This window comes from Flaviflexus huanghaiensis (assembly GCF_014118685.1).
GTDB lineage: Bacteria > Actinomycetota > Actinomycetes > Actinomycetales > Actinomycetaceae > Flaviflexus > Flaviflexus huanghaiensis.
The window spans coordinates 57,672-115,342 of sequence record NZ_JACFAK010000003.1 but is presented as its reverse complement, the minus strand read 5'-3'; the positions used below and the strand labels follow the sequence as shown (position 1 = coordinate 115,342).

The 57,671-nt window shown below is 61.9% G+C and carries 45 protein-coding genes and 1 CRISPR repeat array (2 of these 46 cut by a window edge); of the genes, 20 read left to right on the top strand and 25 right to left on the bottom strand.

Annotation, left to right across the window (positions count from 1 at the left end; translation table 11 throughout):
- From H7E91_RS03380 to cas2e, 9 genes are all read left to right on the top strand, one after another.
- Positions 1-830, top strand: the 3' portion of a protein-coding gene (locus H7E91_RS03380; RefSeq protein WP_182353702.1) for a hypothetical protein. Its footprint begins 520 nt before the window's first position; the window shows 830 of its 1,350 coding nt (coding positions 521-1,350); the start codon falls outside the window, past its left edge; the stop codon is at positions 828-830.
- A 589-nt stretch (positions 831-1,419) separates the two neighbouring features.
- The gene (cas3, locus tag H7E91_RS03375) at positions 1,420-4,332 is read left to right on the top strand and encodes a CRISPR-associated helicase Cas3' (RefSeq protein ID WP_182353701.1); all 2,913 of its coding nucleotides are present in this window, start codon (positions 1,420-1,422) and stop codon (positions 4,330-4,332) included.
- A complete protein-coding gene (casA, locus tag H7E91_RS03370) occupies positions 4,326-6,020 on the top strand; it encodes a type I-E CRISPR-associated protein Cse1/CasA (protein WP_182353700.1) in 1,695 nt (564 codons plus the stop codon). The genes cas3 and casA overlap by 7 nt, the downstream gene beginning before the upstream one ends.
- The gene (gene casB / locus H7E91_RS03365) at positions 6,017-6,637 is read left to right on the top strand and encodes a type I-E CRISPR-associated protein Cse2/CasB (protein ID WP_182353699.1); all 621 of its coding nucleotides are present in this window, start codon (positions 6,017-6,019) and stop codon (positions 6,635-6,637) included. The genes casA and casB overlap by 4 nt, the downstream gene beginning before the upstream one ends.
- A 55-nt stretch (positions 6,638-6,692) precedes the next feature.
- A complete protein-coding gene (cas7e, locus tag H7E91_RS03360) occupies positions 6,693-7,841 on the top strand; it encodes a type I-E CRISPR-associated protein Cas7/Cse4/CasC (protein WP_182353698.1) in 1,149 nt (382 codons plus the stop codon).
- Positions 7,838-8,542 (top strand): type I-E CRISPR-associated protein Cas5/CasD, encoded by a 705-nt coding sequence (gene cas5e, locus H7E91_RS12075; RefSeq protein ID WP_182353697.1) that lies wholly within the window; start codon positions 7,838-7,840, stop codon positions 8,540-8,542. Before cas7e ends, cas5e begins: the two co-directional genes overlap by 4 nt.
- Entirely contained in the window at positions 8,542-9,228 is a 687-nt protein-coding gene (gene cas6e, locus H7E91_RS03350; protein ID WP_182353696.1) for a type I-E CRISPR-associated protein Cas6/Cse3/CasE, read from the top strand. Before cas5e ends, cas6e begins: the two co-directional genes overlap by 1 nt.
- Position 9,229: 1 nt before the next feature.
- Complete coding sequence (cas1e, locus tag H7E91_RS03345) at positions 9,230-10,156, top strand: type I-E CRISPR-associated endonuclease Cas1e (RefSeq protein ID WP_182353781.1); 927 nt, start codon at positions 9,230-9,232, stop codon at positions 10,154-10,156.
- An 8-nt stretch (positions 10,157-10,164) separates the two neighbouring features.
- A complete protein-coding gene (cas2e, locus tag H7E91_RS03340; protein ID WP_182353695.1) occupies positions 10,165-10,557 on the top strand; it encodes a type I-E CRISPR-associated endoribonuclease Cas2e in 393 nt (130 codons plus the stop codon).
- Between the two features lie 30 nt (positions 10,558-10,587).
- A CRISPR array of direct repeats spans positions 10,588-15,497; the repeat unit is 28 nt; unit sequence GTGTTCCCCGCGCCTGCGGGGATGAGCC.
- Positions 15,498-15,570: 73 nt separating this feature from the next.
- Here the strand turns inward: cas2e and H7E91_RS03335 are convergent.
- Positions 15,571-18,072, bottom strand: coding sequence for a glycosyltransferase (locus H7E91_RS03335; protein ID WP_182353694.1), 2,502 nt, complete (start codon positions 18,070-18,072; stop codon positions 15,571-15,573).
- Positions 18,073-18,116: 44 nt separating this feature from the next.
- On the opposite strand from H7E91_RS03335, the gene H7E91_RS03330 reads away from it, so the two are divergent.
- Positions 18,117-18,488, top strand: coding sequence for a hypothetical protein (locus H7E91_RS03330; protein ID WP_182353693.1), 372 nt, complete (start codon positions 18,117-18,119; stop codon positions 18,486-18,488).
- Positions 18,488-19,918, top strand: coding sequence for a glycosyltransferase (locus tag H7E91_RS03325; protein ID WP_182353692.1), 1,431 nt, complete (start codon positions 18,488-18,490; stop codon positions 19,916-19,918). The genes H7E91_RS03330 and H7E91_RS03325 overlap by 1 nt, the downstream gene beginning before the upstream one ends.
- A gap of 3 nt (positions 19,919-19,921) precedes the next feature.
- Here the strand turns inward: H7E91_RS03325 and H7E91_RS03320 are convergent, their stop codons facing one another.
- The 9 genes from H7E91_RS03320 to H7E91_RS03280 form a co-directional block, all read right to left on the bottom strand.
- Positions 19,922-21,247 carry a glycosyltransferase family 4 protein gene (locus H7E91_RS03320; RefSeq protein WP_182353691.1) on the bottom strand — a complete coding sequence of 442 codons (1,326 nt, stop codon included), beginning with the start codon at positions 21,245-21,247 and terminating at the stop codon, positions 19,922-19,924.
- A 10-nt stretch (positions 21,248-21,257) separates the two neighbouring features.
- A complete protein-coding gene (locus H7E91_RS03315; protein WP_182353690.1) occupies positions 21,258-22,460 on the bottom strand; it encodes an ABC transporter ATP-binding protein in 1,203 nt (400 codons plus the stop codon).
- Positions 22,460-23,293, bottom strand: coding sequence for an ABC transporter permease (locus H7E91_RS03310; protein WP_241698354.1), 834 nt, complete (start codon positions 23,291-23,293; stop codon positions 22,460-22,462). Before H7E91_RS03310 ends, H7E91_RS03315 begins: the two co-directional genes overlap by 1 nt.
- A 211-nt stretch (positions 23,294-23,504) precedes the next feature.
- Positions 23,505-25,442 (bottom strand): N-acetylmuramoyl-L-alanine amidase, encoded by a 1,938-nt coding sequence (locus tag H7E91_RS03305; RefSeq protein ID WP_182353689.1) that lies wholly within the window; start codon positions 25,440-25,442, stop codon positions 23,505-23,507.
- Positions 25,443-25,698: 256 nt separating this feature from the next.
- Positions 25,699-26,718, bottom strand: coding sequence for a UDP-glucose 4-epimerase GalE (galE, locus tag H7E91_RS03300; protein ID WP_182353688.1), 1,020 nt, complete (start codon positions 26,716-26,718; stop codon positions 25,699-25,701).
- 17 nt (positions 26,719-26,735) lie between these two features.
- Positions 26,736-28,694, bottom strand: a complete 1,959-nt coding sequence (locus H7E91_RS03295; RefSeq protein WP_182353687.1) for a DUF6541 family protein — start codon at positions 28,692-28,694, stop codon at positions 26,736-26,738.
- 2 nt (positions 28,695-28,696) lie between these two features.
- Positions 28,697-29,998, bottom strand: coding sequence for a nucleotide sugar dehydrogenase (locus tag H7E91_RS03290; RefSeq protein ID WP_182353686.1), 1,302 nt, complete (start codon positions 29,996-29,998; stop codon positions 28,697-28,699).
- 106 nt (positions 29,999-30,104) lie between these two features.
- Positions 30,105-31,169, bottom strand: a complete 1,065-nt coding sequence (locus H7E91_RS03285) for a glycosyltransferase (protein ID WP_182353685.1) — start codon at positions 31,167-31,169, stop codon at positions 30,105-30,107.
- The gene (locus H7E91_RS03280; RefSeq protein ID WP_182353684.1) at positions 31,166-32,278 is read right to left on the bottom strand and encodes a glycosyltransferase; all 1,113 of its coding nucleotides are present in this window, start codon (positions 32,276-32,278) and stop codon (positions 31,166-31,168) included. The genes H7E91_RS03285 and H7E91_RS03280 overlap by 4 nt, the downstream gene beginning before the upstream one ends.
- A gap of 43 nt (positions 32,279-32,321) precedes the next feature.
- Between H7E91_RS03280 and wecB the strand changes: the two genes are divergently transcribed.
- The gene (wecB, locus tag H7E91_RS03275; RefSeq protein WP_182353683.1) at positions 32,322-33,401 is read left to right on the top strand and encodes a non-hydrolyzing UDP-N-acetylglucosamine 2-epimerase; all 1,080 of its coding nucleotides are present in this window, start codon (positions 32,322-32,324) and stop codon (positions 33,399-33,401) included.
- On the opposite strand, the gene H7E91_RS03270 is transcribed toward wecB, so the two are convergent.
- Genes H7E91_RS03270 through H7E91_RS03240 form a run of 7 tightly spaced genes read right to left on the bottom strand, consistent with a single transcriptional unit; the run spans position 33,360 to position 41,596 of the window.
- On the bottom strand, positions 33,360-34,499 hold the full coding sequence (locus H7E91_RS03270) for a glycosyltransferase family protein (RefSeq protein WP_182353682.1): 1,140 nt from the start codon (positions 34,497-34,499) through the stop codon (positions 33,360-33,362). The genes wecB and H7E91_RS03270 overlap by 42 nt on opposite strands.
- 2 nt (positions 34,500-34,501) lie before the next feature.
- Positions 34,502-35,899, bottom strand: a complete 1,398-nt coding sequence (locus H7E91_RS03265; protein ID WP_241698353.1) for a glycosyltransferase family 4 protein — start codon at positions 35,897-35,899, stop codon at positions 34,502-34,504.
- Positions 35,892-37,709: an ABC transporter ATP-binding protein gene (locus tag H7E91_RS03260; RefSeq protein WP_182353680.1), complete on the bottom strand. Its 1,818-nt coding sequence runs from the start codon at positions 37,707-37,709 to the stop codon at positions 35,892-35,894. The genes H7E91_RS03265 and H7E91_RS03260 overlap by 8 nt, the downstream gene beginning before the upstream one ends.
- Complete coding sequence (locus tag H7E91_RS03255; RefSeq protein ID WP_182353679.1) at positions 37,706-38,902, bottom strand: glycosyltransferase; 1,197 nt, start codon at positions 38,900-38,902, stop codon at positions 37,706-37,708. Before H7E91_RS03255 ends, H7E91_RS03260 begins: the two co-directional genes overlap by 4 nt.
- Entirely contained in the window at positions 38,899-39,888 is a 990-nt protein-coding gene (locus H7E91_RS03250; RefSeq protein WP_182353779.1) for a Gfo/Idh/MocA family protein, read from the bottom strand. The genes H7E91_RS03255 and H7E91_RS03250 overlap by 4 nt, the downstream gene beginning before the upstream one ends.
- Positions 39,888-41,000: a DegT/DnrJ/EryC1/StrS family aminotransferase gene (locus H7E91_RS03245; RefSeq protein WP_182353678.1), complete on the bottom strand. Its 1,113-nt coding sequence runs from the start codon at positions 40,998-41,000 to the stop codon at positions 39,888-39,890. The genes H7E91_RS03250 and H7E91_RS03245 overlap by 1 nt, the downstream gene beginning before the upstream one ends.
- Positions 41,000-41,596, bottom strand: coding sequence for an acyltransferase (locus tag H7E91_RS03240; protein ID WP_182353677.1), 597 nt, complete (start codon positions 41,594-41,596; stop codon positions 41,000-41,002). The genes H7E91_RS03245 and H7E91_RS03240 overlap by 1 nt, the downstream gene beginning before the upstream one ends.
- Positions 41,597-41,728: 132 nt before the next feature.
- On the opposite strand from H7E91_RS03240, the gene H7E91_RS03235 reads away from it, so the two are divergent.
- Complete coding sequence (locus H7E91_RS03235; RefSeq protein ID WP_182353676.1) at positions 41,729-42,421, top strand: glycosyltransferase family 2 protein; 693 nt, start codon at positions 41,729-41,731, stop codon at positions 42,419-42,421.
- Between the two features lie 26 nt (positions 42,422-42,447).
- On the top strand, positions 42,448-42,891 hold the full coding sequence (locus tag H7E91_RS03230; RefSeq protein ID WP_182353675.1) for a DUF2304 family protein: 444 nt from the start codon (positions 42,448-42,450) through the stop codon (positions 42,889-42,891).
- Positions 42,892-42,906: 15 nt separating this feature from the next.
- On the opposite strand, the gene H7E91_RS03225 is transcribed toward H7E91_RS03230, so the two are convergent.
- Positions 42,907-43,830 carry an ATP-grasp fold amidoligase family protein gene (locus tag H7E91_RS03225; RefSeq protein WP_182353674.1) on the bottom strand — a complete coding sequence of 308 codons (924 nt, stop codon included), beginning with the start codon at positions 43,828-43,830 and terminating at the stop codon, positions 42,907-42,909.
- 140 nt (positions 43,831-43,970) lie between these two features.
- Positions 43,971-45,920 carry a DUF6541 family protein gene (locus H7E91_RS03220; protein ID WP_182353673.1) on the bottom strand — a complete coding sequence of 650 codons (1,950 nt, stop codon included), beginning with the start codon at positions 45,918-45,920 and terminating at the stop codon, positions 43,971-43,973.
- A gap of 195 nt (positions 45,921-46,115) precedes the next feature.
- Here H7E91_RS03220 and H7E91_RS03215 point away from each other — a divergent pair, with 195 nt between their 5' ends.
- Positions 46,116-47,417 carry a UDP-glucose dehydrogenase family protein gene (locus tag H7E91_RS03215; protein WP_182353672.1) on the top strand — a complete coding sequence of 434 codons (1,302 nt, stop codon included), beginning with the start codon at positions 46,116-46,118 and terminating at the stop codon, positions 47,415-47,417.
- Positions 47,418-47,431: 14 nt separating this feature from the next.
- Entirely contained in the window at positions 47,432-48,421 is a 990-nt protein-coding gene (rfbB, locus tag H7E91_RS03210) for a dTDP-glucose 4,6-dehydratase (RefSeq protein ID WP_182353671.1), read from the top strand.
- Position 48,422: 1 nt separating this feature from the next.
- On the opposite strand, the gene H7E91_RS03205 is transcribed toward rfbB, so the two are convergent.
- Complete coding sequence (locus H7E91_RS03205) at positions 48,423-49,256, bottom strand: glycosyltransferase (protein WP_182353670.1); 834 nt, start codon at positions 49,254-49,256, stop codon at positions 48,423-48,425.
- Positions 49,257-49,417: 161 nt separating this feature from the next.
- Here H7E91_RS03205 and H7E91_RS03200 point away from each other — a divergent pair, with 161 nt between their 5' ends.
- Together H7E91_RS03200 and H7E91_RS03195 are read left to right on the top strand one after the other, a co-directional pair.
- Positions 49,418-50,482 carry an LCP family protein gene (locus H7E91_RS03200; RefSeq protein WP_182353669.1) on the top strand — a complete coding sequence of 355 codons (1,065 nt, stop codon included), beginning with the start codon at positions 49,418-49,420 and terminating at the stop codon, positions 50,480-50,482.
- A complete protein-coding gene (locus H7E91_RS03195) occupies positions 50,479-51,726 on the top strand; it encodes an LCP family protein (RefSeq protein WP_338401714.1) in 1,248 nt (415 codons plus the stop codon). The genes H7E91_RS03200 and H7E91_RS03195 overlap by 4 nt, the downstream gene beginning before the upstream one ends.
- Here the strand turns inward: H7E91_RS03195 and purE are convergent.
- Complete coding sequence (gene purE, locus H7E91_RS03190; protein ID WP_182353668.1) at positions 51,692-52,180, bottom strand: 5-(carboxyamino)imidazole ribonucleotide mutase; 489 nt, start codon at positions 52,178-52,180, stop codon at positions 51,692-51,694. The two genes, H7E91_RS03195 and purE, sit on opposite strands and share 35 nt — an antisense overlap.
- 1 nt (position 52,181) lies before the next feature.
- A complete protein-coding gene (locus H7E91_RS03185) occupies positions 52,182-53,309 on the bottom strand; it encodes a 5-(carboxyamino)imidazole ribonucleotide synthase (RefSeq protein WP_182353667.1) in 1,128 nt (375 codons plus the stop codon).
- Positions 53,310-53,381: 72 nt separating this feature from the next.
- On the opposite strand from H7E91_RS03185, the gene H7E91_RS03180 reads away from it, so the two are divergent.
- Positions 53,382-53,819 (top strand): GtrA family protein, encoded by a 438-nt coding sequence (locus tag H7E91_RS03180; protein ID WP_241698351.1) that lies wholly within the window; start codon positions 53,382-53,384, stop codon positions 53,817-53,819.
- On the opposite strand, the gene H7E91_RS03175 is transcribed toward H7E91_RS03180, so the two are convergent.
- From H7E91_RS03175 to H7E91_RS03165, 3 genes are all read right to left on the bottom strand, one after another.
- Complete coding sequence (locus tag H7E91_RS03175; RefSeq protein WP_182353665.1) at positions 53,790-55,106, bottom strand: ATP-binding protein; 1,317 nt, start codon at positions 55,104-55,106, stop codon at positions 53,790-53,792. The two genes, H7E91_RS03180 and H7E91_RS03175, sit on opposite strands and share 30 nt — an antisense overlap.
- 3 nt (positions 55,107-55,109) lie before the next feature.
- Entirely contained in the window at positions 55,110-55,787 is a 678-nt protein-coding gene (locus tag H7E91_RS03170; RefSeq protein WP_182353664.1) for a response regulator, read from the bottom strand.
- A 112-nt stretch (positions 55,788-55,899) separates the two neighbouring features.
- Positions 55,900-56,931 (bottom strand): adenylate/guanylate cyclase domain-containing protein, encoded by a 1,032-nt coding sequence (locus H7E91_RS03165; protein ID WP_182353663.1) that lies wholly within the window; start codon positions 56,929-56,931, stop codon positions 55,900-55,902.
- A gap of 69 nt (positions 56,932-57,000) precedes the next feature.
- Here H7E91_RS03165 and H7E91_RS03160 point away from each other — a divergent pair, with 69 nt between their 5' ends.
- Positions 57,001-57,671, top strand: the 5' portion of a protein-coding gene (locus H7E91_RS03160; RefSeq protein ID WP_182353662.1) for a DUF885 domain-containing protein. The gene runs 883 nt beyond the window's last position; 671 of the gene's 1,554 nt are visible here — the first part of the coding sequence; it begins with the start codon at positions 57,001-57,003; the stop codon falls past the right edge of the window.

Genomic DNA, 57,671 nt, shown 5'->3' with positions numbered 1-57,671 from the left:
TCCTCCTCGTCTCCCTGCCAGCCGTCACTCTCTTCGGTTTCACGATCAGCCCCGATGCTGCTGCACCACTCGCCGGCGTTGCCGCCATCGCCATAGCGAGGAGAATGGCGGACGGCAGGCCCGCCTTCGTCATGGCTGCCGCTCTCACGTTCTTTGTGGCGAGCACGAAGCTCCTGTCGATCGTTGCGATCCTTTCTGTTGTCACGGTCGGTCTGCTCTACTCTCTCCCTCATGTGAAAAGTCGAGGCCGCGACCTGTGGCGGTGGGCGGGTCCCTTCATGGGGGCGGCGCTCGGCGCCGCGGTGTCCTTCGTCGGTGCAACGCTTCTCACGCGCGCGGCTGGCCCGCAGACGATCGACAACCCTGCTGCGGGACTGTCGACCCTCGAACTGCTTGAAGGTCCGGGGACACCAATAGTCGAGACCTTCGCAACGGGGCTCGGGATTGTCAGCCCCTATTGGATGCCTGACGAGCTGGACTCGCCCGAATGGGCGGCGTTCTCGCGCCTCATGGCGCTCCTCATCGCTGCCTCCCCCTTCATCATCATGTGGCTTTCCCAACCGAAGAGCCGCGATTTCATCCTCGGCCTTTCGCTCCTCGCTGGCATGCTCACCGTTCCGGTCCTCATCCAGGTGCGGGAGATCGTCACAAGGGACGAGTACTTCGCGAATGTTGCGACCCGCTACTCCATCGCCCTCGTTCCCCTCGCTATCGCTATCATCGCGATCATCGCCTCCCGCCGGCCGTGGGGTACCACCGCTGTCTGGTCGATCGCGGGGGTGTCGATGCTTATTGCGCTGGCATCGATCAACGGCGTCTTCACCATCTGAAAATTGCATCTGCCACGACAGTCGCCGACGGGTTTAGGCGCCGGCTTCGGGGCGACAACTTCTTCAGCCGCCGCGAAGAGACCTCGCACTCGTGACGTCAGATCGTCGGGCGCGCTTCGGCCACGAGTCAGGAAGTCTGGCATCGCCGCGGACCCGATCTCACGCGAGGCATCGTGTGCGGGCGCCGCTTGCCGGTAAGATGGGCGCCACCCGACGCGTGTTGGGATGAGCCATGTATGTACGTGATGGCAGAATGCTCCCCGCGCTTGCGGGGTCAAGGAAGGTCGGCACGCAACTGGTTGGTGGGAGAAGGGAAATTCCGTGGAAACGGACCTTCCCTTCTCCTCAGAGCTAAGGGTCCTTTCTTATCTGACTTAACGACCTTCAGGACAAGAGGCCTCAGTCCGCGAGAAAAAACCTCGAGCGAAAATTATGAACTGTATATACGTACAAAACAACTTGCGCGATGTAGACTGACGATGTTGTCACTTCCGGGTCATGAATGGAGCATACGTTGGCGCTTGGTCAGAAATCATGGCTTTTCTGGGCGAAGACGCCCGATAGGTTCATGTCGAGCAACGATGCCGACATGGATCGAGATCTCTGGCTCTCACTGGGCCAACATCTGCGTGACAGCGCAGATGTTGGGGGGCTGCTCGTTGATCAGTGGATCGCAAACGCGCTGCGCAGAAGGCTCATTGACCTCGCCGGCGACCTCGAATCGGCAATAGCACTTGTCTCGTGGCTCGCAGGCACCCATGACATCGGCAAGGCAGAGCTTCATTTCGCGGGGCAGTTGGCTTGGCATCCCGAGTTCAGGAGGCTCAGCTCAGCGATTCTCGAGGCCCATGACATGGAGAAGAAGTTCGCCGATCCTCTCCTGCGGAGGCCCCACTCGCTCTACTCCGATCTCATACTGGCCAACTGGATCCGAGAGCAGTTCCCCGAGGCGGATCCAGCGGCGATTGCCTCACTCAGCGGCATCGCGGGATGTCACCACGGAAAACCAAGCGGCCTGTCTTTGCGAGACCACAGTCCGAAGAGCTCGTTCCAGGATTGGCTCCGCCAGCACAGTGCATCATGGCGAGACTGTTGGGAGGATTTGATCTCCGATATCGTGGACAGAACTGGAGCCCGGAGCGTTCTGGGGCGCGTGCTGGCCAGCGGTGGAATTCCACTTCCGGACCAGATTCTGCTCTCCGGCCTCGTCACAACGGCTGATTGGATAGCCTCGAACCAGGAGCTTTTCGGACTATCCCATTCAGGCCGACACTCCTCGGATGATTCCAGAGCAGAAGAAGCTCTCGAACGATTGGGAATGACGCGAAGCTGGACTGCTTCCGAAACCGTCATGCCTCCTTTCAGGGACCGCTTCTCCTGGCCCGAGCAGGCCGAGCTACGCCCAGTCCAGAGCCGAACTGTCGAAGCCGTGTCGAGAATCGACGGTCCCACACTGGTCATTATTGAAGAAGAGATGGGACAGGGTAAAACCGAGGCAGCCCTCTTGGCAGCCGAAATAATTGCCGGGCACACAGGTGCCGGAGGCGTGGCCTTTGCCCTGCCGACGATGGCGACGACCGATGCGATGTTCAGTCGCCTCGAAAGATGGGCGGAATCGCTCGTCCGAGAAGCCGACGGAGACCACTCGATCTTTTTGGGCCATTCCCGTTCACGGCTCAATCCAGAATTCGCGCGGCTTCGGCGGAGAACCCGCGGTATCGAAGCGGATGGCGGCGATTCTTCCGTCATCGCCCATCAGTGGTTCACGGGGAAGAAGGGCTTGCTGGCGGAATTCACCGTCACTACGGTCGACCAGATTCTTATGGCCGCGCTCGCAACTCGGCATGTGACCCTTCGTCATCTCGGCCTTGCCGGCAAGATCGTCATCATCGACGAAGTCCATTCATACGATGTCTACACCTCGAGCTACCTCGAGAGAACATTGACCTGGCTGGCCGCGCAGCGAGTGCCTGTCGTTGTACTCTCGGCCACACTGGCGTCGAGCATTCGACGCAGACTGCTAGACGCCTACAGGAACGGTCTGGGCAAGACATATCTCCCTGAAACCGCCCGAGCGACAGATAGAACCGCTCTCCTTGCAAAGATCAAAGCACGTAAAGCAGCGAAGGAAATCGAAGCAGGTGAGCAGGAAGCCACTGAGCGCGTACCGTACCCACGACTGACTTTGGCGGATGGTCAAGGTATTCGGCAGATGCAGATCGACCAGCGTGCAGGACATCGACTCCTGACGATCAGGCCTGCACCGGAAGACCTGATCGAGGCTATCGGAGCGGCTGGCTTCACAGAATCTGACGGCGGAGTTCTTGGCGTAGTGTGCAACACCGTCCAGAGGGCCCAAGATGCGTTCGACGCCCTTACCGAACGCTATGGAACGTCGGGCATCGAACTCATCCACTCCCAGTTCACGCTCGCCGACCGAGCCGAACGGGAGCGCGAACTTGTCGAACGCCTCGGCCCCGACGCTCATCGTGGATCGGGACGCCCCCAGCATCGGATCGTCGTGGGGACTCAGATCCTCGAGCAGTCCCTCGACATCGATTTCGACGTGATTGTCTCGGATTTCGCTCCCACCGACGCGCTACTTCAAAGGGCAGGTAGACTCCACCGACACAATCGCCCCTTCGCTGACCGGCCACCGACTCTTCGAGAACCGCGACTCTACCTCCGCGGGGTCGACGTCACAGGCGATGTTCCAGAGTTCGACAGCGGGGCACTGGCGATCTACGGGGAGCGAGTCTTGCTCGCCTCCTTAGCGGTGCTTACTCCATTTCTCACAGACTCACTCTGCCTTATGCATGATCTCGACGCTCTGGTGGAGAAGACGTACTCACCCGTTCTCGAGGTTCCGCTCGCGTGGCGCGAACCGTACGGAGCTGCGATGGAGATGGAGCAGTCACAAGCGGAGCATTCGAGGCATAAGGCCGCGCAGTTCCAGACGAAAGCACCCTCAGCGAGTCACGGCAACATGAACTATGCATTAGAGGCGATGGTCAAATCTGATGCCGCCCGTTCCGATGTCAGCGCGGCGGCTCATGTTCGTGATATCGAGCCCGGCCTCGAGGTGCTCCTCGTGTGGGATCGCGACGGCTATGTTTCACCGTTGCCCTGGCTAACGCCGGGAGATGAAGAAGTGCTTCTCGGCGAGTTCGATGTGCCGCCGCGCGCGGTTTCTCAGGCTCTTGCCTCCAGCCTCATCCGGTTGCCCAGATGGCTTGTGCCGCCAGGACGCTCTATTGATCAGGCCATTGAGCACCTGGAGAAGTCCGGTATAGCTGCCTGGCAAGCGGACTTCAGGCTACGTGGCCAGCTCCTACTGCGTCTTGATTCCAAATTTGGAGGAGAGCTGTTGGGAAGGCGATTCAGCTACAACAACGAGGTGGGGCTGCGCCGGGCCGAGGGGCCACGCGGCATGAACGAACCCAAGAAATGGCAAGAGGACTACGACAGTGATGAATTCACAGACGAGGAATGGGAATGGTGACGGAACAAGAAGGCTCCAGCTTCAACCTGCTGACTGAGCCCTGGGTAAAAGTCAGATCAATCGATGGTGTGAACGAGGAGGTGAGTCTCTATCACCTGTTCTCACACCTCGACGATTACACAGACCTCGGCGGCGAATCGCAGACGCAAAATTTCTCAATCTTGCGCCTGCTGCAGGCCATCATCATCCGGGGCGTTCGCGATGCCGACGAAATCGACGACACCTTTACTCTGGGCGAGCGCTGGGCGTATGTGCGCTTCGCAGACCTCGGGTCAACCACACGGAGGTACCTGGAGAAACACGCAGATCGGTTCGATCTCTTCGACAGCGTCGCCCCGTTCTATCAGGTCTCCGACCTGCGGAGCATGAAGGATGAGGTCAAACCCGCGTCCACGCTGGTACCCGACGTCGGCCCGCAGCTGTTCTCCACGTCTACGCAGGAGACCAGCAGCGAGCTTTCTCCCGCTCTTGCGGCACGCTGGCTGGTCCGACTACACGCGTACGACACCTCTGGCATCAAGACCGGGGCCGTCGGAGATCCCCGCGTGAAAAATGGGAAGGGTTACGGGATTGGCACCGGGTGGCTCGGTGCTATCGGAGCCGTTCAGATCGTCGGCAGGAACCTGAGAGACACCCTGGTCCTCAACATTCCGATGACTGATCTCGTCGTCCCCCAGCGCGAGCAGTTCCGCGATCTCCCGCCGTGGGAGCGAAAGCCGGACACGGCCGCGCCGAGAGATCTCGACGCACAAATTCCCAATGGGTTAGTGGATCTCCTGACCTGGCAGCAGCGCAGGGTTCGCCTTGTCCCAAATGCTGAAGGGACCGCTGTCACCCACACCGTCATATCGAACGGCGACAAGATCCAGGTTTCCAACATGTTTCTCGATCCAAGCACCGGCTATCGCTACTCAAAAGCGCAGTCAAAGGGCGGTGTCGAGGTCCACTTCCCTAGAACGCACGACGCGGAGCTGACCGTCTGGCGTGGCATCCAGGGCATCTTCGAGGAGAGTGCCGCCGAGAAGGAGAAGGGCCGCAAGGCCCCGCTCCTCCTGGGTGCTGAGCAGGACATGAGCGAGGAGCTCTCGAGGGACTTCGGCGGCGAAACGATTGGGCTGCGGCTCATCGGGGCACAGTACGGAACCCAGGACGCCATCCTCACAGGCGAAATCTTCGACGAAATTCCGGTCAGCATGTCACTCCTCCTCCGCCATGGCGCGGACATGCGACGCGTCGCTGTTCGCGCCGTGGATCGTATCATGTCGTTCCGCGGGAGTATGAAGTGGTTCCTCAAGCAGCTCCTCATGTGCGGTGGCGCGTCACCAGAAGACGAACCGACGGGGCCAGTCCAGGCATGGCTCAACGCTCTCGAGAAGGAGTTCGTGCAGTGGCTCTCGACCCTCTCCATCGGGATTGACGCGGACGAGGCGGACAAGCAGTGGCGCGCGATCATGTGGCGCGTGTCAGCGGCAGAAATTCGGTCTGCGGTAGAGGCCGCCGGCCCTCGAGCAGCGGTGGGCCGACTCGAGGTCAACGAGAACGGCAACAAGATTCTCCATTCGTCGGCGCGCTATGAAGCGTGGATCATGCGGAAGCTGGGAGAGATGACCGGAGCCCGCCCGACCGCATCGGCGAACTCTAGAAGAGACGCAAAGCAGAATTCCAATAAAGAAGGAGCAGCATCGTGAACGACACCCATCAATCGGAACAGCTGAGTGACGGAATCGGCCAGGCAGTGTCTCGACTGCAGCATCAGTTCCTCGAGGCCGGGGATCCGTCTGCCCGCAGAAAGCTGGCGGTCCTGCGCAGAGCCGTCAATGAGGACCCCGGAGAGAGCCCCGAGGTCTGGCAGATGGTTCTGGAGGCTCTCCCAGAGAAGTACATCGGGCGCAGGGACCAACCCACCGCCGGGGAATGGGCCGGTCATCTGGCACTCACCCTCTATGCGGTACACCAGCGGGGGAACGTTCGCCCAGTCCATGTCGTCGGACAGAGCTTCGGCTCGGCCGCGGGGACCCTCCTACGAGGCCGCACCGAGTCGACCAAGCGCACGTACGATGCCCTGCTCTCCGCCACAAACTTCGCCACGCGCAGACACTACCTTAGGGCTCTTATCGGCTTGATGGCCACAGACAGCACGAGCTCGCGAGCAATCGGCCTTGACTACGGCCGTCTCGCGAACGACATCTATCGGCTCCAGTTTGGGAAGTTCCGGTCCAGTGTGCTCCGCACATGGGGCCGTGACTTTTACAGAGCCTTTTCGTGGGCACCTGAAAGGGAGACCGAAGAAGTCTCCACGCTCTGACCGACCACCGAGACAACGTAGAAATTCTGACAAAAACAGCAAAGGAACATTTGACATGACAACCTTCATTGATTTTCACGCTCTCCACACTCTCGCTCCCAGCAATGTGAACCGAGGCGAAGACGGCTCCCCGAAGTCCGCCTTTTTCGGCGGAGTACAGCGGCAACGCATTTCGTCACAGGCGCTGAAGGCCGCCCAGCGCAAAGCCTTCTCGAACTATCTCGACAGCTCAGAGCTGGGTGTGAGGACGAAGCGCATTGTCGAACTCGTCGCGCGGCGCATGACACAGATTGATCCCGATATCGATCTTGACGATGCCCTCGCCGCTGCGGGTCAAGCGATGGAGAAGGCAGGCTTTAAGCTGACCAGTCCCAAGGTCAAGAAGGGCGAGGACGTTAAGCCCCCGACCGCTGGATACCTCGTTTTCCTCGGAGAGCACCAGGTCGAGCGCCTCGCCCGCCTGCTCCTCGAGACCGAGGACGTCAAGGCGTTGACGAAGAAAGACGTGCATACCGTTCTCGACACAGAGCACGCTATCGACGTCGCACTCTTCGGCCGAATGGTTGCAGATGATGCGGCGCTCAACGTCGATGCAAGCGCACAGGTTGCCCATGCGCTCGGTGTACACGCCGCGGTTCCAGATTTCGACTACTACACTGCGGTCGACGACATGAGCCGGGCGGACGAAGAGACGGGAGCCGGTATGATTGGCACGATCGAGATGGTCTCCTCGACGATGTACCGGTATGCAACTGTCAATGTCGACCAGCTGATGGCGAACCTCGGCTCGCGAGCTGCAGTGAAGCGAGCCCTGGAGGCCTTCGCCTCGACTTTCATTGAAGCTCTCCCGAGCGGCAAGCAGAATACATTTGCGGCTCATACTCTGCCCGAGGTCGTCGCGGTCGCAGTGCGAGACCGGCGACCGGTCAGCTACGCGAACGCGTTCGAAACCGCAATTGAAGCGGATTCGGGTCAGAACCGCAGGAAGCTTGCGGCACGCTCACTAGCGTCCGAGGCGTCGGCAGTTGCGGAAACCTACGGACTGTCCCCCCTTGACGAATGGGTGGCGGCCGTTCCCAGCCTTCAGGACGACGTCGAGGGCCTTGGCGACAAGGTAAACACGCGTGAGCTGATCGAGAACCTGCTGGAGGCTCTCGACTCAGCTCTCCCTGCTGATGCGACCGCGGGCAGGGATGGAGAATGAGCTCTCTCATACTTCGAGCGAAAGGGCCTATGCAGTCGTGGGCTGTCGACTCTCGCTATTCCACACGAGAGTCTGGGCGGGAGCCGAGCAAGTCCGGAATTGTAGGGTTGCTGGCAGCTGCTCTAGGACGATCCCGAGAGGAGGATGTCTCTGACCTCGCGGAGCTGAGGATGGGCACGCGAACGGATCAGCCCGGCCGTCTGCTCGTCGATTTCCACACTGCGAAGGCTCCAGGTAGTAAGCACTCCACTCTCTCGTGGAGGCACTATCTGTCGGATGCTGCTTTCACCGTCGCCGTCTCCGGCGATGACAGTCTCATTCGTCAGATCGCTGAGGCCGTATCAGCGCCGCGGTTTCCCCTCTTCCTAGGACGGAGAGCATGCCCTGCGCCCGTTGATCTGATGGGAGGCGTCTTCGACGTCGACGACACAGAGTGCATCCTTCGCGACCTTGATAGGACACCGTGGCTCGCATCAGGCTGGTACCGACAGCAGTCCGTCCGGCAGGTTTACCTTTCGATCTCTCGCGATGCTGAACCCGGAGAGCCGGGCGATCTTGTAAGAGACGTCCCTCTCTCCTTTGATCCTCGACAACGAGACTACGGTTCACGCATTATCGCGCGATGTGAGCCCCTTCTTGTTGGGAATCCCCAAGGCAGAGAGCTCGATGATCCATTCTTTGCACTCGTAAAGGAGGACTGATGTATCTCAGTCGATTAGCAATCAATCCACGACGCCGAGAGGCGCGAAAACTGCTGGCGAACCCTCGGGCTATGCATGCGGCTGTAGAATCGTCCTTCCCTCCCCGCGAGCACGACGCCGACCCAGATCGGGTTCTCTGGCGCGTTGATGAGACGACCGACAGAGTAACTCTCTATGTCGTCTCCCCAACAGAGCCAGACATGACCCACCTTGTCGAGGCGGCCGGATGGGAGACCGCGCCCGGGGAAAGCCTCCAGTACAGTCGGTTCCTCAAGAAGGTTGAGGACGGACAGAGATTTCAGTTCCGCGTCACCGTAAATCCGGTCAAGAGGCTGTTCGTTCCCGGCAACAGGGGAAAGCTGGTACCCCACGTCACAGAAGACCAGCAGCTCGCATGGTTCTATTCCCGGGAAGAGCGATGGGGCTTCCATGTTCCACTCCGCCCTAGCGAATCGGACGAAGGCGCTGGCGATGAACGGCTCGCACGAGTGGTGAAGCGCTTGGACCGATCCTTTTCCAAACCAGAGTCGAATTCACGGAGAACTGTGACGCAACGCCACGTCACCATCGTCGGAGAACTTGGAGTAACTGATGCGACAGCGTTCAGGAATGCTCTGGTCGGTGGCTTGGGGCGCGGAAAGGCATACGGTTGCGGACTCATGACTCTAATGAAGGTCGGTGCCTGACATGCATGGCGCTCCTCCCCCTGAGTCCCAGGAACTGGCGAGGGTGTCGGAGAGACTGTCGTTCGTCTACCTGGAGCGGTGCACCGTTCATCGCGACTCGAACGCGCTAACCGCAACTGACGAGCGTGGGACCGTCCACATCCCCACAGCGATGATTGGTGCTCTGCTTCTAGGGCCAGGAACGAGGATCACCCACGCCGCGATGACCCTTATCGGTGCGTCCGGAGCGAGCGTGGTGTGGGTAGGTGAGGGGGCAGTCCGCTGCTATGCCACGGGCCGTCCCCTCGCCCGCAGTACTCGCCTCCTGGAAGCTCAGGCACGCTCATTCGCCAGCCAGAAATCTCGGCTTCGCGTCGCCCGCGAAATGTATGAGATGAGGTTTCCGGACGAGGACGTGTCTGGTCTCACAATGCAGCAACTACGGGGACGAGAGGGCGCTCGCGTCAGGAAGATCTATGCCGCTGAGTCGGAGAGGACAGGAGTGTCCTGGTCGCGCCGCCAGTACAAGGTCGGAGACGTTGCGGACTCTGATTTTGTCAATCAGGCCCTCTCGAGCGCCAACTCGTGCCTCTACGGAGTAGTCGCTGCCGTGATCCACGCTCTAGGCATGGCACCTGGACTTGGTTTCGTCCATGTGGGACATGACTTGTCGTTTGTCTACGACATTGCGGATCTCTTCAAAGCCGAGACCAGCATCCCGGCAGCATTTGATGTAGTTGCAGCAGAGACAACCGACCCACTCAACGATGTTCGTCGGCTTCTTCGCGACCGTCTGATGACTGAGGGCACGATGGAGCGTACCGTGGACGCTATTCGACACCTCTTTCCCGTAGTGGCCGAGGAACCGCAGATCACGTACGACGAGGCACTCTCGATCTGGTCCGGCAGAGCAGACGGCCGCGTGCCCAGTGGCCAGAACTACGGGTGAGGTGCGCGATGATCGTCTTGGTCCTGTCTGCCTGTCCAGTCGGACTCAGAGGAGACCTGACAAAATGGCTCTACGAGATCTCTGCCGGCGTTTTCGTCGGCAAGGTGAGCGCGCGCGTACGAGATCACCTATGGTCCCGTGTCGAGGAGTTCTCTGGAACTGGGCGGGCCATCCTTATCTGGACCACCAGGTCCGAACAAGGACTCGGCTTCAGAGTCAAGGACCACCATTGGCAACCGGAGGACATAGATGGTCTTACATTGATGCGGAGGCCTCCTCCATCCGCTCCTCCAAGCTCGGAGATGAGGCCCGGCTGGAGCAAAGCCGCTTCGTATCGGCGCGGTCAGCGCTTCTCCAACAAGAGAGGAGGCGAAAACTCTCAATTAAAGGGTTTAGAATAGAGGACACTATGTATTACCTGCTCAGGAAGTGTGTTCCCCGCGCCTGCGGGGATGAGCCCACGACGTTTTCGGGGTCGGTGACTGTCCCACTGTGTTCCCCGCGCCTGCGGGGATGAGCCCGCCCTCCCCTACCTCGTCAACGGCTGGAAACAGTGTTCCCCGCGCCTGCGGGGATGAGCCCCCCTCGCTAGAGGGCTTTGCAGTAAGCATTACGTGTTCCCCGCGCCTGCGGGGATGAGCCCCGGGCCGGAAGGTCCCCAGGGTGAGCAGGGCCGTGTTCCCCGCGCCTGCGGGGATGAGCCCCCCCGGAATTATGCGCAAAGTGACCCGGACTGGTGTTCCCCGCGCCTGCGGGGATGAGCCGCACCCCCGGCCCGCTGCAGAAACTCACCAGGGGTGTTCCCCGCGCCTGCGGGGATGAGCCCCCCCACCGCCCCCGCGCCGCCCCCGGCACGGGGTGTTCCCCGCGCCTGCGGGGATGAGCCTTATTGAGGTCACAGAGTGACAGAAAAAGAGACGTGTTCCCCGCGCCTGCGGGGATGAGCCCCGGTCCGTGTCAAAATCGGACAGGTCCCAGGTGTGTTCCCCGCGCCTGCGGGGATGAGCCCACCTACAGCCCCCGCGCCGCCCCCGGCACGGGGTGTTCCCCGCGCCTGCGGGGATGAGCCGCCGCCACCATGGGCGACATAGTAGACCGGACCGTGTTCCCCGCGCCTGCGGGGATGAGCCCCCCTGCTCCGAGAGCGTGTCCGCATGAGCCCGGTGTTCCCCGCGCCTGCGGGGATGAGCCTGTACGCAACTTCGTCATTTGCCAGGTCGACCCGTGTTCCCCGCGCCTGCGGGGATGAGCCCCTGCAGCTCCGTCATATCGCGCCATAGCGGTAGTGTTCCCCGCGCCTGCGGGGATGAGCCCGTCAATGAGTTCGTCGCGGGTGAGGGCGGTTGGTGTTCCCCGCGCCTGCGGGGATGAGCCTGGTTAGTGAATGGTGACCCGCACGACGAAACAGTGTTCCCCGCGCCTGCGGGGATGAGCCCCGTAATCATCAGTCCTCCGTCAGTAATCTCAGGTGTTCCCCGCGCCTGCGGGGATGAGCCCACACGCATAAATTCATTTTTATCTCCTTTAGTGTGTTCCCCGCGCCTGCGGGGATGAGCCCAGGCATAGGGACCGCGCCTGCCGCTTGCGCTAGTGTTCCCCGCGCCTGCGGGGATGAGCCCCGCCACTTGGACCATCAAGGAAGAGAACTAAAGTGTTCCCCGCGCCTGCGGGGATGAGCCGCGGCGGGAGGAGCGCGGCGAAGCACTCACCCTGTGTTCCCCGCGCCTGCGGGGATGAGCCTGCGCTCGGTTTCGTTCACTGTCTTTCTCTCTCGTGTTCCCCGCGCCTGCGGGGATGAGCCCTAACAAATGAGTTTCATTATCTCAGTACCCGCGTGTTCCCCGCGCCTGCGGGGATGAGCCCGTTCTACATCCATAAAGCCCTAGACAGGACAGGTGTTCCCCGCGCCTGCGGGGATGAGCCCGTCGGCTCCCTGCTGTACCCCGTCACTATGCCGTGTTCCCCGCGCCTGCGGGGATGAGCCTACGACTACGAGCATGAGCGCTATGTCCTAGTTGTGTTCCCCGCGCCTGCGGGGATGAGCCTCGGCGCAATCACTGACAGCCCCGCCGCACGAAGTGTTCCCCGCGCCTGCGGGGATGAGCCCATGTACACAAGTTCATCGTTTTCTCCTTTGGTGTGTTCCCCGCGCCTGCGGGGATGAGCCCGTGTAGGTTTCTTCCAGGCTCCTGGCGACACTGTGTTCCCCGCGCCTGCGGGGATGAGCCCCGCGGGCCAGATGGACGGCCCCCACGAAGGGCGTGTTCCCCGCGCCTGCGGGGATGAGCCCGATTGCCGCTTGCGGGGGCGCGGGTGGTCGATGTGTTCCCCGCGCCTGCGGGGATGAGCCCCCCGCCGATGGGGGCCGCGCCAGCCTCGACGTGTGTTCCCCGCGCCTGCGGGGATGAGCCCTCACCAGGGGATCGCCCGCGCCACGCGCCGATGTGTTCCCCGCGCCTGCGGGGATGAGCCCCCTTGATCGTGCCGTCCCTGAGCCCGGCCAGGTGTTCCCCGCGCCTGCGGGGATGAGCCGCCGCCGCACGCGCCCGATCAAAGGACGCGTCAGTGTTCCCCGCGCCTGCGGGGATGAGCCGTGTGACGAGACCCTTCCAGCGAGACAGATCAGGTGTTCCCCGCGCCTGCGGGGATGAGCCCTAACCACCAAAGGAGACAAAAATGTACGTGTCGTGTTCCCCGCGCCTGCGGGGATGAGCCTGTACGCAATTTCATCGTCTGCCAGGTCAACCCGTGTTCCCCGCGCCTGCGGGGATGAGCCCGGCGTCGTGGAGGCGGGTCACCAGTCTTCACCGTGTTCCCCGCGCCTGCGGGGATGAGCCACGTCGTGTTGGTCGCCGTGTCGAAGATCGGGGCGTGTTCCCCGCGCCTGCGGGGATGAGCCCGTTCTACGTCACTAAAAACCTAGACCGGACGGGTGTTCCCCGCGCCTGCGGGGATGAGCCCGTATTGTATCATTCTCCGGCTCCACTATATTCGTGTTCCCCGCGCCTGCGGGGATGAGCCCAGGCGTAAGGACCGCGCCGTCCGCTTGCGCTAGTGTTCCCCGCGCCTGCGGGGATGAGCCCATACGCATAGGTTCATTTTTTTCTCCTTTGGTGTGTTCCCCGCGCCTGCGGGGATGAGCCCGCGGACGACGAGTTCGGGATCAGGGGAGGGCTGTGTTCCCCGCGCCTGCGGGGATGAGCCCTCCTGGACGGCCGTCCATGTGTAGGGGCCGGGGTGTTCCCCGCGCCTGCGGGGATGAGCCGGTCATGGTCTGGCGGCGGTAGACAAACGCAAAGTGTTCCCCGCGCCTGCGGGGATGAGCCTAGTAGGACCATTGCTCACTTATCTCCATGTCGGTGTTCCCCGCGCCTGCGGGGATGAGCCTTCGAAGTGGGTGGCCGGAGAATTGGAGTGTGAGTGTTCCCCGCGCCTGCGGGGATGAGCCCCCAAGTCAGGATGCACCGGCTTCCTCACATGGGTGTTCCCCGCGCCTGCGGGGATGAGCCGCGCCCCCACCTTCCCGTGTGTGGGAGGGCGGAGTGTTCCCCGCGCCTGCGGGGATGAGCCTGCGGGACCAGTCTCCGCACGGTCCGAGGCTGGGTGTTCCCCGCGCCTGCGGGGATGAGCCTGCGGCGCTAGTCTGGTCCGGTCTACTATGTCGGTGTTCCCCGCGCCTGCGGGGATGAGCCCCTGGAGCCTGTGCGGAATTGTTTGTCGGGGAGGTGTTCCCCGCGCCTGCGGGGATGAGCCTACCCGCTACGCCTATCGCCCGTACCCTACTGGGTGTTCCCCGCGCCTGCGGGGATGAGCCCGCGACGTCGATCGCGGGTGGCACTCCAGTCATGTGTTCCCCGCGCCTGCGGGGATGAGCCCTGCCGCCGTCGGGGCCGAGGTCGAGCTCAAGAGTGTTCCCCGCGCCTGCGGGGATGAGCCGCTGACGGGCGCGCCGGATAGCGGGACGGTGAAGTGTTCCCCGCGCCTGCGGGGATGAGCCCGTCGGATCACACATGTACCCGGTCACAATGCCGTGTTCCCCGCGCCTGCGGGGATGAGCCTGTGGCGGCGCGTGCCGCCGCGGTCCTCCAGGTGTGTTCCCCGCGCCTGCGGGGATGAGCCTTCGACGAACGTCCTGCCAAGCACCCTCGCGCTGTGTGTTCCCCGCGCCTGCGGGGATGAGCCCACTCCAGCCCGGCACCGCACGCCGCTACAGCAGTGTTCCCCGCGCCTGCGGGGATGAGCCGCACGAACCGCGATACTGTCCGCCGCCCAGATTGTGTTCCCCGCGCCTGCGGGGATGAGCCCACAAAAGGAGACAATGATGACTCTCTGCACATGTGTTCCCCGCGCCTGCGGGGATGAGCCCACTCCAGCCCGGCACCGCACGCCGCTACAGCAGTGTTCCCCGCGCCTGCGGGGATGAGCCGCCACTGACCGCGTCTGTCAAGGGTCCGGCGAGGTGTTCCCCGCGCCTGCGGGGATGAGCCCGTCTACTTGACCGTCCGCTACGACTTCTACGGGTGTTCCCCGCGCCTGCGGGGATGAGCCTCCTTCGACTCCGGAGACAAGGCGACAGCCAAGGTGTTCCCCGCGCCTGCGGGGATGAGCCTGCGTGCCAGCAAGCGTAGGGGCCGCGCCGGCCGTGTTCCCCGCGCCTGCGGGGATGAGCCGCCGTCGATCCGCGCCTTCAGGTCTTGCAGGTAGTGTTCCCCGCGCCTGCGGGGATGAGCCCGCGGACAAGACGCCGGGCGGGAAGGTGCTCGAGTGTTCCCCGCGCCTGCGGGGATGAGCCCTTGACGCTCATTTGGGTGGTGATCGCGTTGATGTGTTCCCCGCGCCTGCGGGGATGAGCCCCCTGCGACGGGTGGCCGCCGTCGGCGGGAGATGTGTTCCCCGCGCCTGCGGGGATGAGCCCCCACGGGCGGTGTCTCGTGAGGGCGGCGATCTGTGTTCCCCGCGCCTGCGGGGATGAGCCCTTCGCGTAACCGCACAGGAGGCCCCTCATGGTGTGTTCCCCGCGCCTGCGGGGATGAGCCCTCTTGGAGCGCGCGCCACGTGTACGGGCCAGGGTGTTCCCCGCGCCTGCGGGGATGAGCCTCTGAGCAACATGGCCAGGGTCAAGGCCCCGCGGTGTTCCCCGCGCCTGCGGGGATGAGCCGCGAATGCGCGACCGTTTCGTCGCCCTATACGGGTGTTCCCCGCGCCTGCGGGGATGAGCCCTGCAGATCATCCTCGGAATTCTCACACTCGCCGTGTTCCCCGCGCCTGCGGGGATGAGCCCACGCTCCTGCTGGAGGTCACGGGATACGGAAAGTGTTCCCCGCGCCTGTAGGGATGGGTGCACACGTTAGACGGACACTCAGACTACGAACCGTGTTTCCCGCACCCGGGCCAAGTCAGTACAGATCCAGCCGTCACCGGCTAAGCCGTGAGCGGATTCGTGTCGCCGCCTTGTCTGCGGTGACCTTGAGCCCGTCATGGCGCAGCGAGGCGCCAACCTGGCGCAGAAGTCGAGTTGCGTGCGCGGTCGGAAGCGTCGCACTCGGCTCCAGCTCGTACGGCTCGATATCAACGGCGAGCGGAGTGAATGGCTCGTCCCTCGTGACCGGCGGGAAGTGGGAGTCGGTGCGATGACCGTGCTTGCCGACGTGGGCCCATGCTTCCCGGAGGATTGCTTCTGCCTCTTCACCCTGGATGGCGGGAGACCGGGTGAGGAGAGCCTCGTGGCGGGCGGTCGAGCCAATCCGGCTACGTAGTGCCGCGTCGTCGAGGAGCGCGAGAATGTGTGCGACCCATTCATCCTCAGTCGCTGCAAGGAAGCCGGTCTCGCCATTGCGGATGGTCTCGCGGAACGGCTGGGTTGGGGATGCGACTGTTGGAGTTTCAACCAGAGCGGCTTCAAGCCACTTGATCGCGGACTTGGCTTCGTTGAAAATCGAGCGGTCCGTCAGCGGGGCGAGGCACACATCGACGTCCCTCAAATAGGCGGGTAGGTCCTGCCAGGGCACGAGGGGCAGGCGGACGATCCGGTCGGCGAAGCGATCGAGGACCGCGGTGGGAACGACGAGGCCGCCGAGCCAGAGCTCGACGTCTTTTTGTTCGAAGACGCGGGCGATGGCGGGCTCGATCGAAGCCCAGTCCGCGTCGTGTGTTTTCGTTCCCGAAAAGAAGCCAATGCGGAGGGGGCCGGGCGCCCGGTCCCGTGCGAGCTCCCGTTCGGATACGCGGGCAAGGAGCGCTGAAACGCCGTTGTGGTACGTGTGGGCCGGTATCCCAATAAGGCGGGCCGCCTCGCGGCTGACGGTCTGAGTTGAGCCAATGAAATAGTCGCAGTTCTCGAGCGTCGTCCGGTACCGGTGGATTCCCTCCCGCCACAGGTCGCGTTCCTCTGTCGTCAGCGTCGCGAGATTGTCGAGAAGCGGTTCGATCTCGGGGTCAAAAATGAGGTCGTCAACATCGCCGAGGATCGGGATCGTCCGCTCCGCGGAGCGGACTGACTCTATGAGCTCAAGGATCTGTGGAGTGGCTGGCACCCGGTAGAACACGACTGCGTCAGCTTCGAGAACGCGTTGCGGTAGCACGGGGTCGCGGTAGGTATGGATCGTCGCGTTGATTCCCCGGGTCGCGAGCGCTTCCACGGGCAGATGTGCCCGGTACCGGCCGGGGGCGCCCTGGATGCCGGTGATGTAGACGACGTCTGTGATGAGCTGTTCAATCGCCTCGCCCGCGCTCCCGAGGCTGACACTGCGCCCGTCGACAAGCCCGCGATAGAAGCCTTCAAGCTCGGTCATCTGTTCCTCCGGTGTGACGGTCGGTGCGACAGAGCCGCGGCCCATGAGCGATCTCGCAATCGACTGATCGGACAACTCTTCGATTGCGGCCCGTAGTTGATCGGCAGAGCCGGTCGCGATGACCCGCCCGTTGAACCCGTCCTTGACGGCCTCCGCGGGGCCGGGAGTATGGGAGGTGATGACAGCCAGTCCCGCGCCGAGGGCTTCGCGGGTCAGGATCGAATGCGATTCCCGTGCGAGTGAGGGCAGGACGAGGACATCGTGTCGCGCGAGGATCTCGGGCAGATCGGCGGAGTCGAAGGCAGGGTGGGACCGGGCCCAGTCCGGCACGTCGTCAAGCGCCGCCCCATAAATGCTGAGAGATGTGCCGGGCTGGACATCGGCTCCCCTCACCGCATCGGCAAGGACGTGGAAGCCCTTGAGGCGGTCACCGCCACCGGCGTAAAGGAAACGAACGCCCATTCCCATGTCGTGGCGCTCTCTCACACCGGCGACATCGACCCCGTTTTCGTTGACTCGTACTCGCTTCGCGGAGATGCCGTTAGCGACCATCACCTGTCCCATTGCCGCGGAGGGAACGAGGATGAGATCGGCATGGGCGAGGCGCTTCGCCAACCACTGGTTGCGTGCGGTCAGCCAGTCGGCGCTCACGGCGCACTGGCATTCCCCGCAGTCACGGACGATGGAGCAGGGCCGAAACTCCCGGTCAACGAGGAACTGGCGTGAGCAGATCCACCAAAAGTCGTGCATGGTGACAACAATCTTCGCCCCGGCTTTCCGCGCGACATCGAGCAGCCCACCCCCGAGGGTCTGCAATGCATGGAAGTGGACGACATCCGGCTTGATGGTCGCGACGTAGCGCGCGAAGGTGCGGGCGACGGCGGGGTTGTTGTAGTTCTTCACATCGGCCCAACTGAGGAACGGGGAGATTCCGATCCAGTGGACGGGAATACCGTTCTCGATGGTGTCCTTTTCGTCGAGCGGTCCGAGCGAGTTGAGATCGCCTGCGAAGACGAACGATTCGTGGCCGCGCTCTGCCATGGCGCGCGCGCAGCGCTGTGGCATCAGCGTTCCGCCGGAGACGAAGTCGGGAGGAAAGTGAGCCGACACCTGCAGAATCCGCATGGCGCTACACTACCAAGATTCCTTCGGCGCTCTATGATGGCGGCATGACGACTGCCGAGCACTGGCTCCAGGCCCTCGCTGAGCGAGATGAGAAGTTCCGAGCCTCCATTGCCCCCGTCACCGCCGACCATGTGGGGGAGCTGTCGATGGTGGAGATGCAGGCGCGCCTCATCGCCGCAGCGGAAGGCAACTCACTTCGTGACGCGATCATCCGCAGCCAGTCCATGCGGATTGCCGAGCTCACAGCGAAACTCCAGAATACCCGCAGGGCAGCCTCCGTGACGACATCGGTCAAAGGCACAGTGAAGGCAGCAGCCGACAGGTCGCCCGCCCCGATCAAACGTGCGGTCTACGGCGGCGCGCGCGTCCTTCGCGGCACCGGGAACGCCGTGCTCAGGGTATTCGGGCGGGTCTGATGCGGCGGGCAATCACGATCTGTCGAACCCCGGACGATATCGCACGGTTCTGTGGCGCGTGGGAGGCACAGCGTTCGACCTCGTGGGCTCTGACGATCCTCGTGCCAACGGGGACAGACACGACCACCCTGCCGCATGTGCCTGGCGTGACGGTGACGGACGTTGCCGGGCCGCCCATCGTCGAGGCGTTGCGCCTCGCGGCGCAGTGCGATGCAGCGTGGCTGCTACGTGAGGGTCGCGCCCCAGAGACCGGCTCCCTCGCCTCCATCGAGCACTGGCTCTCCGTCCGATCAACAGATGTCATGTACGGGGATTCGGTCGATGAGGGCGGCATCGTCACGACCCGGCCCCGCTTCGGCCGCATCCGCATGCTCGCGACCGGCGACGTCGGCGATTCCATCATCGTCCGCGGCGAACTCGCCAAGGCAGTGCTCGATCGCGGTACGACGGAGTGGCATGCGACGGTGATGGCTCTTATCGCTGAGGCACGGACCGTTGATCACATCCCTGTCGTCCTCGATGCGGGTCCGGCTCATCCTCGCCTCTCGACGACCGCCAGGGCAGCCCTCCTCTCCCCGGCGAATCCGGAGGCGCTGCTCTCGGGCGATGGGCACCACATCGTTCCCGGCGAGCCGGTTGCAGACGAACAGGTGACGATCGTCATCCCCTCGATCGGTACGGCCGCGAGCTTCGGCGAGAGCGACAGGCCCGCTCTTCTCGCCTGCCTCGAGTCGATCCTCTCCCGCGACACCTCCCTCGTGAAAGAGATCATCGTCGTCGCAGGGCCTCGAATGCCAGGGGCTGTCGTTGATGCAGCGCAGGTAATCGCCGGTGATCTACTGAAGATTGTCGATATCGGCGGCGACTTCAGCTTCTCCGCATCCTGCAACACGGGCGCAGCCCACGCGAGCGGCACCCATAACCTCTTCCTCAACGACGATGTCGAGGTTGTAACCGATGATTGGCTTGCCCTCATGATGAGGGTGGCGCTCGGCCCTGGTGTCGGGGCTGTCGGGGCGCGGCTACTCTTCCCCGACGGGTACCTTCAGCATTGCGGGATTACGGTTCGGCCTGACACGTGCGAACCGAACCATCTCTACTACCGCGCCGACCCGGCCGAGGTGAGCGACCCATCCGCGAGCGCATGCTCCGAATACCTGGCTGTCACGGGTGCGTGTCTGCTTGTCTCGCGGGAGAACTTCGAGTCCGTCGGTGGCTTCTCACTGCGGTTGCCGCTCAACTACAACGACGTCGATCTATGCCTCAAGCTCAAGCGTGCGGGGCTCGTCTCCGTCTCCTGTAACCCCGTCACGCTTCTTCACCGAGAGTCGACGAGCCGTGTTCCCACGCTCACCCAGGCCGAGGCGGACGAGATGCAGCTCTGGCGCGGCGAGGTCCAGGACGACCCGTACTGGTACGCCTGGTCCTGACAGTCAGCGCCGCAGGTAGCGCGCGGCCTTCGCGGCCGTGTGCCGAATCCCTGCACGTTGCGTTGATTCCCATGTCTTCGACACGAGGGACCGGAGTGTGGGCCGCGGAGCGACCATCTCGCCTGGCGCTAATCGGTCAATCCGGTCGGCCGCGTAGTACGGGTCTCGGCAGTACGCGAGTAGCGGCGCGAGGGTCGATTCCCACGAGAAGTCCCGCGAAGCTTCGACAACTCGAGCTCTCATGTCATCTGGATTGTCGAGGACCTCGAGGATCGCTTGTGCCATCGCCTGCTCGTCCCCGACGGGGACGGTGCGACCAAGGCCGCGTGACTCAACGAGATCGCCGAAGAAGTCTCCGTCCGAGGTGATGATCGGTAGCCCGGTCCACAGGTAGTCGAGGACCCTCGTGCGGAAGCTGAAATGGGTCTCGATGTCGGTGAAGTGGGCGGTCACACCGATGTCGGCATCGAGGAGATAGTTGTGGCGGTCCCCGTACTCCACCCAGTCGTCGAGGAAGAACACATGGGTGCCAGTCAGTCCGAGTTCCTCGGCATGCCGCCGTGAGTGGGCCGCCATCGCCATTTGGGGCACATCCGGGTTGGGGTGCTTCGCACCGAGGAACAGGAGCCTGATCGTCGGATCAGTCTCGGCGGCGATACCAACGGCACTGATGACAGTGAGGGGATCGAACCAGTTGTAGATCCCGCCACCCCAGATGAGGAGGTGATCGTCGGCGGAGATGCCAGGGATCGTACCCTTGATCGCGTGGCGATCCTGAGTGGGTGTCGGGCCGGCAATCCCAAAGGGAGCAAGATCGATGAGGCTCCACAGCGACCCATCCGCATCGTACGTCCGGGGGTTGACCCGACCGAGCGCAGCGAGGTGTCCGATCCACAGACTCCGCTGGGTTTCGCTCGCGCAGAGGAAGAAGTCGCCGATCCGAATCTGCGCAGAAAGTTCGTTGATGGCGTGCTGGAGGGCGTGCTCCCTGTCCGGCATTGGCCGATGCTTTTCCACGCCGAGCGATTCGAGGTGGAACGGGTCGTACAGGTCGACGACGAGCTTGAAGTCGCGCTCTCCCAACCACGGGAAGGTGTGGACAAGGTAGCCCTGGATGATGACGACGTCGGGAGTGCCGAGGTCGCTCTCAAAGTCGGCGACCTTCGTCGCCTCGAGAGAGAAATTCGGGGACGTGCGGCCAGCCTCGGCGAACGTGAGAACCGTGACGTCGTGTTCGCGGGCGAGCATCCCCGCCATCTCCCATACGCGGATCGCCGGTCCCGCCATCTTCGTCGAGAACGTATCGAGTGTGACGATGACAATCTTCATGGGAGCTCCTCTAGTTTCCGGGAGGTCGGGACCAGCGGCCGTCGAGGATGACGTAGCCACCCGACTCGAAGGGCGTGCCACGCTTGACGCCGATGGCGGCAGCCTCACGGACGTAGTCATAGACGTGCTCTGTAGTCGTATTGACGATAGAGCCATGGAAGACGTACTGGCCGGGCTGGAGGTTGAGTCGAGGAATCGTCAGGTCAACAGCTCCCCTACCGTCGATGTGGTCGACATGGAACTCGAGGTCACGGGTGTTATTGCCCCACAGGTAGGTGCCATCGATCGACTCCATGCTGTACCCGAAGACCGGCCTGTCGATCCGCTCCTTCGCGTTGTAGTGGAGCCGAAGCGTGAGCCGGTCACCGGTGGCGACAAGATAGTCGGCGGGCTGACCTTCCGAGTCGAGAACCTCGACTCGTTCGACGAGGGCCTCACCGGAGCCCCAGCGCACCCTGCCATCAGAGTCGATGCGGACTCCCTTTTTCGTCGAGTCCCCGTAGCGTTCGATGACAGTGCGTGCCGTGCCTACCTCGACAAGGTCCCCATTCTCCAGCCATGCCGCATGGTCAGCCATTGCTCGCAACTGCGGGATTGAATGGGATACAACGACGACGGTCTTGCCGTCATTGCGCAAGTCGGCAAACTTCTTCGTGCACTTATCCTGGAACGCCGCGTCGCCGACGGCGAGGATCTCGTCAACGAGGAGGATGTCCGGTCGGGTGTGGATCGCAACTGAGAAACCGAGCCGCACATACATGCCGGACGAGTAGTTCTTCACCGGCTGGTCGATAAACTCCTCGACACCCGAAAAGTCGACGATCTCATCGAAGCGACCATCGAGCTCCTCTCGTGACATGCCGAGAATAGAGCCGTTGAGGTAGACATTCTCGCGGCCCGACAGCTCCGGGTGGAAGCCCGAGCCCACCTCAAGCATCGCCGCGATCCTGCCGTCAGCGACGATCGTGCCACTGTTAGGCACGAGGATCTTTGCCATGCACTTGAGCAGGGTCGACTTGCCGGAGCCGTTGTCACCCACGAGAGCGAAGGTCGAGCCTTTTTCGATCTCGAAGCTCACATCGTTGAGTGCCTGAAAGTCTTCGGCGACGGCGCGTCGACGGCGGATGATGACGGACTTCAGGGTCCTATTGAGCTCCTTATAAATCTTGAAGCTCTTTGACACGTTCTGGACGGAGACAGCAATCTCGTTCATCACAGCACCTCCGCAAGGTGGTCCTGGTGGCGGTCGAAGATCTTCCACCCGATGAAGAAGATGGCGACCGATCCGGCGGCAACAAGGCCGAACTGACCCCAATCTGGCCATCTCGCGTCATAGAGCAGATTGCGGAAGATCTCCGCGAAGTGAATGAACGGATTGAGGTAGTAGAGGTTCTCGATGGTGATGGGGCCGATGATCGGGCCGAAGCTCTCGGACTGCTCGCGGACCAGCTGGGCGGGATAGACGATCGGGCTCGCATAAAACCAGAGCTGGAACAGGATCGCAGCGAAGTGCTGGACGTCGCGGAAGTAGACGTTTGCGATCGAGAAAATAAGCCCGAGCCCGGTCGCGAAGAGCGCGAGCAAGACCATCGTCACGGCGACGAGCGGGACGTAAATGAGGATGTTGCTACCGAGCAGGAGGATGACGATGACAAGGATGACCATCTCCCACACGTGCTGGTAAAGCGCAGAGAGAGTGTTCGCGAAGACGAGGATTGAGCGGGGGAAGTAGACCTTCTTGATGAGGTTTTCGTTGCCGACCACTGTCGCCATCGAACCGGTGATGACACCTGAGAAGAATATCCACGGCAGCAGGGCGCACATGAGCCAGAGGACGAAAAGGTTGAGGCCAGAGGGGTCGCCGGGGGCAGGTTGGACGCGGATAACGATCGCGAAGACGAACGAGTACACGATCATGAGGGCAAGCGGGTTAGCGAGGGACCACAGCTGACCAAGCGCAGTCCGCTTGTACTTGCCCTTAACCTCTCTCATCGTGAGGTTCTCGAGCAGCTCGCGCGACCCCTTAAGGTCGGAGAATATGGACAACGTCCTCCCCTATCGTTTACCGGCCGGTCTCAGCCTCCGCTCATTCTAGCGAGCCTCGCGCGCGAGACGACCCAGAGCGGCGTCCTCGAGCGTCATTCCCGTCACTCCCGCCATCAATTGTGCGAGTGGTCGCCCGCGCGGCTCGAGTGGTGTTGAGCAGGTGGAGGGTCGCGCGCCCTGCGGCGCACGACCCTCCTATGAGTCCGGCTGACTACTTCGTGAGGTCACGGACGACGCCGAGGCCGTCCCTGCCATCGCGGTCCCAGTCGCCAACAACGACTCGATCGCCAATCCGGCCGTAGTCGAATTCCTTATCGGCGACACCCGAGACGTTCGAGTAGCTCATGTAGTAGCGGATGCCACGACGGACCGTGATCGTCTCGCTCTTCGCTGAGGACCAGCGGCCGACATACACCTCATCGCCCGGCCGGCCGTAGTTGATCTCGCGGTCCGCATTCCCGGATGTGACGGTCCACTTGAGGTAGAACCGGTTGCCGCGGCGGACGGTGATCTCGTCCATCCCGTCGCCGTCCCAGTCGAACACGAACACCTCGTCGCCCGCCCGGCCGTAGTGGATCGTCTTCGTCGGCCTGTTGATGGCTGGGTTCTGGTAGATGTCGAACCGGTTGCCGGTCCGGAGGATGACGGCTTCCTTTCCCGTTCCGTCGATATCGCCTGTGAAGACGTCCTGGCCCGCATGACCGAGCACATGCGTGCGAGTCGTCGTCGGCGATGTCGGGCGCTCCGCGAAGATGAATGTGTTACCGCGGCGGATAAAGGGAAGGTCACCATTGCCGAGTGGGTTACCGACGTAGAGCTCATCACCTGACTTACCGAAGTACTGGTAGTCGTTCGCGGTGGGACTGAAATCGTTCGTCTTGTAGATGACGAGATCGTTGTCGCCGCGCTGCGGCTTGCGCGCACTCTCGATTTTCGCGGCGACGTTGGCCCGCACAGATGGGATGAGGGGGTAGATGTTCCCGGGACACGCGGTCGACGCGACGTCACGATGCCCGAGGATAGCGGGAACGGTCGAATAGCGCCCCAGCCTGCTGTTGTAGAACGTCCATGTCCCTCTCGGGTCGACGTTCCCGGTGGAGAATTGCCACGCGATGATGTCCTCAATCGCCCTCATCGACGACACGGACGGCTGGATGCTACCCGTGTACGTTCCCATGACGGAGATGCCGACCGATCCGGTGTTTGCGGGGACCGCGTGGCCGCCGACAACCATCTTGCCCGGCGCCGAGGCGAGCGAGCCGTACCGGCCCTCGTAGATCGTGCCGAACCGGTCGATGAGGAAGTTATAACCGATGTCATCCCAGCCGCGGCCCCAGCTATACGTGTGGTAGTCGTGCACGCTCTTGACAACTGACGGAGCCTGAGCGGCCGAGTAATTGTTCGAGCCCGCCGTGTGGTGAATGACGGCACCGCCAAGAGTTGCGTACGACGGCCGCCATATCGGCGGCACCCGCGTCTCACCCCATTGGGCGCGGGACACAACACGCGGCGCTGGCACACTGGCCGCCGACGGACTCATGGGAAGCATGAGGGATGCGGGGATGGCCTCGGCCGGTTGGCCGATGGTGGCTGACGAGTTTGTCCCGGTGTAAGCGTCGAGCAACGGCTCGGACACCTGCTCATCGGCGTTGATCGCCTCGTCAGCCTCTGTTCCGGGGGCTGGTGGCACTGCCGCCCCGTCCGGGATCTCCTGGCTTGGGGAAGCCCCGCCGCTCCCGCTCGACAGAGCAAGATGAAGAGCGGCTGGGATAACATCACCAGCGACCCGAACCTGGATACCGTGGGCACCGCCCGCTATGTAGGGCTCGGTTCCGTCCCGGCCCTCGAGGTCGCTTTCAATCTCGAGGGAATACCAGTCGCCCCATTCCCCCTGCTCGAGGGCTCGGATCTCGACCGAGTGCGGAGCGGTCCCCTCCCACGTGACTCCTGCGACGAAGAACTCATCGGCGGCAAGCGGCTCGGTGAGAAGCTCGTAACCTGCCGCGGCGTCGGACGTCATGCTGGCTGGCTGTGTAGTGTCTCCTGCTTCGAGCAGGTCAATGACTGCGGTGCCATGTATCGGTTCTGCGATCGCTGCCGTCGGTGCCAGGATCAGGGCAGAGCCGAGCACCGCTACGCGGACTCTCATACGGAACTCCCTTATGTAGCGTACATAAAGCAGTGTGACAGATGGGAACGATGTGACAAGGCCGTTTCGTCAAATGGCTGGATGCTCACAGGGCAAAGACTGGGAGTTTACGCCACGATCTCTCATATGTGATTTATCACACAGGCGGCCATAACGCGCTGACCGGCACTTATGGTCCCGGACGGTGGCGCAAGACGTCGCATTGTCCCGAATGAGCCCGACGTGTAGCCGTTCGCCAGGTCGCTGGGCTGCTTTCCTACAGCGCTGTGCGGTACCCGTGCGGATTGAGGTGCTGCCAGCGCCACGTATCCGCACACATGTCCTCGACCGTGCGCTCCGCTACCCACCCAAGCTCCTCACGCGCTCGAGCCGTGTCCGCCCACACTGCTGGCAGGTCGCCCGCGCGCCGGGGCCCGATCTCATAGGCGACCTTCTGCCCCGAGGCCTCCTCAAAAGCGTGGACGAGTTCGAGGACGGACACGGGAGTGCCGCGGCCGAGATTCCACGCCCGGACGGAAATCTCCTCGCCAGAGATCTTCTCGAGGGCCGCGATATGACCGTCGGCGAGATCGAGCACGTGGAGGTAGTCCCGCAGGCACGTGCCGTCCTCCGTCGGATAATCGTCGCCAAAGATAGTGAGTTTCTCGCGGCGGCCTCCCGCGACCTGGGCGACGTAGGGCATGAGGTTATTGGGAATCCCCGTTGGGTCTTCACCCATCAGCCCCGATGGGTGCGCGCCAACCGGGTTGAAGTACCGCAGAATCGCGACACGAAGGTTCGACGCTGTCGCAATGTCGGTGAGGATCTGCTCGATCATGACCTTGGTCCAGCCGTACGGGTTGCTCGACGAGAGATCGGGCTGGTCCTCGGTGAGCGGGACCGATCCCTCCCCGTAGACGGTTGCTGAGGAGGAAAAGATCATGTTGCAGCATCCGGTCGCCAGCATCCCGCCGACGACGGAGAGGGCTGACTCGAGGTTGTTGCGGTAGTACTCGTACGGCTTCTCAACGGATTCCCCCACGGCCTTGAGGCCGGCGAAGTGAATGACTGCGTCAGGCCGGACCTCGTCGAAGAGTTCCCGAGTTCCCTTCTCATCGACCAGATCCAACTCGTACGACGGCACCGATCGGCCGGTCACCTTCTCGATCCGTGCGAGCACGCCGGGGGTCGAGTTGATGTAGCTGTCAACGATGACCGGGTCGTGACCGGCCTCGACAAGCTGAACCGCAGTGTGCGAGCCAATGTAGCCCGCCCCACCCGTGATGAGTACTCGCAACTTCTCTCCTCTTTCGCCTAATTCCAACAGTCATTGATACGCCACAGCTCCCGTGGTCCATCCTCGGCAACGAGCTCGCCATGCGGAGCTACGAGGGTTGAGCGGAAGTGGGACGCGGCAAACCTCGTGTCATAAGCTCGCTCAAGGTAGATCCAGCGTATGTCGTTCTCGTGAAGAAAAACGCAGGCCGCGGATTCGGCAGGCAACGGATCCGGGTCCCGTAGCATCCATGCTGCCTCTTGGCCATGCGGGGGCATGGAGGAAAAGGTCGTGACCGCGGGAACCGCCCGCACGTTCGCCATTGCTGGTAGGAGGACACCGCCCGATGCCGAATCTGTCATGACCGCATCGTTGCCCACGATCTCGGCCGTGCCCTGCCAAAATTCCGCATCCCCGTCATCCCACGCTGGGCCGCCAACAAAATAGGGCGACGTGAAGCTCGGCTGGAAGTTGCCCTCCACAATGATGTCGGTGCGCACGTGGTTCCGGTCAAGCCACGTGATTGACAGGGCGAGTGTGACGATGAGAAGGCTGACACCACCCCGCACGATGTCACGGTCCCCCGCTACCCGCGGCGCGATCTTCTCGACAAGCCACCCGGCTCCTAGCGCCGCGGCCAGGGTCGTGAACATCGACAGCACAGCGAGAAGCCGCTCGGGATCGCCATACCAGAAGGCTCCGGTCACGTGAGCGACGTTCCCCTCGAGAGGGGTGAGGAGGAGGAAAATGAAGAAGACGAGACCTGCCCCGAAAAACGTTCGTGAGGTCCGGTGGCGGACTGCAACGAGCGAGCCAATAACGAGAAGGGCGATGAGTCCGATCGCGGGAGCGATTGGGAATGGTTCGTTGACGCTGAAGTGACCAAACGACACCATCGCTCCCGTCAGCTCAAGAGCTGGGGTTTGCGGTCGGGCGTAGCTACCCATGGCGATGACGCTCGGCGATTGCGAAGCAATGACGTAGACCGCGACAGTTCCGACGAGAATGAGGAGCGCCACGGCAGGTGGCATCAATCGCTCCGTACGCACACGGCCACTGCTCGCGGCCACCGCACGCTCCCCCAGCTCGACGACAGCGGCGGCAAAGACGACGGCCGCGAAAACCGCGACGCCACTGGGATGAAGGGCGATGATGCCAACGATGCCGAGGAGGACTCCGAGACCACCGAGGATCGACCTCGAGCGCACAGCGTAGAGAAAGAGAGCGAGGACGCCCGGCGTGAGCGCAAGCGACAGGCCAAACGGCCACTGGCCCTGCCGGAACATCGCGATGAAGGGGAACGAGATCGTGAGGAGCGTGACAAGGGGCGCCGCGATCCAGGCCCCGGGGTGGGTCGGAAAGAGGACTCTCGCAAGGCTTGTCAGCCCGATAATCCATAGGAAAGCACAGACAACGGCGAGAATATTGCCTGCGACCACGCCCTGCTCCACAGGGATTGCCGCGGCAAGAGCATGGAAGGTCGACGGATAGAACGACACGGCGCCCTTCGCACCGATCATCCAGCCCCGCGTTTCGAGCGGGTGAACAGTACCCCACTCATTGAAGATGCCGGCAATGACGTTGTAATGGGAGACTGAATCTCGGCGCTGTAGCGGGACATCAAGTCCGCCCATACCGACGAGAATCTGGTAGGCAGTGACCGCCAAGGCGATAACCATCGCACCGAGTGCGACTCCCATGAGGAGCCGAGACGGCTCTCTCTTGGCCTCAGCGAGCTTGGGCGAGAAGACCCAGAGGACGGCGCCTGCGAGCGCCATGGCTCCAGCAACCACCCACACCGTCATCATCCAGCCATCGCCAGTCGCAAAGGAGCCTCTGAGCTGGATCGTCAGCGGTGCCACGGCACCTGCAAGCAGGGCAGGAGCGGCTCCGATGGCGATACTGGGAGGAACGCGTAGCCCCCGCAAAAGCAGGTATCCCGGCAGGAGAAGCCCTAGCAGTGTCCCTGTGACGAGCAGCGAGGCTGGCGCATCCACTGTTAGCTGCTGAAAGAATCACCGATGACGACGCGGACAACACCGGACCACAGCGCGGGGTCGGTGACGCGCCTGCCATCGGCGAGTAGCCTGACACCCGGCAGGTCAGAAGCTCTCAGCGTCTTGTACTCCTCGTGGTCGGCTTGGACGATCGCGACGTCGACATTGTCTCCAAGGTGGTACGGCTGCCAGCCGAAGCCAATGATCTCCTCATCGGAGTACATGGGATCGTGGACGAGGACGTTTGCGCCGCGGTTTTTCAGCTCATCAACGGTTGCGAAGACACCAGAAAACGCGGTCTCCTTCACCTTGCCTCGGTAGGAGGCGCCGAGAACAACAACGTTGAGTCCCTCGAGGCCACCAATAAGCTCTTCAACGCGACCAACGACGTAGGAGGGCATAGCGGCATTGAAGGAACGAGCCGTGCGCACGATCGACGCGTCCGGGTCGGTTGACAGGTAGAGCCTGGGGTAGACGGGGATGCAGTGCCCACCGACAGCGATACCGGGGCGATGGATGTGGGAATACGGCTGGGAGTTGCAGGCATCGATGACGCGCTGGACGTCAATGCCTTCTTTGTCCGCGTAGACAGCGAACTGGTTGGCCAGCCCGATGTTGACGTCGCGGTACGTGGTCTCGGCGAGCTTCGCCATCTCGGCTGCCTCCGCGCTTCCCATGTCCCACACGCCGTTGGGCTCAGCAAGATCCGGCCGGTCATCGAACGTGAGGACAGCCTCGTAGAACTCCTTCGCCAGCCTGGCACCATCGCCGCTCAGCCCGCCGACGAGCTTCGGGTAGCGACGCAGATCTTCAAAGACCCGCCCGGTCAGAACACGCTCTGGCGAGAAGACGAGATGGAAGTCGGTGCCCTCCGTCAGGCCGGAGATCTCTTCGATCATCGGCTTCCAGCGGTTCCGGGTCGTCCCGACCGGAAGGGTGGTCTCGTAAGAGATAAGGGTGCCGGGTGTGAGGTGCTCGGCGAGCGACGTCGTCGCCGCATCCATCCACCCAAAGTCAGGCTCCCAGGTTTCATCGTTGACGAACAGCGGCACAACGAGGACGATCGCATCCGCACCGGGAATCGCCTCGGCATAGTCTGTTGTCGCGCGAAGCCTGCCAGCTGGGACAAGTCGCTCGAGGTACTCCTGGAGATGTGCCTCGCCCGGGAAAGGCTCCTTGGCTGCATTAACAGAGTCGACGACTCTTTGGGATACATCGACACCGATGACCTCATGCCCCGCGTCAGCGAACTGAGCCGCGAGCGGCAAACCGATCTTTCCCAATGCGACTACTGCAATGCGCATGAAAGCTCCTCAATCATCTCAACGTTGCCAACTAAGCCGTTCGTGCCATTAGAGATCCTACTCCAGGCAACGGACGCTGCGGGGGCGGGAAGCCGTGAGAGTGCAGTCACCTTGTCAGGAGGGACCCTGCCATGAATCTCAGCGGCGCCTCTCGCGCGAACATCATGAGCGGATTTGCGGGAATGAGCGTGAGTGGCGCCCCATGCCGGCGTCGGGCGTGGGCTTTGGCGATCATGTCTGCCGCCGAGACTTGTCGAGACCTGATCGCCGTCACTACTCGATTGTCGGCGATCGACAGACGGTCGAGTACCCCCGGCGAGGAGTCAATAATCCGTCCTGCGGCCACCGCGAGCGCGATCCGCTGTTCGTCGGTCCACCACTGCGGCCCGGGACGATTGATGACGACTCCAAAGATGTGAATCCGCAAGAGTTTTGCGGCAATAGCCACACGCTCAGGCGTCGCAAGCTTTTGGTACCACTCGGCGTCGAGGAGAGCGTGAATGAATGAGAACTCATCGACGATAGGGCGCGGGCTGTACGTGACTCTGTCGGTCGCCGACTCTCCAATATTGTAGCCGGGTCCTGATCGCTGGACCGCAGTCGCGGCTTCGAACCATAGCTGAGTGACATACGGGACATCACCGCCAACTTGGGCGCCCGCAACTAGCTGTGCGCCCGTCCTTTTCCGAGCTGCCCGAGAGACGAGACCAAGGGGTGCACTTCGGTAGCTCAGGCGATCCTTGACCGGATCCGCTAGACCGCGATGCAGTGGGCGCGCAGGCGGGGTATGTACGGTTGTGCCCTCGAGAAGGAGCCTGGTGATGACAACCTCTGCGCCGGTCGAGTCCGCGAGGTCGAGCCACGCGCGCACCGCACCCGGCTGGAGCGTGTCATCCGAACCAAGGATCGAGACAAACTCGCCGGTTGCATGGGCCATGCCATGTTCGAAAGGTCCACTCGCAGAACGGATTCCGTCTTCTAGATGTAGGAATGTCACGTCATCACGATGACGCTCGCCGATGACGTCCCGAATCTTGTTGACGTTGACGTTGTGACAGACGACGGTCAGGCTAACGTCTTCGCTATTCCCCTCTAAGACGGATGCGACAGCACGTCCGACTGGTCTCGCCGGAGAATGACACGCAATGACGACATCGACGCGGTGGCTCACAGCCGCCCTGCCAGGAGGTTGTCATAGACGTTGCGGTAGCCGTAGCCGACAGAGTCGGGGTGGAAGTCAGTACCGATCGAGTCGGCGATCTCTTGGGCAGTGGCGCTACCGACAACCTCGAGCACAGCGTCTGCGTACTCAGCTGCGGTCGCATCAGAAAGCACCCGGCCTGCGATCGGTTTGACGTATTCGCCCTGGCCACCCTTGTCAGACACGACGACGGGCCGGCCCTGGGCGATCGCCTCAGCGCAAGAAACGAAGAAGTTGTCACCCTTCGTCGGACCGAGGAACACATGGGAATCGTTGAGAGCTTGAACAACTCCGGCGCGATCAAGGTTGCCTGTCAGGGTGACGTGGCCTCGAAGAGGTTCCTTCTCTGCACGCTCCTCGATGGCATCTCGAAGTGGGCCATCGCCAACGAAGATCATGCGTGCATTGACCCCCCGGCGCAGGAGCTCCTCGGTCACGTCCAGTGCCATCATCGGATTCTTTCGCTCGATGAGGCCGCCAACGGTGACCATACGCAACTCGCCAACCTCTTCGACTGAACGCGGCTCAATGATCTCACTGGCCCCGGGCACAATGCAGGGAACGACCTGGACCGACCTGTCACCGCGATATGAGCGGATTGGATCAGCAAGATAGTCACAGACCGCCGTAACCGTGTCCGGTGCCTTGAGTGCAGCACCGACGGCCGGGCGCGATGCCCAGAGGAACGGCGTGAGCGTCTCCGGATTCGTCAGTCCCGACCAGTGCTCTGTGTGAACCCACGGCACGTCGAGCTTGCCAGCGGCTTTGAGGAGCGCGAGCGGGCCGAGTGAAGATACCGCCATCGAGTGAACGAGATCGGCGCCCTCGAGGACGGACGGTAGTTGCCGGACAACCGCGGCCATGTCAACCGGATTCTTCGGGTCGAAGGGCATTCGAAGAACTGTGATGCCCTCGTGGACGACGTGTCGCGTCCCGTCATCCTGATGGGGTGACACAAGGTGAACTAACTTCACCTCGTTTCCGGCGTCTTCAATGGCCAACACATCTTTGACGACAAACGCGCCGGATGATGGGGCTCTCTTCGTTGGGAACCAAGTACTGACCGCTACAACTCGCATAAGTCAACACTACCCGTTTCGCGCAATGACCTATCCTGGGGTCGTGAAGATCCTCAGCGTCGTCGGCGCCCGCCCTCAGTTCGTCAAGCTCTCCCCGATCGCCCACGCCTGCGAGCGCGCGGGAATTGAGCACATCATCGTCCACACGGGTCAGCACTATGACCCGCTTCTCTCGGACGTCTTCTTCGAGGACCTCAAGATTCCTGCGCCTGATGAGCACCTGGGGGTCGGGTCGGGTACTCACGGCAAGCAGACGGGCGACATGATGGGGAGGCTTGATGACGTCATCGTCGCGCATGACCCTGATTGGGTCCTTGTCTACGGCGACACGAACTCAACGCTTGCCGCCGCGGTCAGCGCCGTTAAACTCCACTACCCGCTCGCCCACCTCGAGGCCGGGCTCCGGTCCTTTAACCGCGCCATGCCCGAGGAGATCAACCGCGTCCTCACCGACCACGCAGCCGATCTCCTCCTCGCGCCGACCCAGGTCGCGGCCACGCACCTCGCAATAGAAGGGCTTGCCGACCGCACGGTTGTCGTCGGGGACGTCATGACCGACGTTCTCATGAACGAAGTGGCAGCCCTTGCCGATGACGACTCTCCGATCACAGAGAAGCTGGGCTTCGAACCGGGAACCTATTCACTCGCGACAATCCATCGCGCCGAGAATACCGACTCTCCTGCGAGGCTCAAGACGATCATCGAGTCGCTTCAGAGCGTCGATCACCCGGTCGTCATCCTTGCCCACCCTCGGCTCGTCGCCAAGGCAGAACAGCACGGCATCACACTTGAGGGCGGCTCCCTGCATGTTCTCGAGTCGCTGCCCTACCCGAAGCTCCTCGCGTCTGCCCGGTCAGCGCGCGGTATCATCACGGACTCCGGCGGCCTGCAGAAGGAGGCGTTCCTCTTGCGCACGCCGTGCACGACCGTCAGACCCCAAACGGAATGGGTGGAGACAGTCGAACTCGGCTGGAACGTCCTCGTCGAGCCGAGCGGGATCCTCGCCGCGGCGACGCGCCCCCGCCCGGCTGAGACCGACGAGATTCCTTACGGCGACGGGCAGGCCGCCGACCGCGTCGTCTCAGTCCTTCGCGATCGCGCGAGCAGCAAGAGCGGCGACTGACTCGATCCAGCCCTGGGACTGCTGCTCAGCCGAGAGGGCGCCAGCAGATTCGTGAGAATTCATCTTCCAGCGCTCGATATCCGCCCGTGTCACGGAGTTAAGCGTCTCCGCGAGCGCGGAGGCCGTGAAGTCTGCTGAGACGGCACCGAGGTTTTCGCGGTTGAGAATCTTCTCCATCTCCGGACTCGGTCCGATGATGATGCCGAGGCGTGCCTGGATGAAGTCAAAGAACTTGTTCGGTAGCGCGAATCGGTAATTGAAGTTGACCGGCGGCAGGAGAAAGACGCCAAGGTCATACTCGTTGAGCCGGGCGACTAGCCTGTCGTACTCGACGGGTTCGTGGATTGTCACTCCAGGAGTTCGCGCCGCCTGCTCTTTGAGTTCGTCGAGGTAACCCGGGTCATTGGGCGTGAGGTAGAAGTCGAGAATGAAACGCCCGGGCTGCACTTCGTTCATCGCCTCGATCATGACCTGAAGATTACGGTTGCGGAGGCAGGCGCCCGAATGGACGAGCAGGATCGGCTCACCGGTCGGCCGAGGTGCAAGATCATGTAGCGGCGTCGCGTTCATAACGACACTCGCTTCGATGCCGAAACGTCGCCGATACTCGTCGGCGATCCCGTCACAGACAGTGGTGACCCGGTCGGCACGAGTCACGAAAGTGCTGACGAGCCAGGAAATGTAGGGCCCGACGAAAGCCCGCCACTTCCAATCGTCCTGCTTCTGACCCGGAGAGTACTCGTGGAGGTCGGCATGAACCCCGCCGCGCGGCGCCAGTTCAAGAGCCAGCGGGACCGGGTCGATGTCGTCCGCGAGGATGACGTCGAAGGTCCTGTTCGCGAGTATCGTTCGCAGGTAGGCGTTGACCTCCTGCTTCTCGAGGACTGCCCGATACTGCTTCGTGATAAGCAGCTTGCGGTCCTTGCGCCAGTAGATCAACTCGTCGGGAATGCGAATGTGTTCGACGACGCCCTCCGGCATCGGGCCGTATCCGCAGGTCGTCACGTCGTACACATCCGCGAAGAGCCGCACCTGCTTGAGGACGCGAGCGTCCGCAGCGATCGGCGAGAAGGAGAGGATCAACAGGGTAGGACGCATCGTTAAGCTTCGCCGAGGTCATCTCGCGACAGAACGTCTTGGTAGAGCCGGATGAGTCCGGCCGCCTCTGAGTCCCACGTGATCTTCACACGAGCAGCTTCCGACGCTTGCCGAAAGCCGTCACCATCATCCAGCACGGAAGTCACTGCCTTTGCAAACTCCCGAGGATCTTCTCCCTTGAATACACGCCCGACGCCTTCCTCCGCGACTAGTCGTGACACTTCCGGTAGCTCTGATGCCACGATTGGAAGTCCGGCAGAGATCGCCTCAAACAGCTTGTTTGGAAGCGCGAACTCGTGATTGAGGCAATCGGGCCTCAAGAATACGTACGCAACATCAGAGTCTGACAAAGTCCCCGGCACCTCACCTGACGGCACTGGACCCACGACGTGAATGCGATTCGCTACGCCGAGACTGGCCGCGAGATTCCGTAATTCGAGTAAGTAATCCTGGGAGCCAAACCCGAGCATGACGAAGTGTACGTTGTCCGGTAGCAGCGGCAGTGCCCTCACGACAATGTCAACACCTCGAGTGGGGTTCAATCCGCCAGAGAAAGAAATGATGCGGTCCTCCGGAGATAGTCCCGCGAGCTCACGGAGGCGACCCGGAACGTCGTCGATCGGATCTGGAGCGTTCCGCACGACGGAAGGCAGGCTTCTGAGCCTGTACTTGTCCTTCAACCAGCGTGCAATGGAATCAGAGACGGTGATGACGCCGGCGGCGGCGGGTACGGTCGCCCTCTCATAGAGAGCCTCGACGTGTGGTGCCAAGATACGGTTCTTCTTTGTCGCCCTGTGCAGCCATAGTTCGTGAGAATCGTAGACAAACGGAACTTTCAGAGCCCTGGCGGCGAGATAACCCGGAACGAGCGTGTTGCCATCATTGCAGTGGATGAGGTCGGGCTCGAACGCCTTGAGCTCCGCGACCATTCTCATCCACCAAGAAGCCAGCCCGAGCGGGGAGTCGATGGTGTTCGCAACTCTGTAGCCTGCGTCTTTCAGCTTCTTGATGGCCCTTTGCTTCGCAGTCAAGGGTTGTAACGAAGAGGAGTTGAGTTCAGCCGGCTCCGCCGAAATGTGGCCTGCCGCGTCAACGCTCATTCCCGACCCGCGCCGCAATGAGTGCAAGAGACTTTTTGGGACAACGGAGTAGGCAGAGACGCCCGGAACTCTGAGCACCGCTCGTCCGTCGACAACGATGTGCTTTTCCGACGTTGGGCCGCCCTGGAGTGCACGACAGAAAATCTTCACCTCGGCACCCGCAGAAGTGGCCGAGCCTGCTTCCTTCAGTACGCGCGCGTCCCTAAAGACTTCATGGGCGACCAGCTGCGCAATACGAGCGGGCCGCGAGCCTTTCGTGAGTTTGGTCGAGCTCCAGTGTGCCGGCGAGTCACTAGCCATAGTTCTTCAGATTCCCATCTGGCGTCAGGCCCGCGAGAAGCGCCTGTCTGGCGAACTCCGGCTCATCCCTGACAACCTCATCGAAAGTGCCACGAGCGGCAACTTTGCCATCTTTCATGAAACAGACTTGGTCCGAGTGACGAATCGTCGCCAGTCTGTGTGCGACAACAATTGTCGTCACGTCGCCAGCGAGTGCCGCGACCGCTTCCGTAACTGCCGCTTCGGTTGCTGTATCAAGCGCTGACGTCGCCTCGTCCATGACAAGCACGATGGGGTCAGCATAGAGCGCCCGTGCAATGCCGAGCCTCTGTCTCTGGCCGCCGGAGAGGCTGATACCGCCTTCACCGACCTTCCCGTGGATGCCTTCAGACCTTGCCTCGATAACGTCGAGTAGTTGGGCGCGATCGAGTGCGCGGCGAACTCTCTCGTCGTCGATCAGGTCGTCTTCCCACGTCAGAGCCACATTATGGGCCACGGTAGAGTCGAAGATTGCAACGTGCTGCGGGACGTAGCCCACTCGTGACTGCCACGAAGCCATGGCATCGGCCATCGGCACATCATCGATATAAAGAGCTCCCCCGGTAGGCTCGAGCAGACCAAGCATGATGTCGACCAAAGTGGACTTTCCCGAGCCGGACTCGCCGACGAGGGCGAGAGACGAGCCGAAAGGAATATCGAAGGAGACTCCATCAACCGCCAGTGACGATGCGTTCGGGTACCTGAAGCTAACGTTGTCTAAACGGAGGTTGCGGACGTCTGAATCGAGAGTAAGACCGCTCTGCTTGACCGCGTAGGACTCCCGATTTCGTTGACCGATTTGGATTTCGTCGAGAACGCGCTCCGCATACGGCATCGCAGCGGCCGTTTGCGCCATGATGGTTTGAAAACGGGTGAACGCGGGGACGAGACGGAATCCCGCAACCCCAAACAGAGCGAGTTGAGCGACCGCGCCTTCCATTCCAGAGCTGGAATATCCGTAGGCCGCTGCGAGGGCAAGCCCGCCGATGAGCGCCATTTCCAACACATAACGTGGCACCGAGCCCAGGAACACTTGGTTGGCTCGTGCGGTTGACGCTTTCTGTCGGACATCCAGCACGACTTTTTGGATCTCGTCACCCTTGTTTCGAAGTGTGACTTCCTTAAGGGACTGAACCATCTCAGAAATTAGCCTGACAGATCTCGTCGAATAATCACGATTGTCCCGACCCGCCTTCACCGCTCGTGTGAGGACCCAACGAGACAGAAAGAATCCCACAGCGGCGAAGTAAACAACGGCGCCGACCGCCATCGCAGGCGTCGCGATGAGGAGGACCGTGATGACAGCAACGAACGTGGCAATCTCGCCCATCAGCTGTGTGTACGGAATCAGTATCCCCGACACAGTCGAGGAGACACCGACATCGGTCGAGCGGACAAGATCGGACGAGTTCCTCGAGAGCCGGTCCAACCAGGGAGCGAAGAAGAATGAGTCAAGAAGTTTTGCGCCAAGGGCCTGCTCAAAACGAGCGAAGCGTCGCGTTGAAAGACGCTGGACAACGATCCCGAGGACTCCCTTGAGGAGAATGAGACCACAGACGATCCCTAGCGCTATTCCGAAATCTCCCGGTTCGGACAGCGTGATGCCGAGGCCCGGAACAGTAACGGAAGAACCAGAGATCAGTGGGCCCAGCAAGAGAGCCAAAATGCCGAGCGCTGCAATGTCGAGGAGTGCGAGCGCGGAGAGCGCTCCAGCAAAGAGCCTGATGAAGCGCCGCGAACCTGCGGGTAACGCAAGCAGAAGGTGCTTCACCAGATGCAGGAGTCTTTTCATTGCGCTTCCTTCACAGTCTTGAAGATTGCTCGGGCCGCTCTACTCGCCGCCGCTGACAGGCTCACGTTCTCAATGGCCCACTCGGCGAGCCCACTGCGGTCTCCAGTCGAAGCCGCGGCGTCATGCATCGCCTGTGCAACCTCTGCGACATCATACTCGCACGACCAGCCCAGATAATTCGCTCGTATAAGATCGCGCGCAAGGCCAGCTCCCGCATAAATAACGGGGCTCCCGCACGCCCAGGCAGCCATCGTCTTCGTCGGGAACGCCATGTCATACCCGATACCAGGACGGATAGAGACAAGCGCGGCGATGGCGTCCCGCTGATAGGCGGCGGCAACGTCAGGGGATACCGGAGGAAGAATGTGTACCGCCTCACCCACGCCTAAACCATCCGCAGTCCGGCGCAGATCGTCGACGGCATTGCCCTGCCCGACGAAGACGAGCCGCAGATCCGGGAAGTCGGCGTGAATCTGGGCGAGAGCCCTCACGAAGACATCACTTCCCCGCCACTCAGACATCGTGCCTGCGTAGACAAAGTAGGGTGTGCCAGCGAGCGGTGAAGGGTCTCCGTCAGGCGTAAAAACGCTGGTGTCGACACCGTTTTGAACCGTCGTCACGTTCGTCGCACCCAGTTGCTTTGCACGGTCCGCAACAGCGGCATTAACGGCGATGACATTGGCTGCACCCGTGAGCACCCAGCGTTCGACCGCCCGCAACGCGGTAACGACAACGGACGGGACATTTGTGCTTTCGGAGGCGTCGGACCAAATGTCGGCAGCGTAATAGACATAGGGTCGCCTGCGAATTGTCGCGACAATGCGCGTCATCATCCCCGTCGTTGGCGGGGGCTCACAGATGTAAACATCCGGCTTCGCATCAGTGAGCAGATGCCAGAGGAGCGGTAGGTCGAAGCTCAGGTACTGGAAGTACCCGCGGAGATAACCATCCTCACCTCTGAGCACGCGATGCCTGTTAACAGCAAACGGTGCTCGCCGGTCAGCTTCCGTCGCCTCTGCGACCAGCTGTGGCGGCGGCTTCGATGTGTGGACTCGCACGCGAGCCCCAAGTTCAACGAGGCCCGCCGCCAAGGATCGGAGCCGGAACGCAGCAGCGGCCCGTTCCGGCTCCCAGATTCGGGAGGATATCGTCACGCGAAGCGCGCGGTGTCCTTCCGTGCTGCGTTGATTCACGAACTAAGGCTGACCGACTGCCCGGTCCTGGCTGAGTCCAGGATTGCCTGAATGACTTCGAGGGTCTTGACGCCCTCGACCATGGTGACGATCTCGTGTCCAAGACCGTTCACCGCATCACGGAAACGTTCCTGCTCAACCTTGAGAGGCTCACGCTTCTCAATGGCGAACCGGGTGATGGCTCCTTCGGAAACGCCGCGGAACTGGGCGACAGCGTCCCACTGTGTCCTTACTGTGCCATTTTCGTAGAACGTCAGGTCATTGTTGAGAGTGTCGGCAAGCAGAGCACCGCGCTCGCCGGTGACGAGAGTGAGTCTTTCCTTGAAAGGCGAGAGCCAGTTCACGACGTGGTTGACAATGATGCCGTTTTTCAGACGCCCGGTGACGAGAACCATGTCCTCGAACTCACGGCCGGACCTGTGCGAGGTCTGAGCAGCAACGTTCTCGTACTCGGACTGGGCGACGTAAGCGGTGAGGTCGATGTCGTGGGTCGCCAGATCCTTGACAACGCCGACGTCGGAAATTCGCGCAGGGAAGGGACCCTGCCTCCTCGTCTGGATCTGGTAGATCTCACCAAGGATCCCGTCCGCAAGCTTCTCACGCAATGCCATGATCGCGGGGTTGCACCGCTCGACATAGCCGACAGCACCGACAAGGTCTGGCTTGTCGAAGGCCTCGGCAACCCGCCGGCCCGCCTCGACATCGTGTGCGATCGGCTTCTCAACCATCGTGTGAATGCCGGCCTCGGCCAGCTTAATCGCAACGTCCTCGTGGTAGACGGTCGGCACGGCGACCATGGCTGTGTCGATTCCAGCATCAATGAGCGCGTCCACGTCAGGAAGCACGTCGAGACCCTTTGCGACACCGAACTTGTCACCGCCGGGATCGGCGATCGCGACGAGCTCCATGCCTTCGGTTTCACGAATCACGCGGGCGTGGTGACGGCCCATGGAGCCGATTCCGATAATTCCTGCACGCAGTGTCATCACGCACCTGCCTTCGCAGTCTCGTTGACCGCCTCGACAATCCGGTCGAGGTCATCCTGGGTCAGGGACGGATGGACGGGCAGAGAGAGGACTTCCTTCGCTGCCGTCTCAGTCACGGGTAGCTCGAGGTTCGGGGCGTACGGGGCGAGGGAGGGCAGGCGATGGTTCGGGATCGGGTAGTAAACTCCGCATCCAACCATGTACTCCTCGCGTAGCGCGGTTGCGAAACGATCCCTCTCCGCACCGTCCGAGCCTTCGATCCTGATCGTGTACTGGTGGTACACGTGCACAGCACCATCCATCACAGGCGGGGTCACAACACCCTCGAGATTGGCGTTGAGGAATGCCGCGTTTTCCTGGCGAGCCTTCGTCCATCCTGCGATCTTGCGCAGCTGGACGCGACCGATCGCCGCATGTATGTTCGTCATCCTGTTGTTGAGACCGACAACTTCGTTCTGATACTGGGTGAGCATTCCCTGATTGCGAAGCAGCTGAATCATGCGCACAAACTCAGGATCGGTCGCAGTCACCATGCCGCCCTCACCAGACGTCATGTTCTTCGTTGGGTAGAGCGAGAACGCACCGAAGGTGCCAAACGTGCCGACCTTCGTACCGTGCAGGGACGCACCGTGCGCCTGTGCTGCATCTTCGAAGATCATGAGCCCGTGTTCCTCGGCGATCTTCGACAGCTCATCCATATTAGCCGGGTGACCGTAGAGGTGGACCGGCATGATCGCCTTCGTCCGCTCAGTCACCGCTGCGCGCACCGAATCAGGGTCAAGGCAGAAGGTATCGAGCTCGATGTCGGCGAACACGGGGGACGCTCCCGTGATGGCAACGGAGTTTCCTGTCGCAGCGAAAGTGAAGGACGGCACGATGACCTCGTCACCCGGGCCGATTCCGGCGGCGAGAAGCCCAAGGTGAAGAGCGGAAGTTCCGGAGTTAACAGCGATCGACGTCGCACCCGGAGTCAACTCCGCAGAGAACTCTTCCTCAAACGAGGCGACTTCGGCGCCCTGCGCCAGCATGCCTGACACGAGGACCGCGTCCACTGCCGCGCGCTCTTCATCACCTACGATCGGCTTGGCCGCGGGAATCATGGATTTTGCCATCAGGCATCAACCTTTCGGATTGTCGAATCGCATTCTTCAAAAATGTCGCCGGTCGCCGGGCACGCCCAGCGCCCCCCGCCAATGTCCTCGAGCTTCACTCCGGCGAAGCCGACCCAACCGATCTGGCGTGCGGGGACGCCCACGACAAGCGCGTGGGGTGGGACGTCCTTCGTTACAACGGCTCCCGCCGCGACAGTGGCCCATTTTCCGATGGTCACGGGCGCCACGCAGACGGCGCGAGCGCCAACCGAGGAACCCTTTTCAAGGGTGACGCCGACATGGTCCCAGTCGGAGGCCGATTTTTGCGTTCCGTCCGGGTTAATCGCGCGGGGATATAGATCGTTCGTCAGCACAGCGGCGGGGCCGATGAAGACACCATCAGCAAGCTTGGCAGGCTCGTAGACGAGCGCATAGTTCTGAATCTTGCAGTTGTCGCCGAGGAGGACGCCTTCTCCGATGTAGGCTCCCCGACCGATGATGCAGTTCTTGCCGAGGACTGCATTCTCTCGGATCTGGGCCAGGTGCCACACGCTTGAGCCTTCGCCGATTGTGGCTTCTTCGGAAACATCAGCGGTATCGACAACACGGATCGTCATGTGCGCTCCTCACACGAGCCTCAGCGGCTTATGTTCAACTCTGGCATGGGCTGTGTGCCGTTTGGGTTGGCATGCTCGCATGCTGGCCGGTGGATTCGGCTACGCCAAAGGTTATCATGCGATACTTAGGCAATGAGCATGACTGGATACCCCCCGATCGTTCGAAAGACGTGGCTGGTCGTGCCTCTGTACAACGAGGCGACCGTCATCGGGGATGTCATCTCGCACACCCTTCAGACCTTTCCCAACATTCTGTGCGTGGACGATGGATCCGTGGATGGTTCGGCGTCCCTTGCACATGCGGCGGGAGCCGAAGTCGCGCAGCATCCAATCAACCTCGGCCAGGGCGCCGCACTGCAGACCGGCTTTGACTGGGTCCTGACATACACGGATGCCCGCTACGTCGTCACTTTTGACGCCGATGGTCAGCATCGAACAAGCGACGCGCTACGGATGATCGAACGGGCTGAGGCAGACAATCTTGGCTTTGTGCTCGGCTCCCGGTTCCTCTCGGAAACCCATCAGGCGGGCGCACTGAAGAAGCTCGTCCTTCGAACAGCGGCGAAAGCGACGAAGCTACGCACCGGCATGGACATGACCGATGCTCACAATGGTCTGCGTGTGCTCCGCAGGGACGCTCTTGAACAAATCCGACTCAGACAGAACCGCATGGCACACGCCTCTGAGATTGTGCACCAGCTCGCGGCCACCCGACTGCCGTGGGCAGAGGAATCCGTGACTATTGACTACACCGACTATTCTCGGTCGAAGGGACAGAGCCTTCTCAACGGAGTGAACATCGTGACCGAGATGCTGTTCGGCTAGTAGACATGAGAAAGAAAGACTGAGTCGTGGTAATCAAAATTGTCCTCATCGTAGCGGTGCTTGTCATCGCCTACTTCTTGATCAAGTCAACGAGTAACACGAAGAATGTTGCCCTTCGGCGGCTTCTTCTCGTCGTGTTCGTCCTTCTCGCGCTCGGCTCGATTCTCTTCCCAGACACAACGAGCACGGTTGCGCAATGGGTCGGCGTTGGCCGCGGCGCCGACCTCATTCTCTACCTCCTCGTCATCGCCTTCCTGTCTTATGCCGTGGTCAGCTATCGCCGGATGAATATCTTCGAGAATCGCATCACCGACCTCGCACGTGAGCTCGCTATCGCTCGGTCGCAGCCACAGGGTAGCCAGTTCGAAGTCCCGGGCGGATCCGTTCCCGCTCCGAAGGAGTCGGACAAAGATGCTGGCGTTCACGGCATTGAGTCAGGAAACGGTGGCGCCACGTCGGGAGAAAGCTGACGGACTCCGAACTGGTCACGGGATGATGGGACGCTTCTTATCGAGAATTCGCACGTCCGCGTCGAACCACATCTGTCCGAGCCGGCGGTCCCAGTCACGTCCGAAATAGAGGTCACCACCCGGGATGAGACTCAGTTCGCCGAAGACAATCTCTCCACTGAGCCGCTCGAAGAGATCGACCCTGACAAAGCCTGAATTGATTTCAAGCGACACTCGCCGGGCGATATCGACGAGCTCAGATAGGTTTCCCGGGGCTGTCAGATTTGCGTTGATAATGACGTCTTTGCGCAAACGACCAGCGCTCGTTCCGTCTGGCCGGTAGAGCTTCATCTCCGTATCGCCCGCTCCTCGCGCCATCTGCTGGACCAGCCCAACTTCGCCGTGGAACGAGAATATCTTCCACTCCATTGGTCGAGTGTGACCATCCGCAACGGACTCCTCAACAATCAGACGGTTGACACGGCCGCGCCTACTCTTGACGACTCGCTGTTCCGCTTCTGCCGCAATTTCGTCGTGATCGAGCCGGTTACCGGTAATGAGTTCGATAAACGACCCGTCATTCTCCTTTCGCATGACCATCACTCCACGCGACGACGCGCCCCAATCCGGTTTGATGACAAACTGCTCGCCATAATCGAGGGGTCGAAGCTCACGTGCCGCGACCGGTCCGTCGAGAAGAGCAGGCACCGGCGCGCCTGCTGCCTGCGCAATGGCCCTGCACCGGAGTTTTGAATTCTCCGGATAGAGCTCGTCATCCATGCCATGTCTGCTGACAAGTTCTTTCCAATAGGCGCGCCGGTACTGCAAGGAGCGATAGAAGGAGGGGGCAAGGCTGGGCCGTGTCAGGTGATTTTTCCGTTCTTCCAGCCGTCTTCGCATCTTTCGCCATTCAAGAACGGCAATCCGCTGGATCGTCATCCCACGAAAGGTCAAAGCCATTGAAACCCCGCTTCACCAAGTGTCGACTCTTCTCTTAGTCGACAGACGACTACCAGCATATCTATCCACTGCTGTGCGCCTAAGCACGCCGCTACGCACGGGAGGGTCATCGAGGCTGTCCGTTCCCGCAGTCTGACGGCTCATTCGCAGGCGTCGATCGTCCACAGCCCGATGTCGTCGCTGTACATCGCGAACGGTGTGAGCCCATCGCGCGGCACGTCGAAAAAACCGGGCCGGCCCTGGTCCGAGTAAATGCCCTCCGCGTAGTCGACTGGTTTGAGATAGACGTGGGTGGCGCCGAGCTCCCTCACCGCGTCGCACACGGCTGGATCCTCGAGGTAGTCACGGAAGTTGTTGACGAGATAATGCTCGGCGGTGCCGGGACGGTACGTGTTGATCGCCTTCGGGTAGGCATCGACTCCACCCAGTGCGTAGAAGAACGTCGTGCCGGACAGCGGGTTACCAACGACGACGGCATCATCCGGCAACGTCGCTGCAGTAGCCTCGATGAACTCAATTTCTTCCCAGGTCGACACGACCGTCCTCATCCATCCGCTGTTCGGTGTGAAGTACTTGTATTCGAGCCCGGCCTTCTTCTGCTCGTCACGGAAATGACCTGTTGTGTCCCATGCCCAATGGACAACGAGCGATATCGCGAGCAGTCCGGCCGCGGCACTCATCAAAGCGGGGGCTTTCAGCCGGCGCCTCACGATTCGCTGGACCGCAAGGCCGATGAGGGCGACACCGGCTCCCGATAGCACGCCCATGGGGCCAGCAATGAGCGCGAGGATGCGGGGGAAGTCGTTATAAAAGAAGCCCGTGAACACGCTCCCCCACCACTCGACCTTCATCGCCCCGACCGAGAGTGTCGCCGCGACGATCCAGGCTCCGACGACAGCGCGGGAGCTCCGCCACACGAGAGCAAAGGTAGCGCCGATGATGAGGAACATGGGAAGAATCCACGGCTCCCAGCCCGCACCCACAAGCGTTGATTCATCGGTGAGGACAAGAGTCAAGCGTTCCCAGTTATCCGCCCCGGTCGTTCCCCGCGGATAGTTGGCGACCGCCTGCACCCGCGGATGAGAAAGGACCTCTCGGATGACGATGGCCGCCAGTCCCGCGCCGAGCCCGATGGCGAGAGCGGTCTTCCACTTCCTCGACCGCGCAACTGAGGCTAGCGGCCCGGCGGCCGCTGAGATAATGGCAGGCAGGGCCATGAGGCCAGCACCCACAACTGTCGCGGGCTGGGCGTAGACGAGCCCGAGAGTGGCGATGCTGAGGAGGATGAGAATCGACCATCTCATCCTCGGGTAGACGGCCACCCAGACGAGACACAGGAACGCTGGGACAAGGGCCGCGCCGAGGGCGGCAGGTAGCGCCGTGCGGTAGCCAAAGAGGACTGCTGGCAGGGTGATAAGCCAGCTCGCGGTGACGGGAGCGATGAGGGCAACGGAGGGATGCTCAGGGAAGGATTTGAGCGCAAGCCCGCCAATCCCCAGAGGAAGGATGAGGCAGACCGAGAGGATGATGACAGCGTTCGTTGCCCCGGCGGCACCCAGCCAGGGTACGAGGGCTCCGAGTGCGTGGAAACCGGAAGGATACGACACCGTCGCATCCTCATAGAGCCGTGACATGGCGAAGATGGAGGCGTCACCGGTGTCGATGACTGCGCGGACCCCAGACAGGTGGTAGATGCCATCCCAACCGACCGGCACCGCGTTCGGGACGACGAGTGCTCGAAGAAACGTCCATCCCCCAATCGCAGCGGAGACGAGAGTGCCGCCAATAAGGGCTACCCCCGGCAGTGAGTGCTGCCATGTGGGCCGTCGTAGCTCCCCCAGCTTGAACGCGGCGCCCGCACCGATCGCAGTGATGATGGTCGCGGTGACAAGCCAGCTCCCGGGGCTCCAACCGATGCCGAGGAACCGAAAGATGTGGGCGGTCATGGCGATGAGACCAAGAGCGAGAAGCGGGCTCACCGCAAGTGCCGGCAGCGCGGGGACACGGAAGGCGCGGCTCACCGCATATCCGGGCACCATGAGCATGAGGGCGAGAGCCATCATGCTCAGCGCCAGGTCAGCCCACGTCATAACATCCCTCATTCACGTCGCCCGCTGTGCGCATATGTCGTAGGAGACTTTACGTGACGAGCGTGAAGCCGCACCGGCATATTGACCATCCTCACGCCTGCACCGTGCGGTGCTCCGCTTTCCACTGACGCTGAGCGCTCGCCACGACTCCCACGAAAGGCGGGGAGCGGCTGTCTTTGCGATAACGTGGTGACCATGAAGATTTCCGTTATCGGCTGTGGCTATTTGGGCGCAGTCCATGCCGCGTGCATGGCCGAGCTGGGCCACGACGTCATCGGCGTCGATGTTGACCAGGAGAAAGTCGACCTGCTTTCCGCGGGCCGGGCACCGTTCCATGAGCCGGACTTCGAGGACTTGCTCGAACGGGGCGTGAGCTCGGGTCGCCTGTCATTCACGACAGATTTCGCTCAGGTCGCCGACTGCCGCGTGCATTTCATCGGCGTTGGCACCCCGCAAAAGGCCGATGCTCACGGTGCTGATATGCGCTACGTCGAGTCCGCTGTGCAGTCACTGCTTCCCCACCTTGCGGACCGCGCAGTCGTCGTCGGCAAGTCGACCGTGCCGGTCGGGACAGCCGACAGCCTCGAGCCGTCAGTCACGGAAGCCGGCGGTGTCCTCGTCTGGAACCCTGAGTTCCTGCGGGAGTCCTTTGCTGTCAAGGACACATTGCAGCCTGACCGATTGGTGTACGGCCTCTCGAAGAACCCAGAGAGTGCCGAGTACGGCCTCGCCATGGTTGACGAGGTGTACGCCGATATTATCGCGGCTGGCACGCCTCGCCTCCTCATGGACTTCCCGACCGCTGAGCTCGTGAAGGTGTCGGCGAACTCGTTCCTTGCAATGAAGATCTCGTTCATCAACGCGATGGCGGAGATTTGTGACGCGACGGGTGCGGATGTCACGAAGCTTGCCGAGGCGATCGGCCTTGATGATCGGATCGGCAGGAAGTTCCTGCGGGCCGGCATCGGCTTCGGCGGCGGCTGCCTCCCGAAGGACACTCTCGCCTTCCAGGCTCGCACCGAAGAGCTCGGCCTGGAATCTCTCAACTTCCTCACCGACGTCAACGCCATCAACGAGCGCAGACGCCAGCGCGTTGTCGATCTTGTCGTAGCAGAGCTCGGCGAGGACCTGACGGGCATGCGTATCGCCGTTCTCGGGGCGGCCTTTAAGCCGAACACGGATGACACCCGCGAGTCTCCCGCCCTCGACATCGCCGAACGGCTAGACCGCCTCGGCGCCGATATCATCATCACCGACCCGGCCGCTGGCCCTGTCATCGCTGCCCGTGACCCCGAAGCACCTATTGCTGCAGACGCTCACGAGGCGATTGAGGGAGCCAACATCACCCTCCTGCTAACGGAATGGGATGAATTCAAGAGCCTTGACCCCACCACCCTCGCGCCTGCCCGGAAGATCATCATCGACGGACGCAACGCCATCGATTCCACAGTCTGGAAGAACGCCGGCTGGACCTACTACGGCATGGGCCGCTCCTAGGAGAGAAAGACACTATGAAGATTCTCGTCACCGGTGGTGCCGGTTTCATTGGCGCCAATTTCGTCCGGACAACTGTTGAAGACAGGCCCGATGTCGAGGTCGTTGTCCTCGACAAACTCACCTACGCGGGCAATCCGGCCTCGCTCGCTGGACTTGATCGCGTTACCCTCGTTGAGGGCGATATTGCCGACGCTGACACGGTCGATCCGCTCGTGAAGGATGCGGACCTCGTCGTCCACTTCGCAGCCGAGTCCCACAACGACAACTCACTCAACGATCCTTCTCCCTTCATCACGACGAACATCATCGGCACCTTTACGCTGCTCGAAGCCGTTCGCCGGCACGGCGTCCGCTTCCACCACATCTCCACCGATGAGGTTTACGGCGATCTTGAGCTGGACGATCCCGCGAAGTTCACCCCGGCAACTCCGTACATGCCGTCCTCCCCCTATTCGGCATCAAAGGCGGCATCGGATCATCTTGTCCGTGCGTGGGTGCGGTCGTTTGGGGTTGAGGCGACCCTGTCGAACTGTTCGAACAACTACGGTCCGTACCAGCACATCGAGAAGTTCATTCCTCGCACCGTCACAAACCTCATCGACGGTGTCAAACCGCGCCTCTACGGCGCGGGCCTCAACGTGCGCGACTGGATCCACGTCCGCGATCACAATACTGCGGTGTGGGCGATCATCGAGCACGGAACGCTTGGCGAGACGTACCTCATCGGCGCCGACGGTGAGAAGAACAACCTCGAGGTTGTTCAGATGATTCTCGAAGAGTTCGGGTACGACAAGGATGATTTCACCCATGTCACTGACCGTCCCGGTCACGACCTGCGCTACGCCATCGACAACACGACGCTACTCGAGCTTGGTTGGGAACCGGAGTTCAAAGACTTCGCATCCGGACTGGCCGACACCATCGCTTGGTACCGGAATAACGAGGATTGGTGGCGCGCTCAAAAGGCCGAGGTCGAAGCGAAGTACGCCAAGACGGGACAGTAGGCTAGCGGGTCATCCAACGCGCCCGAAGCTTCAATCCGGTGATGATCGCCCCGCGTAGCGGGGCGTTCTTCACGCCCGGGTACGCCTGGCGGATGTAGCGGACGGCAGAGTCGTGGTGGGCGCGGATCATCATCGCTGGCTTGTCCCGCCACGACATGCCCTGGTCGTGGATGACGGTGGCTGTGGGGACATAGATGGACTGCCAGCCAGCCTCCGTCATTCGCCTGCCGAGGTCAACATCCTCAAAGAACATGAAGTACTCCGGATCGAACCCGCCGACGTGCCAGAACGCTTCTCGTCTCATGAGCAGGCAGGCGCCGGACAGCCACCCGCAGGCGTGCTCGACGTCGGTTCTGCCGTGGTAGCGCGCCGTCCACGGGTTGTTTCGCCAGAACGTCGTGAACAGGGCGTGCCCAACGCCGGTGGAAACCGATGGCAATTCCCTAGCCGACGGATAAATCGATCCGTCCATGTTCGCGAGCTGCGGTCCAAACACCCCGCCCTCCGGCCACCGTGCAGTCGCTTCGACGAGTGCGGTCACGGCACCCGGGGTAAATATCGTGTCGGGGTTAACAAGGAGGAACCAGTCGGCGTCCGAGTTGAGGAGAGCAAGGTCCGCTGCCGTTCCATATCCAAGGTTCTCGCCGGGACGGATGATGCGGGCGCCACGGTCAGCTGCGACACGGTTAACGATTCCCGTCTCGGTGCCGTTGTCCACAATGTCGACGGTGTAATGAAGCCCTGGGCACGCATCCTCGAGGGATACGATCATCCGCTCCAGCTCTTCGCCCGGGTTGTAGGCGACCGTGACAACGTGAATCTCTGGTCCGGCCACTTCTTCTCCTCCGTGTGATCTACACAGACAGACTAGGCCAATTTTCGCAAGACTCTCGCCTTGCGGACTAGTATCAGAGCGTGAGTCCGTTCTCCTCCCCCCGCGAGGCTAGCCATGCAGCAGCCAGCCGACAGTATCCCTGGGCGGTTCCGGTGATCAGCATGCTCCTCGCGATTGTGCTGTTCGTGGCGTCAGCAATCTACTTCGCTTACACGCGTCTCGACAGCAACATCCAGTCGCAGGACATCGACATTTACCTCGACCGTGAGTCCGAGGAACTTGAGCCGTACAAGCCGGGCGAGGACGTCAACTTTCTCATTCTCGGATCAGACGTGCGTGCGGGTGAGGCCGACATCGATGGCGCAGGCCAGTCAGGCGATGTCGTCGGTATGAGGTCCGACACGACAATGCTCGCCCATATCTCTGCCGACCGCTCACGTGTGGAAATCATCTCAATCCCCCGCGACACCCTCGTCGACATCCCGTCGTGCCGCCTGCCGGACGGGACGTGGACATCCCCGAAGAGCCAGGCGATCTTCAACTCGGCTTTCTCCATCGGCGGGCAAACGAACGATGTCGGCGCGGCAGCCGCCTGCACGATCCGCACCGTCGAGGACATGACCGGGCTCTTCATCGACGGCTTCGTCGTCGTGGACTTCGCGTCGTTCCAGCAGTTTGTCGATGCTCTCGGCGGGGTTGAGATGTGCTTCGAAGAGGACCTCGCGGACTCGATGGCGGGACTCAACGTCGCGGCTGGCTGCCAGACTCTCGATGGGGAGCAGGCGCTCGCATTCGCGCGTGCCCGCAAAGGGATCGGCGACGGGTCGGACATCGGCCGCATGCAGCGCCAGCAGGACCTCGTTCTCGCGATCGCGGAGGATGCGCTGAGCCGCAATATCCTCACGGACCTGCCGGCCCTCTACAGGCTTGTCGATGCTGTGTCCCAGTCGATTGTCACGGATGCTCAGCTCGGCAACATCGACACTCTTGCCTCGCTCGCGAACTCGATACGCGGCGTCTCGACGGACGATATGTTCCTCATGACGATGCCGTGGGATCCGGCTGGCGCGCGTGTGCTCCCGGCGGCGGAAGGTGAGCTTCTGTGGGAAGCTCTGCTGGACGATGTCCCACTCAACACGATCTTTGACGAGGATGGCGAGGTCAAGCCGCCCGAAGATCCGAGCGCGACTCCGAGCACCGCGGACGAAACTCAGGAGGCCGAGTGACCGGCGTACCGTCATATCCGCCGAAGAATCCCGCCAAGCGGCCCTCTGCTGCTGGCGCCACGATCATCCGCGGCCGGAACCAGCGCATGTCAACCCCGTCAGAGTCCGAGGATCCTGTGCGGCAGCCTGTCGACAGGGTAGCCCGCCCTGACGTTCCTCCGCCCTCGTTCGCTCCGGCACGCAGGCGGGGTGCGCCGCGGCCACAGCAGCCGCTCGGGCTACCGATGGACGAGATGCAACGCCCCGCGCCGAGACCTGCGGCGCCCCCGCCCGCACCTCCGCGACAGGTTGCGCCCGGGCGCCCGCACCGTCGTCGCCGCGTCGTTGGTCCTCTCGTGCTCCTGCTCGTTATCGCCCTCGTCGCGTGGCCGGTGTTCCTCTACTTCTATGGCGATTCGAAGCTACAGCATGTCGAGGCGTTGTCCGGCGCTCCCAACACTCCGGGGCGAACCGTGCTGTTCGCCGGAACGGATCGGCGTTCTGAAGATGGCATTAATGACGGCGTGGAAGGACAACGATCGGATTCGATCATGCTTGTCCATGTCCCCGAGTCCGGCAACCCATCCCTCATCTCGCTACCCCGTGACACCTATGTGTCGATCCCGCGGTACGGCAACGCGAAGCTCAACGCCGCCTACTCGGTCGGCGGCCCGCAATTACTTGTTGAAACCGTAGAAGGGCTCTCCGGTCTGACGATCGACCACTATGTGGAGGTCGGCATGGACGGCATTTCTTCCCTCGTCGATGCGGTGGGCGGAGTTGAGCTGTGCCTCGACTACGACGTCAACGACACGATGTCGGGGCTCGTATGGGAGGCCGGATGCCATGACTCGAACGGGGAGACTGCACTGGCGTTCACCCGCATGCGGTACTCCGACCCCCTCGGTGATATCGGGCGCACAGCGCGTCAGCGTCAGGTCATCGCGAAGATTATGGACAAGGCGGCAAGCCCCGCCACACTCATCAATCCGGTGCGCCAGTACAGTCTCGTTGGCGAGACAACGTCCGCGTTGACGGTGGATGAGGACATGAGCTTGTTCGAACTGGGCAGGATTGCGCTGCCGATGAGAACGATCATGGGCCCCAATGGAGTGATTGGGACTCCCCCCATCGTCGACGTCAACTACCAGCCTGGCGGAGTCGGCTCAACCGTGCTCCTTGACCCCCAGGGCACCGAGGAGTTCTTTGCCAAGGTCGCTGACGGCTCGATTAGTCAAGCCGACGTCGGAGTGAATCTCCCTTAGCCCTGGCGATCTCCGCAAGGTCCTCCTGGAACTTCGCCATCTGACGACCGATCCGCTCGTCAGTGATTCCGAGAATCCGCGCCGCAAGAAGACCGGCGTTACGCGCGCCCCCGATCGACACCGTCGCAACTGGAACCCCCGCCGGCATCTGAACGATCGACAGGAGAGAATCCATGCCGTCGAGGTGAGCGAGGGGGACGGGTACGCCGATGACCGGCAGTGTCGTGACGGAGGCGAGCATGCCTGGCAGGTGGGCGGCGCCGCCCGCACCGGCGATGATGACACCAATACCGCGAGAGGTCGCTGTTCTGCCGTAGTCGATCATCTCCTGGGGCATGCGATGCGCGGAGACGACATCAGCCTCCCATTCGATGCCGAATTCGTCGAGGGCGGCGGTTGCCGTCTCCATGACCGGCCAGTCCGAATCGGACCCCATGACAACGCCAACACGCATGTTATTTCCCTTCGAGGGTGGCGATGGCGGCACGGGCTCGCGCCCGCACCTCCTCCAGCTCATCCCCTGTCACGGTCACGTGCCCAATCTTTCGTTCGGGCCGGACCTCCTTGCCGTACATGTGAATCTTCACTCCCGGGTCAGCCTCCCAGACTGCGCTGAGGGCTTCGCGAGGGTCGGCCAGCTCGGAGCCGAGCAGGTTGACCATGACGGACCAGGGCGCGAGCGGGGCGGTATCTCCGAGTGGCAGATCGAGAACGGCGCGCAGGTGTTGCTCGAACTGGCTCGTCACGGCGCCTTCGATCGTCCAATGCCCGGTGTTGTGTGGCCTCATCGCCAGCTCATTGACGAACAGCTCCTCCCCAACCGCGAACATCTCAACCGCAAGAACTCCGACGACACCCGTCTGCTCAGCGATCGTTCTCGCGATGGTCTCGGCCTTCGTGTGGAGCGCGGGAGAAACCGGGGCGGGGGCCGTCACCTCGAAGCAGATGCCGTTCCTCTGGACGGACGTGACGAGCGGCCATGCCCGAATCTCGCCGGAGGGCCGCCGAGCGACAAGCTGAGACACCTCAACGTCGAAGGGAACCTTTTCTTCGAGGAGAATCGGGGTTCCGTCGGTGTAGTCCCATGGGATGTCGGCGGCAGAGGTGACGACAGCAACGCCCTTGCCGTCGTAGCCGCCACGCGGCGTCTTCGCCACGGCTGTTCCGCCGAGTTCCGCGATCGCTCCATCGATCTCGTCACGGCTGGCGGCCTCCCGCCATCGCGGGTGCGGGGCATCAAGTTGCGACCGCATGACGAGTTTGTCCTGGGCGAAGATGAGCGCATCGGCCGAGGGTCGCGAGCCGATCTCGTTGAGGATATCGCTGGGAATATGCTCGTGCTCGACGGTGACCGGGTGGCCGTCGGTGAAGGCGACGATCGTGTCTCGATCGTCGGCAGCGCCGACCTCGCTGTAGCGGATCGCTTGAGCCGCCGACCCATCATCGGCCTCGACAAGCGCTCGAAGCTCAATTCCGAGAGCGATCGCCGCTTCCTGCATCATCCTCGCCAGCTGGCCGCCTCCGATGACGCAGACGACGGGCGCGGCCGCGCGAGCACCCGTGCCGACTACTTTCTGTCCCATGTCCTATATGCTAATCGAGTGTTCTCGCGTTTCGTTAGGCGGCTGCTACGCGGCCAGACCCTAAAGGAATGGTTGATCGAATTTCTCAGGTTCTGCACCGTCGGTCTCGGCGCGTATGTTGTCGACGTCGGCCTGTTCAATTTGCTCGCCTACCACTGGCCAATCGACCTGCCATTTGATCAGTCGATGACCGCGAAAACAATCTCGGTCTCGGTCTCCATCGTGTTCGCGTGGACCGGGAACCGGCTGTGGACGTTCCGCTCAAAACAACAGAATTCGCGCCGCCGCGAGTTCGCCATGTTTGTCCTCGTCAATATTGGCGGGATGGCGGTCGCTCTCGCGTGTCTCGCGGTGTCCCGCTTCGTCCTCGGGTTCGACTCCCAGTTTGCCGACAATATCGCCGCGAATGTTGTCGGGCTCGTTCTCGGCACAGCCTTCCGCTACGTGCTCTACCGGTACGTCGTGTTCAACCCGCTTGCCTCAGCGGCGGCGGCGCCTCGATCCCATTGAGATGAGAGCACCCTGAGGTAGGACCTTGTCCGGGTCGAGCGAGGTTGGCACGGCATTGAGAGTGAGGGAAAACACCGGCGGGCTGTTTTGAGACAGTTCAAGCTTCCCGCCGTCCGCACGCGCCAGATTGAGCGCAAGAGGTAACCCAAGCCCCGTCGATCCGCCGGTTGACACACCCTGTTTGAATATGGCGTCCCCGATGTCATCGGGCACGCCGTCACCCTCGTCGGCCACCGTAATGACGACGCCCTTTCTGTTCGCGGTGCGGCGGGCCGACACCGTCGTCTTTCCCGCCCCGTATTTAACCGAATTTTCGATAAGGGTGGCGATGATCTGAGAGAGCGATCCGGGTGTCGCGAGGACTGTCACGTCCTCCTCACCTTCGAAGCTCAGCTCGCGTTTTGCTTTGGAGTAGACCTTGCGCCATTCCTGCCACTGCTGATCGAACACCCTGTCGAGGTTGACGACCTCGGTTGTGCCACCCACATCCGAACGGGACGTCTTGAGGAGCTCCGCGACGACGCCAGTCAGGCGCTCAACCTGATCCTGGCACGCGTGGACCTCGGTCAGCACCTCCTCATCCTTCGTGATCATCTCGATCTCGTCGAGCCTCATCGACAGGGCTGTCAGCGGGGTGCGTAGCTGATGGGAGGCATCGGCAGCGAACTGCCGCTCAGCGGCGAGCCTGCCCGCCATACGGTCCGCTGTGCGGATGAGTTCCTCGTTGACGAGATCGATCTCTTCGATGCCGGACTTCCGCAGGTGCGGCCGAACGGTGCCGGACCCGAGCTGTTCGGCTGAGGCAGCGAGGTAAATGAGGGGCGCGGACAGTTTGCGCGACTGCCGTGCTGCCATGAGGGCGCCCGCAATAAGAGCGAAGATCGATGCGATGGAGACGAGGATGATGAAACCAGCGATCGAGCGATAGACGTGAATTCTGTCGGTCTGAACCTGGACGACGGCACCAGCGACGCCGCGCTCGACAACCGTAATCGGGTCGGAGATCGGCTCTGCCCCCTCAATCCGCTCGCCGTTCGGCATAAATACCGTGACGCGCAAAGACTGCGGAGAATCGCTACCCCAGCCGCTCACGAGTTCTGCCGTCACCTCGTCGCCGCGGTCGATGCGACGGTCGATAATCGATGTGAGGGACGACGCATGGTCGCGCATGCTGGAGATCTCCTGGTTCCACAGCATGGTCGAGCCAAAGATCGCCATCGGTAGTCCGAGAAGGACCACTGCCAGTGCGACCGCCAGCAGAGTCATCCTCAGCGCACGGCGACGCATGATCTAGTTCTCGAAACGGAAACCCATACCGCGAACGGTCGAGATGTAGGTCGGCTCCGCGGCGTCATCGCCGAGCTTGCGGCGAAGCCACGACACGTGCATGTCAAGCTTCTTCGTTGACGTCGCGGTCTCAGAGCCCCACACCTGTTCCATGAGATCCTCTCGGGACACGACCGAGCCAGCATCTCGCATGAGAACGGTGAGGAGATCGAACTCCTTGCCCGTCAGGTGAAGCTCCTTGTCGCCCACCCACGCGCGGTGAGCGGACACATCAACCTTCACGTCCTGTGCGCTGAGAATGTCGAGCTCCCCCTCATCGCCAGCGCCTCTGCGAAGCAGGGCACGCACGCGCGCCATGAGCTCGGCGAGGCGGAACGGCTTCGTCACGTAGTCGTCTGCCCCCGCATCGAGCCCGACAACCATGTCGACCTCGTCCGCACGCGCGGTGAGGATGAGGATCGGCACGGTCAGGCCTTGGCTTCGGATCGTGCGGGCGACATCGAGGCCGTCCATGTCCGGCAGGCCGAGATCGAGGATGATGAGGTCGGCTCCGTTCTGAAGCTCATCGAGTGCACTGCGCCCGGTGGTGTGCGGGCGCACCTCATATCCTTCCCTACCGAGGGCTCGGACCAGAGGATCTGAGATGGCGAGATCATCTTCAACAAGTAATACCGTAGTCACGGTTTCAGTATAGATGCATAACCAATCATGTGGACTCGTTCATCGATTTTTGCGCTTCTCTTACCGTCCACTGACTTCAGCCGCACAGGGACGTGGGGTGGCCACGACCGGGCTAGCGGAACCGTTTGAGCTCGAAGATCTCAACCTTGCCGGTGCCGCCGAGGTCCTGCTGCCCATACGGAAGGACCATGTACGTGCTGAGACCGGCCTCACCGAGCGCCGAGTACGTCGCACGGTCGATGAGGATCGTTCCCTCTGCCGCGATGTCGACGAGCCGGCTCGCCAGGTTGACTGTCGGGCCAAATATATCCCCGAAGGAGGACACGACCCGGCCCCACAGGAGCGAGGCCCGCACGGGTAGCATTCCTTCGATCTTGCCGAGCTGGTAGACGAGCTCAGTTGCCACCTTCGCACCAATCTTCACATCGTCGGCGATGAAGATGACGGCGTCTCCCACGGTCTTGACGAGCCGCGCGCCGTTCTCTGTGATGATTTCCCGGCACGTGAACTCAAAGTCGCGGATAAAGGTGATGAGCTGGTCGCTACCAAGCTCACGGGATTTGGATGTGAACGCGACGAGGTCAATGAAGCCGACCGCTCTCTGGAGGGGCGGGAGGTCCGGCCTATTCTTCTCCGGCCCGCGGCGTCGTAGCTCGAGGTCGGCGCGGCGTAAGAACGCAGCCGTGTGCCGACGCCACACGTACCTCATCTGATCCTCGAGGAGCTGAAGGTAGTCGTCGATGTGGTCGATAACCCAGTAGCGGGCGGCTATATCGTCGATCTCGAAGGTCGACTGAGCGAATTCGACGAGGGCCTCGTACTGCCACAGGGCAATCCGGTCGGCCATGTGGCCCTGTGCGAGAACGAGAGAGTTGAGGGTTGTCGCATCAAGCTGACCGGCGGACAGCTTGTCAAAATGCCGGCGCATCATTTCAATGTCGAAGCCCGTGAAGATGCGGTCGTTCTCTTCATCCTCGATCGCGGGGAATCCCATCGCCGTCCAAAACCGGCGGACAATGCGGGATTCGACTCCCAGTCGCTCGGCGACGTCGACGAGCGTGAACTGCGGCTGCCCGTTGAGAAGAGAATTCACTCGCGCCTCGACGGTGAGGCGCGTCCTCTCAAGGTCTGTGTCGCGGATCACATGTGGTAGTCTATCAGCTGTTGTCGCCTGCCCCAACTCCCTGACTTTACGGTACCGTACGCTAGTCGTATGACTGAACAAAGCATCGATGATCTCGCAGACTCCTACGTCGAGTCTCTCTGCACGATTTCGCCCCTCTTTGCTTCTTCGGCCGGTCTGGCGAATACCGGACAGCTGGACGATTTCTCCCCGGACGGTATTCAGGCGGCAGTTGACCTCGATACCGCGACCCTCGCGGCACTTGCGGGTATGGAGCCGCGCAACGACGACGAATGGGTAACGAAGGCGGCGATGACAGAGCGCCTCAACTCTTGGCTTGCCATCTCCGAGGATGACATCGGTAGCCTCAATGTCATCGCGTCCCCGGTGCAGAGCATAAGGGATTCCTTTGACCTCATGGAGCGCGACACCGATGAGGATTGGGATCTCATCCGCGAGCGCGTCGCCGGCATCCCCACGGCGCTTAGACAGTACCGAGAGAGCCTCTCATGGCGCCATGACAAAGGCGCGCCCTTCCCTGCCCGTCAGGTCCGTGCGGTCACGCAACAAGCAGAGCAGATCGCGTCCGGTGGCATCCTTCACGAGCTCGAAAACCACAACATTGACACCACTGCCGCCCGCGCGGAGTTCGAGGGCCTCGCCGAGTTTCTCAAAACCCTGCCAACGACGGATGTCGACGGGGTAGGACGCGAGCGCTACGAGGGTCACCTCGCCTACTTCCTCGGCTCGACGGTCGACAT

Bases quoted from the DNA above. Each gene is read 5' to 3' on its own strand.
- cas3 (WP_182353701.1), top strand. From the start codon at position 1,420: ATGGATCGAGATCTCTGGCTCTCACTGGGCCAACATCTGCGTGACAGC.
- H7E91_RS03305 (WP_182353689.1), bottom strand. From the start codon at position 25,442: ATGAGAGTCCGCGTAGCGGTGCTCGGCTCTGCCCTGATCCTGGCACCG.
- H7E91_RS03280 (WP_182353684.1), bottom strand. From the start codon at position 32,278: ATGCGAGTTGTAGCGGTCAGTACTTGGTTCCCAACGAAGAGAGCCCCA.
- H7E91_RS03225 (WP_182353674.1), bottom strand. From the start codon at position 43,830: ATGGCTTTGACCTTTCGTGGGATGACGATCCAGCGGATTGCCGTTCTT.
- H7E91_RS03240 (WP_182353677.1), bottom strand. From the start codon at position 41,596: ATGACGATCCGTGTTGTCGATACCGCTGATGTTTCCGAAGAAGCCACA.
- rfbB (WP_182353671.1), top strand. From the start codon at position 47,432: ATGAAGATTCTCGTCACCGGTGGTGCCGGTTTCATTGGCGCCAATTTC.
- H7E91_RS03260 (WP_182353680.1), bottom strand. From the start codon at position 37,709: ATGAAAAGACTCCTGCATCTGGTGAAGCACCTTCTGCTTGCGTTACCC.
- cas5e (WP_182353697.1), top strand. From the start codon at position 7,838: ATGAGCTCTCTCATACTTCGAGCGAAAGGGCCTATGCAGTCGTGGGCT.
- H7E91_RS03290 (WP_182353686.1), bottom strand. From the start codon at position 29,998: ATGCGCATTGCAGTAGTCGCATTGGGAAAGATCGGTTTGCCGCTCGCG.
- cas1e (WP_182353781.1), top strand. From the start codon at position 9,230: ATGCATGGCGCTCCTCCCCCTGAGTCCCAGGAACTGGCGAGGGTGTCG.
- casA (WP_182353700.1), top strand. From the start codon at position 4,326: ATGGTGACGGAACAAGAAGGCTCCAGCTTCAACCTGCTGACTGAGCCC.
- H7E91_RS03325 (WP_182353692.1), top strand. From the start codon at position 18,488: ATGCGGCGGGCAATCACGATCTGTCGAACCCCGGACGATATCGCACGG.
- cas7e (WP_182353698.1), top strand. From the start codon at position 6,693: ATGACAACCTTCATTGATTTTCACGCTCTCCACACTCTCGCTCCCAGC.
- H7E91_RS03330 (WP_182353693.1), top strand. From the start codon at position 18,117: ATGACGACTGCCGAGCACTGGCTCCAGGCCCTCGCTGAGCGAGATGAG.
- cas6e (WP_182353696.1), top strand. From the start codon at position 8,542: ATGTATCTCAGTCGATTAGCAATCAATCCACGACGCCGAGAGGCGCGA.
- H7E91_RS03185 (WP_182353667.1), bottom strand. From the start codon at position 53,309: ATGGGACAGAAAGTAGTCGGCACGGGTGCTCGCGCGGCCGCGCCCGTC.
- H7E91_RS03245 (WP_182353678.1), bottom strand. From the start codon at position 41,000: ATGGCAAAATCCATGATTCCCGCGGCCAAGCCGATCGTAGGTGATGAA.
- H7E91_RS03320 (WP_182353691.1), bottom strand. From the start codon at position 21,247: ATGAAGATTGTCATCGTCACACTCGATACGTTCTCGACGAAGATGGCG.
- H7E91_RS03200 (WP_182353669.1), top strand. From the start codon at position 49,418: ATGCTCCTCGCGATTGTGCTGTTCGTGGCGTCAGCAATCTACTTCGCT.
- H7E91_RS03220 (WP_182353673.1), bottom strand. From the start codon at position 45,920: ATGACGTGGGCTGACCTGGCGCTGAGCATGATGGCTCTCGCCCTCATG.
- cas2e (WP_182353695.1), top strand. From the start codon at position 10,165: ATGATCGTCTTGGTCCTGTCTGCCTGTCCAGTCGGACTCAGAGGAGAC.
- H7E91_RS03315 (WP_182353690.1), bottom strand. From the start codon at position 22,460: ATGAACGAGATTGCTGTCTCCGTCCAGAACGTGTCAAAGAGCTTCAAG.
- H7E91_RS03335 (WP_182353694.1), bottom strand. From the start codon at position 18,072: ATGCGGATTCTGCAGGTGTCGGCTCACTTTCCTCCCGACTTCGTCTCC.
- purE (WP_182353668.1), bottom strand. From the start codon at position 52,180: ATGCGTGTTGGCGTTGTCATGGGGTCCGATTCGGACTGGCCGGTCATG.
- H7E91_RS03265 (WP_241698353.1), bottom strand. From the start codon at position 35,899: ATGGCTAGTGACTCGCCGGCACACTGGAGCTCGACCAAACTCACGAAA.
- H7E91_RS03175 (WP_182353665.1), bottom strand. From the start codon at position 55,106: ATGCGTCGCCGTGCGCTGAGGATGACTCTGCTGGCGGTCGCACTGGCA.
- H7E91_RS03250 (WP_182353779.1), bottom strand. From the start codon at position 39,888: ATGACACTGCGTGCAGGAATTATCGGAATCGGCTCCATGGGCCGTCAC.
- H7E91_RS03235 (WP_182353676.1), top strand. From the start codon at position 41,729: ATGAGCATGACTGGATACCCCCCGATCGTTCGAAAGACGTGGCTGGTC.
- H7E91_RS03270 (WP_182353682.1), bottom strand. From the start codon at position 34,499: ATGCGTCCTACCCTGTTGATCCTCTCCTTCTCGCCGATCGCTGCGGAC.
- H7E91_RS03215 (WP_182353672.1), top strand. From the start codon at position 46,116: ATGAAGATTTCCGTTATCGGCTGTGGCTATTTGGGCGCAGTCCATGCC.